58 protein-coding genes and 2 pseudogenes (2 of these 60 only partly in view) are annotated in these 56450 nt (G+C 51.6%); 28 read left to right on the top strand and 32 right to left on the bottom strand.

Annotation, left to right across the window (positions count from 1 at the left end):
- Positions 1-570: the final stretch of a maltoporin gene (locus tag NR195_RS02240; RefSeq protein WP_256844017.1), read on the top strand. It extends 693 nt beyond the left edge of the window; 570 of the gene's 1263 nt are visible here — the last part of the coding sequence; its start codon lies beyond the left edge, outside the window; it ends in the stop codon at positions 568-570.
- A gap of 83 nt (positions 571-653) precedes the next feature.
- On the opposite strand, the gene NR195_RS02235 is transcribed toward NR195_RS02240, so the two are convergent.
- The 6 genes from NR195_RS02235 to NR195_RS02210 form a co-directional block, all read right to left on the bottom strand.
- The gene (locus tag NR195_RS02235) at positions 654-977 is read right to left on the bottom strand and encodes a glucose PTS transporter subunit EIIB (protein ID WP_010259145.1); all 324 of its coding nucleotides are present in this window, start codon (positions 975-977) and stop codon (positions 654-656) included.
- 420 nt (positions 978-1397) lie between these two features.
- Positions 1398-3473, bottom strand: a complete 2076-nt coding sequence (locus NR195_RS02230; protein WP_256844016.1) for a beta-galactosidase — start codon at positions 3471-3473, stop codon at positions 1398-1400.
- 41 nt (positions 3474-3514) lie between these two features.
- The gene (locus NR195_RS02225; protein ID WP_256844015.1) at positions 3515-4708 is read right to left on the bottom strand and encodes a glycosyl hydrolase 53 family protein; all 1194 of its coding nucleotides are present in this window, start codon (positions 4706-4708) and stop codon (positions 3515-3517) included.
- 3 nt (positions 4709-4711) lie between these two features.
- Positions 4712-5563 (bottom strand): sugar ABC transporter permease, encoded by an 852-nt coding sequence (locus NR195_RS02220; RefSeq protein WP_033786803.1) that lies wholly within the window; start codon positions 5561-5563, stop codon positions 4712-4714.
- Positions 5564-5573: 10 nt separating this feature from the next.
- Positions 5574-6881, bottom strand: a complete 1308-nt coding sequence (locus tag NR195_RS02215; RefSeq protein WP_052271368.1) for a carbohydrate ABC transporter permease — start codon at positions 6879-6881, stop codon at positions 5574-5576.
- A 41-nt stretch (positions 6882-6922) separates the two neighbouring features.
- The gene (locus tag NR195_RS02210; RefSeq protein WP_061902282.1) at positions 6923-8143 is read right to left on the bottom strand and encodes an extracellular solute-binding protein; all 1221 of its coding nucleotides are present in this window, start codon (positions 8141-8143) and stop codon (positions 6923-6925) included.
- Positions 8144-8456: 313 nt separating this feature from the next.
- On the opposite strand from NR195_RS02210, the gene NR195_RS02205 reads away from it, so the two are divergent.
- Positions 8457-9587 (top strand): ABC transporter ATP-binding protein, encoded by a 1131-nt coding sequence (locus NR195_RS02205; RefSeq protein ID WP_372340743.1) that lies wholly within the window; start codon positions 8457-8459, stop codon positions 9585-9587.
- Between the two features lie 244 nt (positions 9588-9831).
- Here NR195_RS02205 and NR195_RS02200 read toward each other — a convergent pair whose 3' ends face one another.
- Together NR195_RS02200 and NR195_RS02195 are read right to left on the bottom strand one after the other, a co-directional pair.
- Positions 9832-10431, bottom strand: coding sequence for a hypothetical protein (locus NR195_RS02200; protein WP_033768653.1), 600 nt, complete (start codon positions 10429-10431; stop codon positions 9832-9834).
- 30 nt (positions 10432-10461) lie between these two features.
- Positions 10462-10803, bottom strand: coding sequence for a hypothetical protein (locus tag NR195_RS02195; protein WP_010259779.1), 342 nt, complete (start codon positions 10801-10803; stop codon positions 10462-10464).
- A 401-nt stretch (positions 10804-11204) separates the two neighbouring features.
- Here NR195_RS02195 and NR195_RS02190 point away from each other — a divergent pair, with 401 nt between their 5' ends.
- From NR195_RS02190 to NR195_RS02175, 4 genes are all read left to right on the top strand, one after another.
- Positions 11205-11642: a DUF2628 domain-containing protein gene (locus NR195_RS02190; protein ID WP_060678963.1), complete on the top strand. Its 438-nt coding sequence runs from the start codon at positions 11205-11207 to the stop codon at positions 11640-11642.
- 358 nt (positions 11643-12000) lie between these two features.
- Complete coding sequence (locus tag NR195_RS02185; RefSeq protein ID WP_256844013.1) at positions 12001-13878, top strand: M48 family metallopeptidase; 1878 nt, start codon at positions 12001-12003, stop codon at positions 13876-13878.
- A gap of 135 nt (positions 13879-14013) precedes the next feature.
- Positions 14014-14982 (top strand): YiiG family protein, encoded by a 969-nt coding sequence (locus NR195_RS02180; protein ID WP_010259787.1) that lies wholly within the window; start codon positions 14014-14016, stop codon positions 14980-14982.
- Between the two features lie 247 nt (positions 14983-15229).
- Entirely contained in the window at positions 15230-16747 is a 1518-nt protein-coding gene (locus tag NR195_RS02175) for a hypothetical protein (protein ID WP_256844012.1), read from the top strand.
- A gap of 196 nt (positions 16748-16943) precedes the next feature.
- Here the strand turns inward: NR195_RS02175 and NR195_RS02170 are convergent, their stop codons facing one another.
- Positions 16944-17834, bottom strand: coding sequence for a LysR family transcriptional regulator (locus NR195_RS02170; RefSeq protein WP_256844011.1), 891 nt, complete (start codon positions 17832-17834; stop codon positions 16944-16946).
- Positions 17835-17963: 129 nt separating this feature from the next.
- Between NR195_RS02170 and gstA the strand changes: the two genes are divergently transcribed.
- Positions 17964-18569, top strand: a complete 606-nt coding sequence (gene gstA, locus NR195_RS02165) for a glutathione transferase GstA (protein WP_158149978.1) — start codon at positions 17964-17966, stop codon at positions 18567-18569.
- Positions 18570-18740: 171 nt separating this feature from the next.
- The gene (locus NR195_RS02160; protein ID WP_256844010.1) at positions 18741-19478 is read left to right on the top strand and encodes an alpha/beta fold hydrolase; all 738 of its coding nucleotides are present in this window, start codon (positions 18741-18743) and stop codon (positions 19476-19478) included.
- Here NR195_RS02160 and NR195_RS02155 read toward each other — a convergent pair whose 3' ends face one another.
- Positions 19479-19790 carry a cupin gene (locus NR195_RS02155; protein WP_010259799.1) on the bottom strand — a complete coding sequence of 104 codons (312 nt, stop codon included), beginning with the start codon at positions 19788-19790 and terminating at the stop codon, positions 19479-19481. It lies immediately after the preceding gene.
- A gap of 310 nt (positions 19791-20100) precedes the next feature.
- Here NR195_RS02155 and NR195_RS02150 point away from each other — a divergent pair, with 310 nt between their 5' ends.
- Both NR195_RS02150 and NR195_RS02145 read left to right on the top strand, forming a co-directional pair.
- Entirely contained in the window at positions 20101-20784 is a 684-nt protein-coding gene (locus NR195_RS02150) for a hypothetical protein (RefSeq protein ID WP_256844009.1), read from the top strand.
- 340 nt (positions 20785-21124) lie between these two features.
- Positions 21125-21745: a protein phosphatase CheZ gene (locus NR195_RS02145; RefSeq protein ID WP_256844008.1), complete on the top strand. Its 621-nt coding sequence runs from the start codon at positions 21125-21127 to the stop codon at positions 21743-21745.
- A 152-nt stretch (positions 21746-21897) separates the two neighbouring features.
- Here the strand turns inward: NR195_RS02145 and NR195_RS02140 are convergent, their stop codons facing one another.
- Together NR195_RS02140 and NR195_RS02135 are read right to left on the bottom strand one after the other, a co-directional pair.
- Positions 21898-22332, bottom strand: coding sequence for a GNAT family N-acetyltransferase (locus NR195_RS02140; protein WP_197904543.1), 435 nt, complete (start codon positions 22330-22332; stop codon positions 21898-21900).
- A gap of 208 nt (positions 22333-22540) precedes the next feature.
- Positions 22541-23533, bottom strand: a complete 993-nt coding sequence (locus tag NR195_RS02135; protein WP_185964202.1) for a threonine/serine dehydratase — start codon at positions 23531-23533, stop codon at positions 22541-22543.
- Between the two features lie 51 nt (positions 23534-23584).
- On the opposite strand from NR195_RS02135, the gene NR195_RS02130 reads away from it, so the two are divergent.
- On the top strand, positions 23585-23932 hold the full coding sequence (locus tag NR195_RS02130) for a helix-turn-helix transcriptional regulator (RefSeq protein ID WP_022624627.1): 348 nt from the start codon (positions 23585-23587) through the stop codon (positions 23930-23932).
- A 408-nt stretch (positions 23933-24340) separates the two neighbouring features.
- On the opposite strand, the gene NR195_RS02125 is transcribed toward NR195_RS02130, so the two are convergent.
- The gene (locus NR195_RS02125) at positions 24341-25066 is read right to left on the bottom strand and encodes an SDR family NAD(P)-dependent oxidoreductase (protein WP_256844007.1); all 726 of its coding nucleotides are present in this window, start codon (positions 25064-25066) and stop codon (positions 24341-24343) included.
- Between the two features lie 118 nt (positions 25067-25184).
- Here NR195_RS02125 and NR195_RS02120 point away from each other — a divergent pair, with 118 nt between their 5' ends.
- Positions 25185-26087, top strand: coding sequence for a LysR family transcriptional regulator (locus NR195_RS02120; protein WP_158132206.1), 903 nt, complete (start codon positions 25185-25187; stop codon positions 26085-26087).
- 134 nt (positions 26088-26221) lie between these two features.
- Here NR195_RS02120 and NR195_RS02115 read toward each other — a convergent pair whose 3' ends face one another.
- Positions 26222-26563, bottom strand: coding sequence for a hypothetical protein (locus NR195_RS02115; RefSeq protein WP_256844006.1), 342 nt, complete (start codon positions 26561-26563; stop codon positions 26222-26224).
- Between the two features lie 191 nt (positions 26564-26754).
- Positions 26755-27375: a LysE family translocator gene (locus NR195_RS02110; protein ID WP_022624623.1), complete on the bottom strand. Its 621-nt coding sequence runs from the start codon at positions 27373-27375 to the stop codon at positions 26755-26757.
- A 155-nt stretch (positions 27376-27530) separates the two neighbouring features.
- Between NR195_RS02110 and NR195_RS02105 the strand changes: the two genes are divergently transcribed.
- The 5 genes and pseudogenes from NR195_RS02105 to NR195_RS02085 all read left to right on the top strand — a co-directional run bounded on the left by NR195_RS02105 (position 27531) and on the right by NR195_RS02085 (position 30873).
- Positions 27531-27830 carry a DUF4440 domain-containing protein gene (locus tag NR195_RS02105; protein WP_306278129.1) on the top strand — a complete coding sequence of 100 codons (300 nt, stop codon included), beginning with the start codon at positions 27531-27533 and terminating at the stop codon, positions 27828-27830.
- A gap of 146 nt (positions 27831-27976) precedes the next feature.
- A pseudogene (locus NR195_RS02100) lies at positions 27977-28479 on the top strand (GrpB family protein).
- A 317-nt stretch (positions 28480-28796) separates the two neighbouring features.
- Positions 28797-29414 (top strand): hypothetical protein, encoded by a 618-nt coding sequence (locus NR195_RS02095; RefSeq protein WP_033760035.1) that lies wholly within the window; start codon positions 28797-28799, stop codon positions 29412-29414.
- A 49-nt stretch (positions 29415-29463) separates the two neighbouring features.
- Positions 29464-29886, top strand: coding sequence for a surface-adhesin E family protein (locus NR195_RS02090; protein WP_243207468.1), 423 nt, complete (start codon positions 29464-29466; stop codon positions 29884-29886).
- A 465-nt stretch (positions 29887-30351) separates the two neighbouring features.
- Positions 30352-30873 carry a hypothetical protein gene (locus NR195_RS02085; RefSeq protein WP_256844005.1) on the top strand — a complete coding sequence of 174 codons (522 nt, stop codon included), beginning with the start codon at positions 30352-30354 and terminating at the stop codon, positions 30871-30873.
- A 1062-nt stretch (positions 30874-31935) separates the two neighbouring features.
- Here NR195_RS02085 and NR195_RS02080 read toward each other — a convergent pair.
- The gene (locus NR195_RS02080) at positions 31936-32076 is read right to left on the bottom strand and encodes a hypothetical protein (RefSeq protein WP_156475007.1); all 141 of its coding nucleotides are present in this window, start codon (positions 32074-32076) and stop codon (positions 31936-31938) included.
- 175 nt (positions 32077-32251) lie between these two features.
- Between NR195_RS02080 and NR195_RS02075 the strand changes: the two genes are divergently transcribed.
- Positions 32252-32638 carry a Rid family hydrolase gene (locus NR195_RS02075; protein WP_083069412.1) on the top strand — a complete coding sequence of 129 codons (387 nt, stop codon included), beginning with the start codon at positions 32252-32254 and terminating at the stop codon, positions 32636-32638.
- 663 nt (positions 32639-33301) lie between these two features.
- Here NR195_RS02075 and NR195_RS02070 read toward each other — a convergent pair.
- The 3 genes and pseudogenes from NR195_RS02070 to NR195_RS02060 all read right to left on the bottom strand — a co-directional run.
- Positions 33302-33493: pseudogene (locus tag NR195_RS02070) on the bottom strand (AraC family transcriptional regulator); the annotation flags it as partial.
- A 104-nt stretch (positions 33494-33597) separates the two neighbouring features.
- Positions 33598-35055, bottom strand: coding sequence for an MFS transporter (locus NR195_RS02065; protein ID WP_256844004.1), 1458 nt, complete (start codon positions 35053-35055; stop codon positions 33598-33600).
- Positions 35056-35158: 103 nt separating this feature from the next.
- A complete protein-coding gene (locus NR195_RS02060; RefSeq protein ID WP_061704204.1) occupies positions 35159-35905 on the bottom strand; it encodes an SDR family NAD(P)-dependent oxidoreductase in 747 nt (248 codons plus the stop codon).
- A gap of 128 nt (positions 35906-36033) precedes the next feature.
- Here NR195_RS02060 and NR195_RS02055 point away from each other — a divergent pair, with 128 nt between their 5' ends.
- Positions 36034-36882: a LysR family transcriptional regulator gene (locus NR195_RS02055; RefSeq protein WP_061704203.1), complete on the top strand. Its 849-nt coding sequence runs from the start codon at positions 36034-36036 to the stop codon at positions 36880-36882.
- A 27-nt stretch (positions 36883-36909) separates the two neighbouring features.
- On the opposite strand, the gene NR195_RS02050 is transcribed toward NR195_RS02055, so the two are convergent.
- The 6 genes from NR195_RS02050 to NR195_RS02025 form a co-directional block, all read right to left on the bottom strand.
- Positions 36910-37221, bottom strand: a complete 312-nt coding sequence (locus NR195_RS02050) for a chorismate mutase (RefSeq protein WP_073999548.1) — start codon at positions 37219-37221, stop codon at positions 36910-36912.
- A 105-nt stretch (positions 37222-37326) separates the two neighbouring features.
- Complete coding sequence (locus NR195_RS02045; protein ID WP_061704201.1) at positions 37327-37905, bottom strand: DUF308 domain-containing protein; 579 nt, start codon at positions 37903-37905, stop codon at positions 37327-37329.
- A gap of 225 nt (positions 37906-38130) precedes the next feature.
- Positions 38131-38772, bottom strand: a complete 642-nt coding sequence (locus NR195_RS02040; protein ID WP_256844003.1) for a hypothetical protein — start codon at positions 38770-38772, stop codon at positions 38131-38133.
- A 330-nt stretch (positions 38773-39102) separates the two neighbouring features.
- Positions 39103-39693 carry a TetR/AcrR family transcriptional regulator gene (locus NR195_RS02035; RefSeq protein ID WP_061704200.1) on the bottom strand — a complete coding sequence of 197 codons (591 nt, stop codon included), beginning with the start codon at positions 39691-39693 and terminating at the stop codon, positions 39103-39105.
- Positions 39694-39748: 55 nt separating this feature from the next.
- Positions 39749-40324 (bottom strand): cytochrome b, encoded by a 576-nt coding sequence (locus tag NR195_RS02030; RefSeq protein WP_061704199.1) that lies wholly within the window; start codon positions 40322-40324, stop codon positions 39749-39751.
- Positions 40324-41367, bottom strand: coding sequence for a catalase family peroxidase (locus tag NR195_RS02025; RefSeq protein WP_256844002.1), 1044 nt, complete (start codon positions 41365-41367; stop codon positions 40324-40326). The genes NR195_RS02030 and NR195_RS02025 overlap by 1 nt, the downstream gene beginning before the upstream one ends.
- 824 nt (positions 41368-42191) lie before the next feature.
- On the opposite strand from NR195_RS02025, the gene NR195_RS02020 reads away from it, so the two are divergent.
- Together NR195_RS02020 and NR195_RS02015 are read left to right on the top strand one after the other, a co-directional pair.
- On the top strand, positions 42192-42527 hold the full coding sequence (locus NR195_RS02020) for a nuclear transport factor 2 family protein (protein ID WP_256844001.1): 336 nt from the start codon (positions 42192-42194) through the stop codon (positions 42525-42527).
- A gap of 251 nt (positions 42528-42778) precedes the next feature.
- Complete coding sequence (locus NR195_RS02015) at positions 42779-43231, top strand: acyltransferase (protein WP_033761045.1); 453 nt, start codon at positions 42779-42781, stop codon at positions 43229-43231.
- A 119-nt stretch (positions 43232-43350) separates the two neighbouring features.
- Here NR195_RS02015 and NR195_RS02010 read toward each other — a convergent pair whose 3' ends face one another.
- The gene (locus NR195_RS02010) at positions 43351-43839 is read right to left on the bottom strand and encodes a DinB family protein (RefSeq protein WP_256844000.1); all 489 of its coding nucleotides are present in this window, start codon (positions 43837-43839) and stop codon (positions 43351-43353) included.
- A 235-nt stretch (positions 43840-44074) separates the two neighbouring features.
- Here NR195_RS02010 and NR195_RS02005 point away from each other — a divergent pair, with 235 nt between their 5' ends.
- Together NR195_RS02005 and NR195_RS02000 are read left to right on the top strand one after the other, a co-directional pair.
- Positions 44075-44284, top strand: coding sequence for a DUF6434 domain-containing protein (locus NR195_RS02005; RefSeq protein ID WP_256843999.1), 210 nt, complete (start codon positions 44075-44077; stop codon positions 44282-44284).
- Positions 44285-44428: 144 nt separating this feature from the next.
- Positions 44429-45346 carry an arginase family protein gene (locus NR195_RS02000; RefSeq protein ID WP_256843998.1) on the top strand — a complete coding sequence of 306 codons (918 nt, stop codon included), beginning with the start codon at positions 44429-44431 and terminating at the stop codon, positions 45344-45346.
- 260 nt (positions 45347-45606) lie between these two features.
- On the opposite strand, the gene NR195_RS01995 is transcribed toward NR195_RS02000, so the two are convergent.
- The 5 genes from NR195_RS01995 to NR195_RS01975 are packed head-to-tail and all read right to left on the bottom strand — an operon-like array spanning position 45607 to position 51131.
- Entirely contained in the window at positions 45607-46581 is a 975-nt protein-coding gene (locus NR195_RS01995) for an ABC transporter ATP-binding protein (RefSeq protein WP_256843997.1), read from the bottom strand.
- A complete protein-coding gene (locus tag NR195_RS01990) occupies positions 46578-47558 on the bottom strand; it encodes an ABC transporter ATP-binding protein (RefSeq protein WP_256843996.1) in 981 nt (326 codons plus the stop codon). Before NR195_RS01990 ends, NR195_RS01995 begins: the two co-directional genes overlap by 4 nt.
- Positions 47555-48502, bottom strand: coding sequence for an oligopeptide ABC transporter permease (gene opp4C, locus NR195_RS01985; RefSeq protein WP_033760940.1), 948 nt, complete (start codon positions 48500-48502; stop codon positions 47555-47557). Before opp4C ends, NR195_RS01990 begins: the two co-directional genes overlap by 4 nt.
- Complete coding sequence (locus NR195_RS01980) at positions 48502-49461, bottom strand: ABC transporter permease (protein ID WP_033760938.1); 960 nt, start codon at positions 49459-49461, stop codon at positions 48502-48504. The genes opp4C and NR195_RS01980 overlap by 1 nt, the downstream gene beginning before the upstream one ends.
- A gap of 44 nt (positions 49462-49505) precedes the next feature.
- Entirely contained in the window at positions 49506-51131 is a 1626-nt protein-coding gene (locus NR195_RS01975) for an ABC transporter substrate-binding protein (RefSeq protein WP_371742425.1), read from the bottom strand.
- Positions 51132-51712: 581 nt separating this feature from the next.
- Here NR195_RS01975 and NR195_RS01970 point away from each other — a divergent pair.
- The 4 genes from NR195_RS01970 (at position 51713) to NR195_RS01955 (ending at position 55557) form a co-directional block, all read left to right on the top strand.
- Complete coding sequence (locus NR195_RS01970) at positions 51713-52489, top strand: isocitrate lyase/phosphoenolpyruvate mutase family protein (RefSeq protein ID WP_033768691.1); 777 nt, start codon at positions 51713-51715, stop codon at positions 52487-52489.
- Positions 52473-53519, top strand: a complete 1047-nt coding sequence (locus NR195_RS01965; RefSeq protein WP_033768692.1) for a bifunctional transcriptional activator/DNA repair enzyme AdaA — start codon at positions 52473-52475, stop codon at positions 53517-53519. Before NR195_RS01970 ends, NR195_RS01965 begins: the two co-directional genes overlap by 17 nt.
- Positions 53520-54041: 522 nt before the next feature.
- Positions 54042-54743: a glutathione S-transferase family protein gene (locus NR195_RS01960; protein ID WP_256843995.1), complete on the top strand. Its 702-nt coding sequence runs from the start codon at positions 54042-54044 to the stop codon at positions 54741-54743.
- A 250-nt stretch (positions 54744-54993) separates the two neighbouring features.
- Complete coding sequence (locus NR195_RS01955) at positions 54994-55557, top strand: TetR/AcrR family transcriptional regulator (protein WP_191923649.1); 564 nt, start codon at positions 54994-54996, stop codon at positions 55555-55557.
- A 348-nt stretch (positions 55558-55905) separates the two neighbouring features.
- On the opposite strand, the gene NR195_RS01950 is transcribed toward NR195_RS01955, so the two are convergent.
- Entirely contained in the window at positions 55906-55998 is a 93-nt protein-coding gene (locus tag NR195_RS01950) for a hypothetical protein (RefSeq protein ID WP_072044066.1), read from the bottom strand.
- Between the two features lie 241 nt (positions 55999-56239).
- Between NR195_RS01950 and NR195_RS01940 the strand changes: the two genes are divergently transcribed.
- Positions 56240-56450, top strand: partial view of a DUF4401 domain-containing protein gene (locus tag NR195_RS01940; protein ID WP_256843994.1) — the start only. It continues 1997 nt past the right edge of the window; 211 of the gene's 2208 nt are visible here — the first part of the coding sequence; its start codon is at positions 56240-56242; its stop codon lies off the right edge, out of view.

The following is a 56450-nucleotide window of genomic DNA, read 5'->3' as shown; positions in this document are numbered from 1 at the left end:
GATGCGGAAAACGGCGTTATGCTCACCAGTGAAATCAGTCAGGATATGTGGGGCGGCTATCAGAAACTGGTGTTCCAGTACGCCAATAAAGGCCTGGCACAAAACATGATTTCACAGGGCGGTGGCTGGTATGACATGTGGAACGATACCCGCGATGCCACCGGCTACCGCGTAATCAATACCGGCCTGCTGCCGATCACCGACAAGTTCTCCCTGAATCAGGTCTTTACCTGGGGTTCAGCGGATGACGTCACCGCGCAGACCAGCAAAAGCACCCTGCTGTCGCTGGTGGGTCGTGGTCAGTATCAGTTCACGCAGTATGTCCGCGGGATCGGCGAAGTGGGTAGTTTCTGGCAGAAAGATGAGAACAAAGTGGGCAGTGACTATAAACAGGCGGGTCAGAAATATACGCTGGCGCTGGGTCTCGCAGCCGGTCCCGAATTTATGTCACGCCCGGAACTGCGTCTGTTTGCCTCTTACCTGAATGACTCAGAAGACGGACACAGTTTCCAGGACAACACCAGTAACAACACCTGGAACTTCGGCGTACAGGTCGAAGCCTGGTGGTAACCAAGCAGTCTCCTCATTGTGATCATTGTTAAGCTCTTATGCAGGGGCTTATTTGGATAACCGGCGACGGTTATCCATTTTTTTTACTCCGGCTGAAGCGGCTTAAAGAATCGGGCTTCCAGCAACTGACGCAGCTGGTCGGATTGCGTACCAAAGATGGCATGAACTTCCTGCCCCAGAATCACCACGCCAATCGCCCCCGCCTTCTGTAATCCTGCCGTATCTACCGCCCTCAGCGATGTCACTTTCACCCGCAGCCGGGTTAAACAGGCGTCCACCTGCTGAATGTTTTCACGCCCGCCGAAGCACTCTACAAGACGCTCCAGCAGCGCACTGTCTATCTCAACCTCTTCCGCCGTCAGCGGCTGCCGACTGAAATATTGCTTAAACGATTTCAGACTCACCATGTTGTTCTCCTCCAGATAATAAAAAGGCGGGCTGCTGCCCGCCACTCACGACTGATAAACGAAAACGAGGGGGAATGGCTTCAGGGCACTCACAGAAAATACACTCTTCCTGCCCTCAAACCCTATTCCTCCGCCACAAAGTCCGCAATTAAAGCCGGTCCAAAACTTCCAACAGACAACTCCCATGCGCAAAGCGATGGGGGCCAGTACCTGTAGCAAAGCATCACGGGCCAGGGACAAAAACGCCGGGAGCGTTTTTGAACAACGCAACGCGTTGGCCCGGGAACGGGCGCACCTCAGGGATGAGGTGCGTAATTGCCCGTGTTGAGCTGGCAGGGATGCCGTCTTTTGCGTCTTTGCGGAAGGTACTGGCCCCCTGAGCCGATGCTAAACCTGCCAGCAAACGGCATTAAACTAACGTCAAAGGCTTGCGCCTTCAGTTAGCGGCACACTCAGAACGCGACACCCCCACGGCGCCAGCACCAGCGATTCCCCCACAACCGAGCCATCGATCAAATCGCTGAGCCCAGCAGGCAACGACAGCTGCTGCACCTGACCGGTAAAATTCTGCACAAAAAGAAACGCCTGTTCGCCATCAGTGCGCCGCTGAACGACCACGCCCGGTGGCAGATCAATCGCCAGCGCGCGCGGCAACGCCAGCTGCTTAATCAACGCACCATAAAAATCCCGCTGGAAAGACAGATCATTACGCGATGCGATATACCAGGCTTTGCCCTGACCCACGCGATTCACCGTCACCGCCGGGGTACCGGCATAAAAATCGCTCTCATAGCTGGCCAGCGCCGTTGCCCCTTCCAGATGAATATGCTCGCAAAGCTCTCGCGCCTGATAAGGCCCACTCAGACCCAGCTCATTGCCGCGCACCCCGCGTACGCCATTGAACTCCTCATCAGTCAGACTATCGATCTCTTCTGACCAGATGCCAAGCAACGGCCGTAACGGCCCCGGGAAGCCACCGGGATAACACAGATCGCTCTCATTCACGATGCCGCTCCAGTAGCTGGCAACGAAATGCCCGCCCTGCTCAAGATGCTGTTCCACCCGCGCCGCAAAACCATCCCGCACCATATACAGCATCGGCGCAATCACCAGATCGTAACCACTGAGATCGCAGTCGCCGTTAATCACATCCACCGCCACGCCCTGCTCCCAGAAAGCACGATAGTGCTCGTTCACTGTGCGCTCATAATGCAGTCCGAGATTGCGCGGCCCCTGCGCATTATCCATCGCCCAGCGACTCTCCCAGTCGAAAATAATCGCCACCCGCGCCTCAACCCGGCTGCCCATCACCGGCGTCATTGCGGCCAGCATCCGGCCCAGCTCACTCACCTCACGACCGGTGCGCGTATCAAGATGACCCACATGATCGACTACTGCGCCATGAAACTTCTCGACCGAACCCCGGCTCTTGCGCCACTGAAAATATTGCACCGCGTCCGCACCATGGGCCACCGCCTGCAGCGATGACAGAATATGCATCCCAGGCTTCTTCAGCTTGCTGGTCGGCTGCCAGTTGGTGGCGCTCGGCGTCGACTCCATCAACACGAAAGGCTTGCCCTGCTTCAGAGTGCGCATCAAATCGTGGTACATCGCGGTATAACAGGCGAGCGTGGTCTCATCCTTCTCGTTATGCCACATCGGGTAGCTATCCCAGGAGATAAAATCGAGCACCGGTGCCAGCTTCCAGTAATCGTAGTCGTAGAAATATTCCATAAAATTGGTGGTCGCAGGCAGATCGGGATTGGCCTGCTTCAGCGGTTTAATCTCCTCACGACAGAAGTCAGTAACCTGATCGGTCATAAACCGCCGCCAGTCCAGATTCAGACCGTGAATCGACATCTCACCCTGTGGCGCTGGCGACACAATCTGTGACCAGTCGCTGTAGGTATGGCTCCAGAAATCACTCCACCAGGCGAGATTCAGGTTCTCCAGCGTCTCATATCGGCGCTGCAACCAGCTGCGAAACGCCTGCTGACAGCGATCGCAATGACATTCTCCGCCATACTCATTGGAAATATGCCAGCCGAGCACCGCCGGATGATGCGCATAGCGCGCCGCCAGCCGACTGTTCATCGCCTGCACTTTCTGGCGATACACCGGCGAGGTCATGCAGTGGTTATGACGACCACCATGCAGAGCCGGCACGCGATCGCGCCCCACACGCAATACCTCCGGATACGCCTGCGACATCCAGGCTGGTCTGGCCCCACTTGGGGTAGCAAGAAACACAGAAATCCCCTGCAGCCAGAGCGTATCAATTACCTCATCCAGCCAGCCAAATTCATAGCGCCCCTCTTCCGGCTCCAGCTTCGCCCAGCTGAAAATACCCACCGACATAACGTTACAGTTCGCCTGCTTCATCATCATGACGTCTTCATCAATAATGCCCGGCTGGTGCGCCCACTGTTCCGGATTGTAGTCAGCACCATGCAGCAGCCGGTTAACCCGGGCGCTGAGCGGGGGAAATTTATTCATACCTGTTCCTCAGAGGTAGACATCAGCGTTTGCGCTAATGGTTAATGAAAAACCTGCAGCGAAGGCAGCGCCTTGCCGTGACAGTCAAACAGCGCCTGGTTTTCGCGGGCGTTACCCTGTTTCCATTCGTCGTGGATATATTTCATGCCAGCGGGCGTCGCCCAGGTATTGCCGGGCGCAGGGATCCACGCCGGTTCCCAGTAGACGACACCCTTGCCGCGATGGTCCGGCACCGCCAGCACCGCTTTGATCAGATCGTGCAGATAAGCCGCCTGGCCCGCTACGCTGCCGGGATAGCCACCCGCCTGCTCCTCTTTGGCCTGGAAACTGTTCTCCGCGCTATCGCAGTTTTCCAGCGTGTAGCCGTAGGCCGCTTCCACCACCATCACGTCTTTGTCATAGCGCCGGGAGATATCATCCATGTTGGCTTTCAGGGCGCTGATGGGGCCGTTCCAGTAGGTGTACATCGACAGGCCAATCACATCGAATGGCACATCACGCTTAACGATCTCGTCAAACCACCAGCGAAACGTGTCGTTCTTTGTGCCCTCAGCCAGGTGCAGCATGATCTTCACCTGATGCGGGTCGCTGAGATTCTCACGCACCCCGCTGATCCCGGCTTTCAGCAGACCGGCCAGCCGATCGAACTCACCGCCGTTCTGGCCCCAGCTTTTGCCTTCCGGCCAGAGCATGCCACCGTTGAGTTCATTGCCAATCTGCACGATATCCGGCATCACACCTTCCGCTTTGAAACGGGCGATGGTGTCGCGGGTGTAGTCATGAACCTGGGTTTCCAGCTGCGGAAAAGGCAGCGACTGCCAGGCTTTGGGCTTGAACTGCTTGCCTGGGTCAGTCCAGAAATCGCTGTAATGAATATCCAGCAGCAGCTTCAGGCCCGCCGCTTTAACGCGCTTCGCCAGCGCCAGCGTGGTCGCCAGATCGTTGCCGCCGCCACCGTAGGTCTGACCGCTGCCGTCGCGGGGATCCACCCACAGCCGCAGTCGGATGGTGTTGATGCCGCTGGCTTTCAGGATGGCGATAACATCCTGCTGCTGGTTATCTGCGTTATAGAATTTCGCCCCCTGCTTCTCCAGTTCAGCCAGCGATGAGATATCCGCACCTTTGATAAAATCGGCTGGCCACGGCCCGGCAGAGCCGATGACAGGCTGATCGGCGGCGAGCAGCGGTGTCGCCCAGGCCAGTGCCAGGGCGAGAATCAATGTTTTTGGCGTCATGATTTATCCTTTAGTACTGCCTGAGGCCAGGCCAGAAACGAAGTATTTCTGCAGGGCCAGATAGAACACCGCCACCGGCACGGCGATCAGCACAGCACCGGCGGCATAGGTGGTGTAACTGGCGCCCATTTTTTGCGACACCAGGTTATAGAGGCCAATCGGCAGCGTGAACTGCTCTGGCGTTCGCAGAATGGTGCTGGAGAGGATGAAATCACCCAGCGGCCCGGTGAATGAGAACAGCGCCACTACCGCCAGAATCGGCTTCGACAGCGGCATGATAATCTCAACAAAGATGCGGAAGTTACCCGCACCGTCCATGCGCGCCGACTCATCCAGATCTTTGGGAATCGAGTCGAGATACCCCTTCATCAGATAGGTGTTCATCGGGATCATCCCACCAACGTAGATCAGCACCAGTGCCAGATGGCTGTTGATCAACCCCAGCAGCTGCGACAGCACGAAAATCGCGATCAGCGCCGAAAACTGCGGGATCATCTGCAACAACAGAAACAGCATCAGTCCGTTCTGCCGCCCCTTGAACCGAAAACGGGAAAAAGCGTAGGCGGTACAGCTGACGCTGATTAACGTCAGCACCATGGTCAGGAAACTGATCTTCATCGAGTTCCAGTACCACGTCAGGTAAGGCACCGTGCCATTGAACAGGTCGCGGTAGTGCTGCAGCGACGCATTCTCCGGAATGATCGAACTGCTGAGCAGGCTGTTACCTGCATTCAGTGATGCTCCTACTGTCCAGACCAGCGGATAGATAATGATGGCCGAGACGGCCAGCACCACCAGCCAGGTCAGCGACAGGCGTATCCACCTTTCGCGTTTAATACTGCCGGACTTCGCCATAACTGCTTCCTTACGCCATCTCATCTTGTTTAAACGACCGGGTCGCGCGGAACTGCCACAGCGCCAGACCTACCACGAAAATCGACAGCAAAATGGTGATAGTGGCGGCGATAGCATATTGCGACGACGACATGGTGAGCTTGTAGATCCACGACACCAGGATATCGGTTCCTCCGGCATTCGACCCCGCCACCGCCGGACCGCCGTTGTTAAACAGATAGATGATGTTGAAATTATTAAAGTTGAAGGTGTATTGCGTGATGATGATCGGCGCAATGGCGTAGAGCACCAGCGGCAGCGTGATGGTTTTCAGCCGCGTCCAGGCGCTGGCACCGTCCATGATCGCCGCCTCATAGAGATCGTCAGGGATCGCCTGCAGGACGCCGGTAGTCATCGCAAACACAAACGGGAAACCGAGCCAGGTCTGCATCATAATCAGCGCGGTTTTGGTCCAGAACGGATCGGTCATCCACGCTTTGGGTGCAATGCCAAAGAAGTCGAGAATAGCGTTGTTGATCACCCCAAAGCTGTCGTTGAACATTCCGGCGAAGACCAGAATGGTGACGAAGCCCGGCACCGCCCACGGCAGGATAAAGATGGTGCGGATCAGCGGCTTAAAGCGCAGGTCCTTCTGATTGACCAGAATCGCCAGCATGACGCCCACGGTGCACTGCAGCGTGGTAGCGAGCAGTGTCCAGACCACCGTCCATTGCAGCACGTCAAAGAAGGTGGAGCGCCAGATCGACAGGGTAAAAATGTTGATGAAGTTTTTGAACCCCACCCAGTCCACCAGCTTCGCCGGTGGCGTGTGATAGAGGTTGTAGTTGGTGAAGGCGATGGCGAAACCGAACAGAATCGGAAACACCACTACAAACACCAGCAGAATAAAGCCTGGCGAAATCATCAGATAGGGGAAGCCATCGCGCAGCAGTAACTGATACTGCTGGCGCACGCTGTTCAGCTGCTGGCCCTTGTCGCGCCTGACGCCATTGATCCAGGCGTCGCGCATTGACACTCCCCAGACCGCCACGCCAAAGGCGGCAATCAGCACGCTGATAATGCCCTCTGCCAGCAGAAAAATGGAGTTATCACGCGGCACCGATTCGCCCAGCGTATAGAGCCCCCAGAATCCCTCACGCAGAAAATCGTGGAAGACGCCGGTAAAACTGCTGAGCAAAATCAGAAAACAGAGCCCTTTAGCCCACTGGCGGTGGTAAAACTGGCCGAAGCCAGGCAGCAGTGCCAACAGCGCACCGGTGGTCGCATGACGACGCGGACGCTTAGCCGTCACCAGATTTTCATCGGAAGATATAGCCACACCCTGATCCTTATCCTGTACGGTTATCCCGTGAACCTGCATTACTGGTTGCTGGCCTGCATCGCTTCAATCTGCATGGTGATCTGCTTCACTGCATTATCCAGTGCCGCTTTTGGCTCCTGCTTGCCGGATACGCTCAGCTCAAGGGCAGCATTGGCTGGCCCCCATACTTCCTGCATTTCCGGCACGCCTGGCATCGCTGACGCACGCGCCGCCTGCACCGCGACCGCGTTGGCCTTCTCATCATCTTTGATAATCGGATCGTTCATCAGCGCGGTGACCGGTGGGATCTCCTGGGTTTTCTGATAACGCTCTTTCACGTACTGCGGCTGGTTGATGAAGGTAAGGAACTTCTGCGCCAGCGCCTGATCTTTACTCCAGGTAGAGACCACATAGCCTTTGACACCCAGGAAGGAGCTCATCGGCTTGCCGTTAGGCAGCAGCGGCAGCGGTGCCACGCCATAGTTGATTCCGGCAGCCTGATAAGGCTGGAATGCCCACGGCCCATTGATCACCGCCGCCGCTTTTTTCTCGGTAAACAGCGAGTCGATGGCGTTGAGGCCGTTGTCGCCCATGATGCCGCCTGGCAGCAATCCTTCACTGAAGAAGCGCTTGAGATATGTCACCGCTTCCACGCTGCCCGGGGTGTTCAGACCGATATCCTGAATGTTAATTGCGCCTTTGGCGTCTTTGCCAAAGATGTAAGAGCCCATAGGAGCCATCACACCCCAGCTGTAATAAATCTGGTCAAACTTAGCGAGCAGGCCATACTGCTTCGCCTCACGCTGCTTCTGGGAGAAGGCACGGTATTCCTCCAGCGTTTTCAGCGGTGACGGCAGCAGATCTTTGTTGTAGATCAGCACCAGCGTTTCCACTGCTTTGGGTACGCCGTAGACCACACTGTTCTGTGTGAAAGCCGCCATTGCTGAGGGGGTGTAAGCGCTCTGCTCTGCCGCATCTATTTTCAGCGGTGCCAGTAATCCCTGTACGACCGCGCTACCGAGCTGGTCATTAGGGATCACCAGGACATCCGGGCCAATACCCGCCGGGCCATCAAGACGCAGCTTCTCAATCTGCTGTGCAAACGGCATCTCCTGAACTTTCACTTCAACGCCGAACTGTTTCTGAAAATCGGCGATCGCCGTTTTGATGCCGTCTGATTTTTTAATGTCTTCCCAGACGGTAAGTTGCTGAGCGGCCCAGGCGGATTGATTAAGCATCAATGCGGAAAGAAGTAGCGTAACGCTGATTTTGATTTTCATTACTGGCCTCGTGTGAAGGTATGACATTTTAAGCTGTCATTTGCTGATGTTCTTTTTTGACGCACATGCTGAACAAGGAATTATTGAGCATATGAAGTGTGGATAACGTATCGCATTTGAGCCATAAGCTACGCGGAATGCGTACCGCGCTCCAGCCCGTTCGCATCAATGTGTGATCGCTATTACAGAAATCAAAATCAGCGGTAGGGCGCACTCTGGCGGAACGATATAGTCAGCGCAGGCACCATCAGGGCTGACGTGTAAAAAGACAAACTGTTATACGTCGTACATTTCAGCCGCCAAATCCCTTGCCATGAGGATCAGCATGTCCAGCATCAGATTGAGAAACGTCACCAAACGCTTTGGTAAAACAGAAACGCTGAAAAATATCGCGCTTGATATTGAGGCCGGTGAGTTTGCGGTCTTCGTCGGTCCGTCAGGCTGCGGTAAATCCACACTGCTGCGGCTGATCGCCGGGCTTGAAGAGATCAGTGACGGTGAGATTTTGATTGGTGATGAGGTCATGAATGATGTCGCACCCTCGCACCGCGGAGTGGCAATGGTGTTTCAGTCTTATGCGCTTTACCCGCATATGACGGTGGCGGAAAATATCGGTTACGGACTGAAGGTGAACGGCCTGCCGAAAGCGCAGATTCAGCATCAGGTAGAGATGGTGGCGAAGACGCTACAGCTTGCGCATCTGCTGGATCGTAAACCAAAGCAGCTTTCCGGCGGTCAGCGTCAGCGTGTCGCCATTGGTCGCGCAATTGTGCGAAATCCCCGGGTGTTTATGTTTGATGAGCCCTTATCGAACCTGGATGCGGAGCTGCGTGTCGATATGCGGCTGCACATTGCGAAGCTGCACCAGGAGCTGAAAACCACCATGGTCTATGTGACGCACGATCAGACGGAAGCAATGACGCTGGCCGATAAGATTGTGGTCATGAACTACGGCAAGGTTGAACAGGTGGGTTCACCGATGGAGCTCTATTACAACCCGATTAACCGCTTTGTCGCCGGTTTTATCGGCTCACCTAAGATGAACTTCCTGCCTGCGCTCGTGGAGCAGTGCGGCCCTGCTGGCCTGGTCGTCCTGATCAATGACGGCGAACATCGGCTGCAGCTCCCCTCGCCCATCCGCCAGTTGCAGCCTGGTGATGAGATCACGCTGGGTATCCGGCCGGAGCAGTTGCAGATCAACGGCGATGCGCCACTGAATATCAACTTCCACTGCGAAGTGGTTGAGCGACTTGGCAACAACACCTATCTGTTTGGTCAGAGCCACGGCCACGACGGCTTCAAGATGCTGCTGCCCGGCGATGTGCATTTCCGTCCTTATCAGACGCTGCGCCCCACCTTCCATCCGCACCATTGCATGGTATTTGATGCTGAAGGTGCGCGTATCAGCGCGGATATAGCGATGCCGCAGGTTCGCGCAGCCTGAAGTAGATGTTTGCATAAAGTTAACGAGAGGCCGGAGACGGCCTTTTCTGTTTTCAGGCCTGGCATAACGCCTGAAGAAAGAGGTCAGGAAAGGGGTTTGCGGGCAAGCCGTGATGACGCGCAGACGCGTCAGCCTGAGCATTGTTCAGACAAGGCATTGCAGGTGAGTTCTGAGTAAACTCATGAACCCCACCGGCAACCCCTTATCCGGGTCGATCAGCTAACCGGGCTTATCGACTGAGGCCTTACTTACCGAGGATATTGTTTACTGCTTTCAGGTGGCCAGCCTTGTCTTTGTGGTTTGAAACCACCTGAATAACGGTGAATTTCTTGTTGGCGACCGCCAGCAGCGTCGCCTGTTGCACATCGTTGCCACCCATTTTGTCGGTGGCTTCAATATGATAGACCGGCAAACCGTTGGTATTTTCAGTTTTCTCACTGATCACCGTATAAGAAGGTGAAGCCTGCTTCTGCTTGTCTTTGATAGACTTCCCGCCTTCAAGAAAATCAGCGTCACTGCCACCGCGCGCAATCAATGGGATCTCTTCTTCGCCAATGATCAATACGCGTTTTTCCTGCTTGTTCACATACATGGTGCCTGGTCCGCCGCCCGGCACAGGCTGCTTTTCATAGCCCTGCAGTTTGAACGTCTGTTTGCCATCCAGCAAAGAGATCGTCTGAGTCTGCGTGTTTGCAGCTGGTGCTGTTTCAGCGGCTGATGCCATCAGAGAAGTAGCCCCGATGGCAGTTGCCAGGCAGATCGCACCCATAATGTTTAATGATTTTCTTAATTTCACCATGAACTCCTTCGTATTGATGATATTTCCATTTCGCTGATACAGCATCAGTATGGCCTGTATCAGTGATGTGAAGTGTTATCGGGTCAGGTCGTAAATACAGATCCCTGAGCCGAGCAGAAACAGAATAATCGGCCAGTAGAGAACGGGAATAAAAAAGAAGTTGTGGGTTTTTTCAGGGGCCATCATTGGCTGGCTTTTCGTTGCTTGTGCAAGGGAGTCCAGCCATTTTTCCTGCCGAAGCACCCAGACAAAGGCCGCACAAAAAAGGGCAGAAACGATCAGCGTAGCCCCTGTCGCCCATAGATGGGCGACAAAGAAACCGTCGTAGTAATAAATATCTAACAGCCATTTACACAAGAGGTAGGCGGCAGAAATTAATACTGCGACGAAAAAACCCACTCCGCTCCATGCGATCATCTTTATATCCTTCTAAGGTGTGAGGAACGAGGAATATTTTTTTTGAAAATTAACATATTTTTATCATTGTGGCGATATTTTCTTTGGTGCTAATATCAATTACATCCAGCCCAGGAGATGTCCGGCCTGTGCAATTTTCACATTACTGATTCTGATGGATTTATTTTCAAATATTGTTGTTTAACCTGAATCCGGCACCCGTGCAGCTAATAGCGCACCCAGGGTGTAGCATGGCTATTTGTACCGTACCGATATTATTTTCGTGCAAATTAACACGGCTACCCTGTTTTTAAAATTCGTATGCGCTGTTCTGGCGGTCGATGAGCACCATTCATGCGGCTGTCATCCGTCTGAAACAGTGTCGGTCTCTGTAGTTTTCTGCGCAGGATATTGAGGCAACCATGAATCAACCTATTGAAAATCATAATAAAGTAAACGCAACTAAAGAGTACAGTGCGAAATGGCAGACCCGCTTTGATTTTTTCGACCTTCATGGTGCTCCCAGTACACCAGGCTTCAGACAGGCATTGAAACAACTGCCTTTCAGGCAAAAATTAAAAGTGAACATGAATTTAATTGCCTTCCTTTTCGGCCCGATTTATCTGTTCGTACTCGGCCTGTGGAAGAAGAACATCATGCTGATTTTAATTATGGTAGTTGTTTATACTATTTTGATCATCGCCTTAGCGATAGCGGGCATGGAATTTCCACGGTATCTTCAGGTTGGCCTGGGCTATGGCTTTAATGCCCTGTACGGCATGAGCACCAATTACAGTTATTACCTGAAAGAGAAAAAAGGCGATAAAGGCTGGAATCCCTTCAAAGGGATGCGCTGGTAATTTTTTCGCACCGCTCTGATGGTAAAATATAGGATTATGGTGTATCGGATGCAGACAGATGGCGGGGATTAGCCCTCGGTCAGGAGATCGGACAGAATAAGTGATGAGCACTAACTCAAATTAGTGCTGTCGTGGCAGAACCACCGGAAGCCGCCAGAAAAATAACCTGACGGAAAAGGAAAAAATCGCCCAAAATATCCGGCTATACCTTTTCAAAACGGCTTCAGACTGGCTTATAATCGCTCTGCAATAATTATAATATCGTGAAGCTCGCATAAATGTTTCCGCACCGTTTAACCGGGGCCAGGATATTCTTTTCGGAATTTCCTGATAGCAGCAGCTTCTCCCTTTCATAGACATGCAGGATGTTATTATTTTGAATACATTAACGGAATTGAAAAAGGGTTATCTAAAGGTATTTTTCTGGCTGCTGTTCACACTGTTTCTCGTCCCTGTCATTACCCTGTTTTTTGCTGAATATGGCAACAAACAACTTGATCAGCAATACACGCAGTTCTTCATGGACGATGCGCGGGAACAACATCAGGATACGGACAAACTACAGGCGTTTCTGCAGCAGAACCCGCCTTCCAGTGTCTGCGGTCCGGTAGATGAAAATCTGCAGGATTACAAAAACGCCGTCTGCGAACCGCACTCCGAACTGTGGCAGTTCTACATGATGGATAAAGTGGCATTCTGGACGCTGATCGGCAGCGGCGCTGTCCTGCTGATGGTGCTGTTGTTCAGTGCGCTGGCCTTTAAAAGCCGCCAGGGACAGGTTATCAGTCTGGCGCTGGCCCGCAAGTTCCTGATGCTGGCCTGTTCGCTGGAAGTCATGGTACAGGGCGGCATGCTGGTATGGCTCTCATTCTGGGGCACCGCCTTCTTCACACAAACCTACTATCCAAAACTGGTGATGGCAGTAGGACTGCTGGTGCTGGCCGGTATGTATTACATGATTAAAGGCATCTTCAAAAAACTCCCACCGGAAGAGAGTATTGAAGGCGAAGTCGTGACCCGCGAAGCGGCACCGGCCCTCTGGTCACAGATTGATATGCTCGCCGCCAGAGTGGGCACCACGCCACCCGATCATATTGTTGCGGGTATCGACACCAACTTCTACGTAACCGAAGCTCCGCTGAACGTGAATGGGAATCCGCTCACCGGCCGTAAGCTCTATGTCAGTATTCCGCTCCTGCGTCAGCTCACCGTTGCGCAGGCTGATGGCGTGATGGTCCATGAGCTGACCCACCTGCATGAAGGCGACACCGCCTCCGGCGCATTACTGGGACCGAAACTGCATCGGTTTGATCTCTATATGCAGCTGATGGGTCAGAATGTGGCCACGCTGATCGTCTTCTATCCGCTCTATCTTTATCGCATGCTGTTTGAACTGGCGTGGCAGCGTAACAGCCGTGAACGTGAGTTTGTCGCGGATCGCAATGCATCAACGCTGGTCTCCCCTGCCGCGATTATCGAATCACTGATCAAAGTATCTGCGTATGCCAGCTACCGGAATGAAGTTGAGCGAAACTTCTTTAATAATCAGACGCTGCACGAAAATGAACTGGGGATCAGTAAAGCTATTGCTGCCGGTCTGCCAGAACATGTCGCCTCTCCGGACTTTATCAGCGTCATCCGTGAGCAGAATGTGCCGCACCCGTTTGATTCACACCCGCCGCTGGCGGAAAGGATGCGCAACGTAGGATATGAGATTAACGAAGCTGACTATGCAGCCATCGCCGCCGATTTCCCGGCCCAGAGCTGGGTCGATCTGATGCCGGTTGCCAACGAGATTGAACAGCAGTTGTGGCAGAAATATGAGCGCGACTTCTCTTCTGTGCATGAAGAGAGCCTGGCCTGGCGCTATCAGCCTGACGGTGAAATGGAAACCGCGCTGGTGCTGAAGCATTTCCCCAATGTTCCTTATACCCTGAAAGATGGCTCGCAGATCGTCATCACCTGGCAGGGTATCGTGTCGCCGAAAACCGGCGAAGTGCTGGAGTGGGATAACGTTAAAAACATCAACGTCATTCGTAGCTTCGGCCGGGATAAGCTCTACATGCAACATGTGCAGCCAAACTCGCAGGGAAAAAAACGCAGTGAGGTCCCTCTGCCGGGCCTGAAAAAGGAGATTGAAGCCTTTAAAAACACCCTCGGCTATTACTGGCATCGTCATCAGACAGTCAGGGCGTTGCTGAAAGAAGAAAAGGCGGCAGCGACGCAAAGCGCATAACCCGTTTGTCATCGGCTCCCTCCTCGCAGCTGAAAAGGGAGCCAATGCGAACATCCATTTTCAATCTCTATTTCTGACCACATAAATAAAGGAACGATTGTGTTTAAAAGAGCAAGCAGGGCCATGATACCCGGGATGCTGGTGACTGCCCTTGTGCTGCCGCTGGCAGCATGTGACAACAGTGACAAAGCGGATGCAAAACCCGCCCCGCAGAGTCAACCCCAGGCTGTTGCGGAGGATAGCGCTGCGCAACTCACCACAAAATTAAACGCCTATGTGGGTTGCTTTAACACTACGGATGGATCGGTTCGCGATAGTGCCCTGCGCTATGTGAGCTGGATGGCGAATGCTGAAAAGGGGCCAACCGGCAAAGAGCGCAGCGTCAACGTACTGGGCGAGGTCACGCCTTATGAACTGGAGAGCTGCACTAAAGCCATCAACCAGGCATCGAAAGCTAAACCGACGTTACCGGCGCTGGATGCTGCAGCAACACAGTATCTGGCGGATTTAACGACATTGCAGCCGCTGGTTTCGCAGGCTCATCTTTACTACAGTCAGGAAGATTACAAGGATGATGGCTTCGCGAAAGCCAAACAAATGCATCCGCCACTCATGAAGGCGTTTAACAGCTTTATGAAATCCAGCGACCAGTTCGGTGCCGAAGTTGAAAAAGAGAACAATGAGGTCGTTGCTGCGCAACTCGTTGAGATTGAAAAGTCTGAGGGCCGTCATAGTCGCTACTACCGCCTGGCATTAGTCACACAGGCCAAACCGCTGGCGACCCTGTTTACCTCTTCCGCTCCCGACGTGACAGAGATGACAAAAGCGATTGATGCTTACAGTACACTGCTGAGTGAGGCAGAAAAGGCAACGGCCAGCGAAGCGGGCAAGCCATTAACCTGGTCCATCTTCCAGGATAATGCCGGAACCTTCCTGAAAGACTGCAAGGATCGCATGCGTCGGATTCGCGATAAAACACCTTACAGCACGGGTGAGCAGAGTCTGCTGAAAGGAAGCGGCAATTCAGGCTGGATGGTATCGGGTTCACCGATGCGTGTTTTAAAATCCTATAACGAACTGGTTGAGGCCGGTAACCGCCTGTAAGCTGAATACCTGCCCCGCATGCCTCCGGGCAGGCTTCGTCAGTCGGGCTGCTGCGTGCAACCCGACTGACGCTGTCACCTGCCGCGAAAAAAAAATAAAAATGTTCACGCGCCAGCATTTCGTTAAAACGTTATGCCAGGCTAGTGTGCTGGATGGATCTGAGATCCGTGGCAAAGCGCACCCCTGAGCAGGATGCGCGCTATATCAGATTTTCTGACTGTAAAATTTTTGACTGAGAGGAGCGAGAGTGCAAGCAAAGGTCGGCGATATCTACAGCGTGTTTTCCCCGCAGTTGCAGCAGTACGTCGCCTGTCAGGTGACACACCTTCAGCAGCCTGCTAATGCCAGAGGCAAAGTCCTTGCAGCCATACTCCAGCTCGACTGGGCAGGTGATCATTTGCCTGACAGGGCGGAAGCCAGCCGTATGCAGCCTTTGCGCTGTAGCTACTATTTTGTCAAAGACAGCTTCGATCACGGTTATGTCTCCGCCAATGTCCCACCGGGACATGTATTAATTACCAACCTGCCGCCGCTGGCAGATCAGGAAGTAAACGCCTACAAGTTCGGCTGGGACGTGGGAGACAGTCTTGTTCGTCAGCGAAACTGGGAGAAGATCGACCCGGCCAGCCGTGCGCGGTTCAAGGCAGCTTCAGGCGCGCACAACGTGGTTATCGGCGGCCAGACACTTCGCCAGGACACCCCCCGTATCAATGACCACCTCCTGCAAACCCTGACCGATCTCTCTGAACTGGATCGCCTGCCCTGCCTGATGACCATCGAAACCCGCCATGGCACCCCGGAACTGATGGCCTATATACAGCAGCATGACTTCATTAATGAGTTGCACTGGCAATCCGCTGTCGTCAGCGAAATCGATGTCGGGGCGACCCGTCTGTCGCGTTTTATTCTGAACCCCGAAGGCGTCAGCTGCGTGCGGCTGAATCCTGATCTCTCCCTGCTGTCACTCACCGCAACGCCTTCTTCAGGCTTTCAGGTAGAGGCTGATCAGGAAGGGCGCAACCTGTGCCTGCAATGCTCTCAGGCTTTGCCTGTGCTGCAGGGTATTGACCGGCTCAGGGCATTGTCACTGACAGGCGTTAAAGAGATTGACCTGGCGTCAGTCGTTGAGCGCTTTACCTGTTTAACTGAGCTGCGCATCTGGGGAAATCCCGGCGTAGCCAGCAATATGCATCGTATTGCCGCACTGCCACAGTTGCAGATGCTGACCTTCTTCGACCTGTTTGGCTTCAGCGCGGCTGACTTTCCCTCACCAGAAGCGTTGCCCAATCTCTCATGCCTGTGGATGACCAGCGTTCCGCTTGACGTGGTCAGCTCTGTCAGAGCCGCTTATAAAAAGGCGACAACTCAGGGGTTGGATCTCTCGCTGAGTAAAGCGCGCAAGCCGGAATGGCTGGCTGAGAATCTGCACAATCCGTTCCGGGACTGGGATGGCCGCGAACATATTTCGGCCACTTATGCCAAAAAAGCATCGCTGGCTTACAAAAACCTGCGGGCTGCCACGAACAACATCGATAGCAGCATGGATGTGGCGAGCCTGCTAACTGCCGCCGTAACCGCCTACACCGAAGCCTTTAATCTCATCGACCGGCGTTCAAAGGCGATTGAGACGGTCGAGCGTGAGGAGATCTACAGTGTGCTGTGCGATGTTCTGAACCCGCTGGAGAAGAAACTAGGCGAGCAAGGCGCCACGCTTGTGGATCAGCCGCGGTTGTATCAGCTGTTCGACCAGTTACGCGAATTCTGAGCCATCCCGATGATTCAGGCGTGTTCCGCCACGTCAGAAAACCGTTATTCGTCCCGATCACCTTATGCGGCAAAGCGTTAAGACGTGAGTTGAGAAAGGATCGCGGGCGGGAGAGTCTGCAGACCTCTCTTTCCCGGCCAGCCATTCTGCTGTTTATGATCGGGTAACGGCAGATAAAGTCAGCGGTGCAGTGGGATTATCCGGAGATATTACTCTGTCCTTTACGTAGCCCGTTCAGGAGTGCCTGCGTCACGCCAGAAGCTTTTCCGGAAGGCGAACAGACCAGCCCGAATTCACGGTGCAGAGGCGGGATGACCGGCATCACTGACAGGCCGCGACGTTCCGCTGGCAGGGCTGATTCCGGCACCAGCGCGACACCCATACCTTCACGCACCAGCATGCAGGCGCTGATCCAGTCGCGGACCTTTACGCGCACGTCAGAGAGGTGGAATCCTGACTGTTCCATCAGGCTTTTGCCATTAACGACGCATCCGCCTGTTGCAAGCACAAAGGGCTGGTCTGCCAGTTCCTGCAGGGTTATACCGTTCGCGCCTGACTGACCGATGTGCGGAGCGCTGGCTGGCATGACGGCGACCCATGCGTCCTGTCCCAGTATCACATCAGCACGTCCGGGTGCCGGGTTCATTACCACCCCCAGCTCAACGGTGTCCGCTGCAAGCCACTCCTCAACTTCTTCATCCGTCCCTTCCAGCACCACCACCTCCATGCCCGGATGCAGACGCCTGAAGTTACGCAACAGGCCAGGCAGAAGTGTGGACGTCACAGAGGGAAAGCTGGCAAGCCGAATGCGTCCGCCTTTTAAACCCCGGCTCTCATCAGCCAGCACGCGGATCGCGCTGAGCTGCGACAGCATAATCCTGGCATGTTCAATGACCGGCTCTCCCAGCGCGGTAACACCGATGTGACGGCGCTCACGCACGAATACCGGGAACCCGAGTGATGACTCTAACTGGGCGATAGCCTGGCTGGCACCGGACTGTGTCATGCCTGTCGTTTCAGCAGCACGCGAAATATTGCTGGCATCGGCCACCGCCACCAGCAAGCGCCAGTGCAGAAGATTCATCATGGTTATCAGTAGCCCAGCTAATAGTTAATTATTGAAGTATTAATTTTACAGAATCCTCTGCGTTAAGCACAGTCTGTTCCGTAACGACAAAGAGAATCTCACATCGCTTTCAATGTTAACGGAGAAGACATGAAACTTTATTACGCCCCGGATACCTGTTCGCTGTCACCCCATATCGTGCTGCGTGAACTCGCACTGGAGTTTGAGTTGGTTAAAGTGGATAACAGGAGCAAGCTCACCTCTGACGGACGCGACTTTCGCCTTATCAACCCCAAGGGCTATGTTGCTGCACTGGAACTGGACGACGGGCAGATACTGACTGAAGGGCCGGCGATTGTGCAGTACCTCGCCGACCTGAGGCCGGAAAGCGGGCTGGCACCGCCAGCAGGCAGCTGGGCGCGTGTTCGACTGCAGGAGTGGCTGAACTTCATTACCAGTGAAATCCACGCGGGTTCCGCTCTGTTGTTTAACCAGGCACTGCCCGACGCTGTCCTGTCACTGTTTCGTGAAAAGCTCTTCCGACGGTTCGACTTTCTGCAGGATACGCTCGCCGAAAAAGCGTTTCTGATGGGGCCATCATTCAGCGTTGCTGACGCCTACCTTTTCACCGTACTGGGTTGGTGTAAGTTCTTCACCATTGAACTGGATCGCTGGCCTGCGCTGTTGGCGTACAGAGCAAATATCAATGCGCGCCCTGCTGTACAGGCGGCATTATGGGCAGAGGCGACGCAGTAAGCGCGGACAGATTGGTGGCCTGACGCCAGAGTATGAATAACCGGTCCGCTTTGATTTGCTGCTTACACCTTGCATAACAGTAGTCTGGAGCCAGAAGCGGACGGAAATTTATCGTTTCACCGGGAACAGGTTAGTATCTCCAGACTGACCTTTTAGCGGGGAGTCGGCTTTATGATTAACAACACCAGGGCGGAAATCTCTGTCATCAGGCATGCCGACAGGAATTTTGACGTCACGTTATTGAAGGTGAATGAGGCCAGCCAGTGTATCCTTTTTGCGGCAGGTGCTGGCGGAAGTCCATTGCGTCATCTTGAGCTTCTGCAGACCTTTAGCCGCAATGGTATTTCAGTGGTAGCGCCCCATTTCGAACGGTTAACCACTTCCACGCCCTCAAAGGCTGACTTACTGGAACGCAGCCAAAGGCTTATCCTCGCCCGCGATGCGTTTTGTCAACATTATGCCTCGATTACCGGCATCGGACACTCACTCGGCACCGTGATTCTGTTGATGCACGCCGGGGCGACGGCCTGGACTCGCACGGGAGAGAAGGTGACATATGCAGGCATACAGGATTTGAATCAACTGGTGCTGTTAGCGCCACCTGCGGATTTTTTCAGAGCACCCTCGGCACTCGCCTCCGTGAAAGTGCCGGTCAGGATCTGGACTGGCGAGAAAGACACCCTGACACCGCCATCGCAAGCGCTGTTCATCAAAGAAGAATTAGATAATCGAACTGAGACAAAACTTTGCGTGGTTAAAGATGCCGGGCATTTTACCTTCATGAACATCCTGCCGCCGCATATCACTGACACCCACCCATCACGCGACGCCTTTCTTCTCAATCTGGGAGAAGAGATCGCCCGTTTTGTCACTGGCTTGTTGGCTCAGCCAGATAATGAATCACCTTAATTAAACCGATCCCTCTTTTTCAATCACCAGCACGCGGGCGACGCCCTGTGGACGCGCAATATGTTCTGTCCCTTCACTGGCATAAAAAATATCACCAGCGTTGAGTACCCGGCTTTTAACTTCGCCCTGCTCTTTATATTGCATTTCAACGCATCCATCCATGACAGCAAAAACCTCCTGACCATCGTTGATGTGCCACTTATAAGGCTGATCGGTCCAGTGAAGTTTCACGCTGACATTATCGAAGCTGGCAATATGCTGTGAGTCCCAGGCCTTCGAACCGGTAAATTCCTTACTGCAATAAAAATTCATTTTAGCTCTCTCAACAGGAGTGATTTAACGCCATCGACATCATCAATATCAGAGAGAGTTGATCGATTCTATACGTCAGGCATCTGTTGTCCTGATCTGTCCTCTGGTTGTCCGTTTAGGGGCAGAGCGGGAAGGTCGCAATGCTTTTCAGGCAAACCCGGCACCGCACATGTCCGCTTTATGCCAGAGCAGGCGTTGAGCGTATGGTAATGTGTTCACGATTAGCCACAGGGATACTTCTGAACAGTTATGGGCTGAAATCGCATGGATGACGAATCGCCTCTGTTCATACCAGTGCAAAAGGTCTGTAATGAAATCGATAAATCTGGAAAGCTTGTATCGCTCTGCCAACGAGAACACCCTCTCCATCTGGTCGGAAAATGCAGGAGTTGGGGCTGTTAAAGAGGGGAATTACTACGATCCTGTAAGGCTGGCTCTTGCAGCGGGCATTCAGCCGCCGGTGACCTTTGATGTCTCACGTCTTATTTGTGAATTACAGCAGCTCACAAAGGATGATCCCCTTGCCGATATTCTGCCCACACAGGGTTTCCATTTTACCTTCCTGCCCCTGACTCTGCCGCTCTATAACGAAAACGAGCCATTGCCCGAAAAAATCGATGAATTGACGAATATCTGGAGCGGATTTGATGCGATAAAAATTGTTATCAGAGATCTGCGGTTAGTTGCATTGCCCAGTCAGTTATTGCTTGCAGGGATCCCTGATAGTTCGGCAATAGCCATGCGCCACTCATTCTGCGAAAAAGTTCTGGATTCGCACTGGAAAAATGAGTTGCTGATGCGTCATACCGGCAGCCCATTACCGGCACCCTTCTGGCACAGCACGATTCTGCGCTATGGCACTGATTTTTTACCCGCATCCGTACGTGAGTTTATTTTTGAACGTCAGACCATTAATTTTGGGGATGTAGATGGAGAATTAAAACTAGCGAGGGTCAACTACAACTGGACAAAATGTTATCCGTTGGCGGATTAATTAAGACGAAGTAATTACATGATAAATAAGATGTCTTAGTTTCCTCTGCCTGCCCTCGCGTAAACGTTTCAGAAGTGGGTAATACGCCCCTGTTTTCGCTCATAACAGTCATTAACCCGCACACATTCCGCTCTATACCTGACTACCCTCTCCGGCTGAAAAAACAGGGCCTGCGCGCAACACTTTCTGTCTTTCACAACCCTGATATCGTTAGCCCTATGGCGCCTCATTCACATCATGTCACTTTTTACACGAGTAAAAACCTCAGGAAATTTAAAAAACCGCCGCGAGCTGCCGATAAACTCAGGTATCGAAACTCTGTACGCAGGAAACAACATCCATGTCACCATCCGACACCCATAGTAAGCATCAGGAAATTGGCGAAATTACGGCGCGTGCTGGCTTCATCCTGCGGCAGCTTCGCGACAGTCTGCAACAGCTGGGGCTTGATAAAACCATCGCCGATGTGGCGGGAAGCATCCCAAACGCCCGTGAAAGGCTGGGTTATGTCGTCACAATGACCCGCGAAGCAGCAGAGGGCGTAATCAACAGCGTGGAAATCACGCAGCCTCTGCAAACCGATCTGGGAGAAAAAGCTGAGAAACTCTCGCAACGCTGGGATGCCACTTCCGGTACGCTGTCAGACAAAGAACAGACCCAGGCATTAGCTGCAGATACCGTTGCCTTGCTGAATGATGTCCCCCGTGTCACGGGTCTGACGCAACAGCAGTTGCACGCGATTATGATGTCTCAGGGCTTCCAGGACCTCACAGGACAGATTGTGCAGGCTATGATGGCCGTGCTGAATCAGGCTGAGCAGCAACTGATACAGGTCATCCGCGATAATACTGGCTCACACAGCACCACCGAGCGCACTGCGCTGTCTAAACCTTCCTCCGCACCAGAGACTCCTGCCAGTCAGGATGATGTGGACGACCTGCTGGCCAGTCTGGGAATGTAAACCGACGTAATAAAATCGCTCTGAGTACGGACGATTAATGATTAAAGCGTTTTCGCCAGGCCACCCAATCGGTCTTGCTGACAGCAAAGATGTTATTTTGGCTAAACGTCCGCCTTATGCCATAAGCGGACGTTTATGAAAATGACAGTAGATTACACGCTGCGATATTTCTCCAGTTTGATATCGGTATCGTTAATCTCTTTTTTATTGCCCCAGCCGAGCTGCATGTAAAATTTCGCCGCGCGACTATTTTTATCGGTTTCCAGCCAGGCAATCTCATGATGTTTGAATAATTCCTGCTCGGCGAGAAAAACCAGCCTGCGACCTATCCCCTGGCCTTCATATTCCGGGAGAACAAAGGCCGCAAAAAGACAGCCTTCATCCGGTAAAATCATTGAAAAGCCGACTATTTTTTCGCTTTCAGCCGCAACCCAGGCGCATAAATTCTTTTCAATCATATCCGCCACGACACTTTCGGTGATCCCCAGCTGACGCATTTCTTCACGACTCAAATAATTCTCGAGCACTGAGGTTCTGACTTCGAAAATACTATCAACATCAGAAGCCCGGGCTGTTCTTATATTCATTAGTCTTACTCCTTGTATGACAAAAATATTTTTTGATGATGATGCCTGACATTCCCTTAAACGAACCATAGAATTTTAAGCGAAAAGGCTGTTAAACGGCAGGCCGTCAAAGGCGGCACTACCTCAAAGCCTGCGTAATGGATGAAGTCGTTATGATAAGAACGTTGTGCAATAAGAGCTCAGCCGACCTTAACTCCGCTCTGTTTCTTCATAGTGACGCCTCATTAACTAATTTGAGATAGCGGGAACCCGATATGTTTCTACCACTCACCACGCAGACAACTTTACGCCCGCTCAGTTCTTTTGCATAACGGATGGCTGCCGCAACTGCGGGTACGCCTGAAGGCTCTACAACATGGCTGTGCAGATTAAGCATTAACAGCATCGCTGCTTTAATTTCAGCTTCTGAAACCAGAAGAACACGATCGACGCGATCGCGTATGAGTGGCCAGGTCATCGCTTCAGGCTCTATATAGCCACTTATGCCTTCGGCGATTGACGACGATATTTCCACTGGGATCGCCTCACCAGCTTCTTTCCAGCGCGCAAACGTCGGGCTTGCTTCACTCTGCACTGCCCACACTTCGGCTGCAGGGTTTATGCCCTTGATGGCTGTTGCGATACCGGAGGCCAGCCCGCCGCCACCAATGTTCACGAGAATAACGTCAGCGTCTGGCCAGTCTTCCATGATTTCCAGACCGACGGTGCCGCCTCCGGCAATCATCTGCTGATTATTGTAGGCTGAGACGAACGTTGCGCCGGACTGTTGCGCTGCGACAATGGCTTCCTGCCTTGCGTCTTCAATGTCGTCAAAAAACGTAACCTGCGCACCATAACTCTTCATCGCAGAAACCTTAATCGGGTCTGCTGAAAACGGTAAGAATATGGATACGGGTATGCCTGCCGCATGTCCCGCACAGGCAAGCCCTAAACCATGATTCCCTGCCGTCGGAGCGATGACGCCGGCACGTCGCTGGTCTGCATTAAGACTGGCAAGAACGTTTGCAGCACCTCTCAGCTTAAAGCTACCCGTATGCTGAAGATTTTCCATCTTAAGCCTGACCTCCGTCCCGACAAGAGCAGACAGCGAGTGGGAAGGCTCCAGTGGAGTTTTGCATACTGTTGATTTAATTCGCCCGGAAGCGGCATAAATATCTTTCAGCGTGACACTGTCTGTTAGCCTTTGTCTGTGGTTTGTCATAGTATGCCCCTAAAGTTATATAAGAAAATGACTATATAGGCGATTGGCTATATGCACAACTCAAAGACATTAATGGCCGATATTTTTCGTGCCCTTGGTAATGAGCATCGGCTCGTGATTGTTGAATGGCTGTCCGATCCAGAGTCACATTTTCCGGTGCAGCAGGACGGCGATCTGGTTAAGGATGGTGTGTGTGTCGGATTTATCACCGAAAAAATTGGTCTGAGTCAGCCCACCGTGACAGGCCATCTGCAAATTCTTGCTAAGGCTGGGATTGTGACATCGAAACGTATCAAGAACTGGGTGTTCTATAAACTTGATCGACAACGGATGGATGAAGCTACGGCAATGTTGTCTGGATATGGGAAGCAGGCGACTGATTCACCTGAACAGCCATAATTGGTCAGTATGTGTATTTACAGGGCAGGAAATCCAGTGTGTGTGTGTATCTCGCTCCTGGCGTGCCCGCCTTTCAGATAAATTTATTCGGTCATCGTTATCTGTTGTCATCTTTTGCAAAACTGCCGTTTAACTTCAGAAACTACCTCGGCTGATGACCAGCCTGTAGGTCTGGGTCCACTTTTCATTCAAAGCGGACCTTATGACCTAACTTTCTGTACGAGCCGTGCCTGAGGCGGCCATTAATTACATTCAGATGCGCTAAGAAACATTGAGCCGCTTATTTTCCTTCAGGATGATTCGGACATATTTGAGAACCGACTGCGCACGACACGCCAGGCATTCTGCCGCAACCCGTCAACCAACCTGCCCCATTCAGGCAGGTGGAATGCTTTTATTAGACGAGATTCACCAGGGTGCACACTCTCCATCTAAAAAGAATCTTGCGGTGATTGTCTGGGATACTTCAGCAGCGAGCCAGACGATCCCCCTGGCCGCCTGGGATACAGTTCGATAACCGGTATGTCCGTTAAAATCGGTGGCCGTATATCCCGGGTCAACTGCGTTTACGCTGATGCCATACTCAGACAGTGAATTGGCAAATGCCACCGTAACGCCATTTAATGCCGTTTTGGAACTGGTATAGCCCAGTGCCGCTACCTGAGAGTAGGGATGCGCTTTGTCAGATACCCATTCCAGCGATCCCAGCCCGCTGCTGACCATGATAATCCGGGGTTCCTCACCCAGTTTGAGCAGCGGCAGAAAAGCCTGCGTTACTCTGATGACGCCGGAAACGTTGGTGTTATACACCGTCATAATATCGCTGATGCTCTGCGACTCAGGCGCGATGGGCCAGGTTCCGGGAATACCCGCATTGTTGATCAGCACATCTAGTTTTCCATCTTCTGACTTTATCTGCCCGACGGCCGCATCAACACTTTGCTGGTCTGTCACGTCAATGATAGCCAGCCGCGCTTTAATGCCTTCCGACAGCAACCGGCTTACAGCATCCTGACCGCGCCCCCCATCGCGGCAACCCAGCCAGACATTAAATCCCAGTTTCCCCATCAGTCTGGCCGTTTCAAAACCAATACTTTTGTTTGCGCCGGTAATTAAAACCGTTCTCTTCTTCATGTTGTCGCCTCAGTGATTTATGCAGGTGTATCTGAGTTATAAATCTCTCAGAGCTGTTTGATAAGAGGCCGCAATACGAATACGCTGTTCGGAAAGGCGAACAGTAACGGAAGTTGAGATGGATGATTTCGCGATATTTCTTGCCGTCTTCAGGGGTCAGGGTTTCCGGGCCGCTGCTAAAACGTTAGGCCTGGCACCCTCAACGATCAGTGAGAGGATTACCGCGCTGGAAGTCAGTCTGGGCGTTCCGCTGTTTATCCGCACAACCCGCAGCGTAACGCCCACCGAAGCAGGCCGTATGCTGGCCGAGCGCATGGCACCTCTGCTGAGCGAAATGAGATCGGTGATGAATGACGTGGCAAGTTCTCAACGGGAGGTGCGCGGGCTACTCAGGCTGAACGTGACGGGTGCGGTGATGGTCGATATTCTTCCGCCCCTGCTTGAGCAATTTCTCGATCGCCATCCGTTGCTGCGGGTGGAGATTATGGTGGACGATCGCCTTGTTGATGCCACGGCGGAAGGCTGCGATGCAGGCATACGCTATGGCGAACATCTGGCCCGGGACAGTGTTGCCGTTCCTGTCGGCCCACGCCGCCAGCGTCTGGCTCTCGCGGCGGCACCCGACTACCTTGCTTCGCGCGGTCTCCCCGTTCACCCGACGGCATTGGCCGAACATCACTGCATCCGCCTTAAGTATTCCAGCGGCGCGCTGATACCCTGGGAATTTGAACGCAACGGAGAAACCGTCAGCGTCAACCCTGCTGGTCGCCTGACTATCGGTGTCAATGGCGCATCAGGCGCAATTGAGCTGGCAAAAAAGGGTCAGGGCATTATCGCCGTCTTTGAAAACTGGCTGCAGCCCTGCTTTACGACGGGTGAACTGCAGCCTGTGCTTCCGGAGTGGTGGCCCGAATTTGAAGGTCCCTGGCTCTACTTTCCCAGCCGCTTTATGTCAGCACCTCTGCGCGCTTTTGTGGATTTCCTGAAAGAGGTACAGTCAATGCCTGAACCGCTCGATTGAGTGCAGTAGCAGGCCCGCCAGTCGATATTGAGCTCGGCTAACAAGCTCACCTCTTTTTTGACAGGTTGTGGCAGGTTAAAACGCACTGGAGGCATGGGTCCGCGTTTCAGACCGCTTTGTGCCAGGAGCGGACGTTAAGGAGTAGAAGGAGGGTCATATTCCCAGGCAGATGGATCGCTGTAAATATTACCATCGTCGTCCATTACCCGAGCGCCGAGGAACCCGGCAATGTCTAACATTTTTCTATATAGCTGCGTGTCTGGCCATTTGGTGTAAATATTGCCATCGTTCCAGTCAAGCCATGACTCATCATGCGATGAAGCACCCGACCACAAAGCATGATAATCGCCATTTTTAAGGTCTATCGTTAATTCGTTATCACTATCAATGAGAGAAAGCCACTCCTCAGGAGTTATTTTTGCTTCTTCATTTTCAGCCCAAAAATCAGCCCGTGTTATATATAACTCTACGCCCATGATCTATCCACTAACCATTCAAACATTGGTTTTGCTTAACAGGTTCACTTACAAATTAACACTGGGGATTGTTTTACGCGAGTTACATGCAAACTCCGGTATATGATGACGTCCGCTTTTCGCTCATATCGTACGTTAGCCAGACGCTAATCCGCTTGTGCCAGAAGCGTACGACGCCAGCCAGTCCAGGGCTATCTCGTGCTAATAGCAAGTTTAGCCGCGAAGCATAAAAATAAGCCCCCTGTTGCTCTGTCCATCACCCGGACAACGCGACTTTTCTTCAATACGGCTGACGCAAAATGCGTGGATAAAATGAGAGTGACTGACCATATAGTCCCGATAGCAACGTGGATGCTGACCAGGATAAAAGTCCATATTAAAGGTGAGTGACCGGCTGGTATGAACTGCGGCAAAAAAGAGACATAGAAAATGCCCATTTTGGGATTGAGCACATTCCCCAGCATTCCTCTGATAAACCAGCTCCCCTGAGAAACGTTGTTGTCATCACCATTACTGAAAGAAGATCGAGGACGTATCAGCAGTTGTAAGCCCAGCCAGCTCAGGTAGACCGCGCCACAAACTTTGAGCACAGTGTAAGCCATCTCTGAAACCGCCAGAAGAGCACCAAGACCTAACGCGACCAGCGCGCCCCATACAAAACAGCCAGCATCAATGCCAAGCGCAGCGTGAAAAGCCTTTTTGCCGCCCTCAGCACAAGCGGTGCGGAGAATAAGTGCCGTATCAAGGCCGGGAGTCAGGGTAAGTAACAGTGCTGCGAGAGAGAATGCGAAGAGGGAATCGTTAACAGTCATTTTCTTTGTCCGAAAGAGCAGATGCTAATCATTTAGTTCCCTGCAATCAATCTATCAAATATTACTTTTTAAAAGTCCGCTTCTCGCTCATAGCGGACATGGGCCAACGTTTAAGTCCGCTTCGTCCCAGAAGCGGAAGTAGCGCATGAACTGTTATGGTAAATTTGAACGTCCGGCTTAATCACTTGAGGATAAGCAGAGTGCTTCTGGAGAAGCTCAGATTGCTTGAGTGCAGCCTTCACGGCGACAGGCGCAATGATCCGGAGTGGCTGGAACTGATTCTTCATCCTGAATTCCGTGAAATCACCCTGTCAGGTGTGACGGTCGACCGGTCAGAGACCATTGCGTCGCTGCTAAGTGAAAAGGCTGCACCTTATATTCTCAGCAGCGATTTCTGTCTTACGGAGATGGGCTGCGGTTACCCTCTGCTTCACTATCGTGACGTTTTACGCTGATGGCAGCCATCATGCATTACGTTCCTCTTGCTGGATTTGTTCGGATGAGGGCCAGTGGACTCTGTTTTTTCACCACGGAACGCCGGCTGCAGGCAATGCCGGGGTTCAGGGTTGAGTTGCACACTTAGGACAGAGAGAATGGGTTTATGCGGAAAATTATTGTTGTGCCATACGATGATAGATGGCCTGAGATGTTTGAAGCTGAAAGTTTACTGATAAAACATTGCTCGGTGGAATGGCTAAGGATGTCCATCATATTGGAAGCACGTCAGTTCCTGGTCTCTCAGCAAAGCCCGTAATTGATATGCTACTTGAAGTTTCAGACATCAATGAACTGGATAAGTACCATTCAGCAATGGCCCACGCCGGGTATGTTGCTCGCGGTGAGAACGGGATTGCGGGGCGCAGATATTTCATTAAAGGTGGTGATCAGCGTAGTCATCAAGTCCATGCGTTTGCAGTCGGAGATATGCAGGTATTGAGACACCTTGCTTTCCGTGATTATCTTCGAAGAAACAAAGACATTGCAGAAGAGTATGCTGAGATAAAACACGCAGTTGTGTTAGTCAGCAGGAACGATGCTCATCGCTATAGCGCCCTCAAAGCGAAATTTATAGAGCGTCATCAACAACTAGCGCTAGCTGTCTGAGAACGATTGAGATTGAGTTCGTTGCCGGGAGGGTATGTTCAATAACGATGAATTCACTGAGTAGTCATCAGTCAACGTCTGCTGTTCGCTCATAGTGGACATTGGCCTATACACAGTCCGCTATGTGCCAAGGGCGGACTTTGCTTGGATCATGGTAAGTTAGTTTACCGGGAGCAGGTCACAGTCTGACAATGACGATCCAGACTTACTGTTATTGCACTAACATAATCAACATGAAAGACATTTAATTGAAAACTGTAAAGTTTCATCAACTCGTGCCGATAATAAAAAATGTTTTTTCTAAATAAGGATATAACGTGAGTAAAATTGTATACATAACCGCCATGATACTTAGTATGGGATGCGCAGTATCTTCTGTTCAGGCCAGCACATTAACGAAAAGCCTTTCACGTTGCGACGCGAGTTTTTTCCAAGAAATCTATCATCAGAAAAGTAAATTTAAAGGTTTGGTTCCTCTCGCTATAGGCGAGCATCATCTGGCATGGTTCAAAGGGCCAGCCGATGGTAATGGCAGAATATGGTTCGCCCAGCCTTTGAAAGAACTAAATCTGACGATTTCAGGCTATTATCTTCAAACCAGCGATCTCGACGTGATTAATGACGGGAAATTTTATTACTGGGGCATGATTTTGCAAAATTCGCCTCAAGAAGTGATGAACGCACTTAACCATCTGAAGTGGGTAAAAACAGGCGATGACTCTATTTCTCAGGCAATGATAAAAGAAGGGCCTGACAGCAACTGGAAAATCAATAATCAAGCTGTAAGTGGTATTGCACCCGCCAAAGAAAGTACTGAGAAGCTTTTGATTCTGAGCAAAGATAAGAATGGTTCGTTATTACTTTGCTCAATTCAAGGTTATGTCACGCCTGATATGCTTGCAGAGTTTAGACCTGATTTGAAGGTGAAAAATTAATATGAAAACTCTACTATGTCTTATGTTTTTTTTACTATCAGGATGTGCTTTGAAAAATACATCATCACCTGATACATCCGCAAAAAAACCTGCAGGCTTGATTAAAGTATTGACAGATGATCATGCCATTTCCTATGCGGACCTGCGGATGGTTTCAATGTATCAAGGAAACAATCATTTGCGCAAATTTTATATGATCAATAATTATAAAGAAACGAAGCGTATTAGTTCTCATCCTCCCGTTTACGCAAACAGCTCACGAACAATCAATATAATTAATTGTGATAAAAATCAACGTTCCGTCATGGGATGGACTCTGTTTACTAAACCTTATGCCGAAGGCGATATCATTTACGCAAAACCTGATATTGGGCAATGGGAGAGTTTCCCGCCCCAATCAATTATCGGCATGATAGCTCAGTTACTGTGTAAAATACCTCCCGACCGGCTGAAGCCGGAACCTGATGAGTAAATACGTAAGCCTTTATTAGATAATTAAGCATAATTGAAGCCGCGGATTAACCTGCTTCCTGTTAATTTTAACAGAATGCTTGTAACTATGTCCGCTTCACGCTCATAGCGGACATGGGCCTGCACAACGTCTGCTTAGTGCCAGAAGCGGACGTAGCTAACAACAGTTTGTAAGGAGCAACTGGGGGCAGTTCAGTACGCTTCATGCCAGATACATACATAAATATTATTATATCTTTTTCAGTCTAGGTGGAGAACGACATAATAACTTTATCATGAAGCGATATAGCATATGATTTTTCAGGTCAGCAGATTCAAGCTTTTTGGATATCAAAGGTGATGGGAGGGAATAAAAAACTATTGCATGAAACCCCTAAAGTTATGATTTGTCTTGCCGATAATATTTTTATTTGAATGGTGCATGCAAGTGAGTAATTTTTTTGTTAGATTAATAATGGCCCTCATCATGACACTCAGCCTGTCCGGTTGTGGTACTTTACTGGGCAGTAAGTTTTACGATATCGACATCCATCCTAAAAGATATAATGATACCCACCGTAAGTTCACAGAATATACTAACACCGTTTTACTGTCTGAAAATATTGATGGTAGTCATAATTTTATTACAAATGGTGGTACCGTATTTCTTTTAGTTGCTGGTACAGGGAATATTACTAAAGAAAACATAAATCAGAGGCTCAAGCCTTTTTATGATTTTCTGACCTGGGCTAAGCTGGAAGGCAGTGAAAGCGAAAACAAACGTATTTTTTTCAATATGCAAAAAGAAATGAAGCGGCGTCATATAGAGTTTCGTTACTTTTCGGACGGCACGCCAGCGTTTGTTGATACCAATGACGGGAAAACAGATTTTGAGAAAGCTATTTTCCAGAATATTTCAGATTATTATACGACACAGCAAATCGCTAAGCTTGTTTTAATCGCTATTAGTGTAACTTACCAGCGTGAGCCCAGGGAAGTTATAAAATGATACTCAATTATAAAAATAATCAGAAGCAAGTTTACTTAATTGCCATTAAATCTTCGATATTTCAGTCTAAATAGACTGATACAGCGTTATTACCAGCCTTAACAGGTAGAATGACCTTGCAGTAGATTGCCGATGAAATTGCTGCTGCAAAATCTGCCTGCCAGGAGAAAATTCGATAGCTCAGCCACGTTACACTCTTGGATTGGCATTCGTGAAACTATGATAATCAGTCCTGTCGCGCGATCGCTCTCAGCTTTCGTTCATTTCTTACAAAGCTGGTATAACGTCCGCTTTGTGCCAGGAGCGGACTTTCAACACATGGCGGTTAACTGGTTTATTTCGCTGAACACGACGTCTCTGGTCAGCACCCGGAATAGTCATTTCACTGCGTGCTGATTAGTACCCGGAATTTATGGCTGTGACTATTTTTGGCTTTATGCCAGCACGACTCCCTGTTGCACTATCCCCTGAGCGACTCCTGCGGCGGCAGGTTTGCACTGGAGCGTATTTCAGAAACGCAGGGTAAAGATATTGCGCCATCGGCATGCACGTCACCACCGTGACACCCGGCTCATTCCTTACGGACCGCGTGGGACGTTCGATGGAATGAAGCGCCCGAATGATGCCTGACACGCTATTCGGGCATATTCGTCAGGCACGGGAGGCGAAAAGCGGAAAACAATCCGGAAATTCCGGCAAGCCTGCGCAGACCATACTGGCGTTGAGAGGAACCCGACGCCACCGGCGCATCTGTTGTAAGGCAGTGATGCCCAGGGGTTAGCCGGTCAAAAACTGGCGGCCCTTAATCAGGAAATTGTCTGGTGGAAGGATCTTACGCGTTCAACCGCTGACGGCTGAAACAGACGGCCACTGATCTGACTTTCCGGACTGAAGACGCGATCAGATTCCGATGCATAGACGGTGCACCACGTAAGCGAAAACAGAGAGTTTAGCGGCTTGCTGGTCGCTGCCTCGCAGCCAGCTGAGCCTGTTGTGTCAGCGTTGAGATCCGCGGGGGCGGACGCGCGGAGCAATCCGAGCCGTGCCGGATAAGCCGGGTACTCAGCGCTGTCCCGACAGCCAGGCAGACATTATGTGACGCGCAACGATAAAGCTATGGATCATGGCTACGCCGCTGTGACTGTTGCCCGGCATGCTGTAAAAATTGCCGCCCATCCCGGCGACGCTAAGCGGTGTCCCCATTGCATACCGGGCAGAATGACGACGTTGATTCAGGCGCAAAAAGATAAATGCTGGCGATACATTTAGATTAAGTTAACCGGGTCAGAGAAATGAATAGTAAGCCAGCGGCGCTTTGCACGTTATGAAAGCGTTGAATAGCATCGGCATAGGATGACATCATCAACCTGAGGCAAGCATGAAAAAATCGATCGTTCCTGAAGACTTTAAGCATTATTTCGATGACTGGCACTTCTCTCCGGTCATCGATGCAGAGGGTACGGTGTATCTGTCAGGTGTAACTGCAGCGCGAAAGGATAAACCCATTAGTAAGGATCCAGAAGAACAGTTTCACGATGCCTTTTATAAGCTTGGCGTTTATTTAAAAGCCGCCGGTTTAGGCTATGAACATATTCTGGAGATGACAACGTTTCATATTGACCTGAAAAAACATAGCGCACTGTTTTCTCATGTTAAAGATAAATATATAAAAGCGCCTTATCCGGCATGGTCTGCCATAGGCGTGTCGGAATTTATCCCGGAGAATGCACTGGTGGAAATGCGGATTGTGGCTAAAAGAGGATAATAGTTATAAATCCTGCGATACAGATGAGGTCTGTCAGAAGCGAAAAGTGGACTCCGCCAGCGCTTGTTTCTGACTACTCTGCCTGACTCAGAAAAAGGTTCTTGATTATTTTATCCCTGGCTATCGTCACCTGACTACCGGGGGTATGATTACCGGACTGGCATCAGCGATTTACCCCATTTAACTGCATCGTTAGCATAACACTGATTGCCAGTGAGATAATCTACTTATAGCCCTTTAGCAGAGCTCGCAAGACTACCCGGCATTTGACTCTTTACGTTCCTCCTCATCGACCTCACGTGGAAAATAGATGAAGACTGACGGCGCCCCCTTGACAGGGAAAAATAAATAGTCGTTAAACGTCATTATCCATTACGCACGGGAAGCCGGGCCGGATAATGCCATCTCTTAGAAAATCCGTTAATTTACTTTTTCTTTAACTACATAAACACCACTATCGCGCCTCAACCTTTTAACCCTCTTACCAGGCCCTGTCTTTTAACAATAAATAAAAAAGATGACTGCAATCCTTACGCTCACATCTGGCACAAAGCGGCTATCAGATTTGCTATCCCTGAAATAGCCAGAAATTCAATGCCCGTCTTACTAAGGCGATGATACAAATACCGGCGTTTGCTGTACGGGCGCAACAGAAAAATGACGCTACATGTGTTTTATCTTCTCTGCCGGAGACCGGCCAGACCGACATTTAAACTCCCGATTAAACGTCGACAGACTTTCAAATCCTGCTGCGGCCGCAGTCATCTGCTGACGAACCATCAGCATATGCGGCTGGTAAAAGCGGGCTGATTTTACATACTGCATAGCCAGCATCCTGATATTGCGTGTGAAATGATGACGAAGCAATCAGATTCCAATGCACAGGCGGTGCACCATGTAAGCGAAGACAGCGGGCTTATCAACTGGCTGCTGCCTCGCAGCCAGCTGAGGCTGTCATGTTATCGTTGGGATTCGCGGGCCTGGCTCGCGAAACTCTCCGGGCCGTGCCGGATAAGTCGTGTACTCAGCGCAGCCCCGATAGCCAAGCAGGCGGCCATTGTGAGAAGCGCAACAATAAAGGCATGGGTAATGGCTGCGCCGCTGTGACTGCTGCCCAGCATGCTGTAAAAAATGCCGCCAATCACGGCGACGCTAAGCGCCGTGCTGATCTGTAAGGTGGCGCTGGTTATTCCCGCAATCATGCCTGAGAACGATGGCGCGACCTGGCCCGTAACCATCCGCACCAAAGTTGGCATCGCCAGTCCCTGCCCCATACCGGTCACAAAAAGCAACGCGGCGAGCGGCAGCATGGCGGGCGGTTTGCCCGTCAGCGTCATGGCAATCAATCCTGCCATGCCCGCCAGCCCGGCGGTTTCACATCCCATCCCGATTGCGCTCAGGTAATGACCGGTAAATCGCCTCAGCCAGGGCGTCAGTAACGGACCGATCAGAAAACCCACGCCAAACGGCAGAAAAATCGTGCCTGCGCTCAGCGCATTTAAATGCAGTGCGCCCTGCAGATAAACCGAAAACAGAAGGAAGAAGGTGCCAATGGAATAAAACAGTAAAACAATTACGAGTCCCTGCCCCAGCCCTGGGGCGCGTAATACGTCCGGATCCAGCAGGGGCGATCCGCCCTTCTGGCTGAGCCGTTGCTCATAGCGCCATAACAGCACGGCCAGCAGCGGGAAGGTAAGCAATAACATCCACGTCCACCAGGGCCATTCCGCTTCACGCCCTTCAATCAGCGGTACGATCAGCGCGCTTAGCGTTAATGTGGCCAGCAGTGTACCTACAGGATCAAGCCGCTGCGCCACCCGCGCCCGCGTTTCTTTCAGCAGCGGCAGACCAAAAAGAACGACCAGGAGTGCCACTGGCAGGTTAACCAAAAAAATCGCCCGCCATCCCAGATGGAACAGGTCGGCTGAAATCAGGATCCCACCCAGGACCTGTCCGATCACAGAGGCCAGACCAAACACCGCGCCATAGATACTCAGTGCTAAGGGTCTCTCCGCTTCGGGAAAAATGACCTGTACAGAAGCCAGCGCCTGAGGGGCCATAATGGCAGCCGTGGCGCCCTGTAATATCCGTCCGGCTATCAGTACCCAGGATGATCCGGCAAAACCGCACAGCAACGATGCCGCAGCAAACCCAATCAGCCCGATAAAGAACATCTTTCCGCAACCGTAGATATCACCCAGCCGGCCACCGGTGATCAGGGTCACGGCATAAACAGCAGCATAGGATGAAATAACCAGCTGTTCCGCCGAGGAAGTGGTGCTCAGCTCATTCTGAATAGCAGGCAGTGCCACGTTAACAATAAAGAAATCGAGCGGCGGCAAGAATGCCCCGACCAGTAAGATAATAAACATCGCCCAGCGGCGCGGCTCAGCGTGCGGGATGCTGTGTGCCGACATAGATCACTCCTTATGGAACAGTTTCCCAGGTAAGGACACGTGGTAATCGGGAATGTTGAGTTCGCAGGGCAGGTCACCCCGCTGAAACGTAACGCCGTCCCGGTCAGCGCATGCCACCGGAGGCGAGGATCACCTCACCGCTGATCCATGCCGCCTCGTCTGAGGCGAGAAAGGAGACGATCGGCGCAACGTCCTTCACCTGTCCGATGCGGCCGAGCGGCGTCTGCTCCTCATTCCATCTCTGGAAGTCTGAGTTCATCGCACCAGCGCTATGGCTTCCTTCGGTTTCGATCAGGCCAGGATTGACTGCATTGACGCGGATTTGCCGGGGGCCCAGCTCTCTGGAAAGCACACCGGTGATGGCGTCGATCGCGCCTTTGGCCCCGCTATAAATGGCGCTCTCCGCAAGAAAAACGCGGGTGACGAACGAACTGATGTTGATGATGCTGCTGCCTTTACCCAGGTGCGGCACGGCTGCGGCGCTGACCAGTAAGGGGCCCAGCACATTGATGTCGAACTGCCTGCGGTAAAGCGCCTCGGTGCTTTCCTCAATGCTGGCAAACTGATAAACACCGGCGTTGTTCACCACAATGTCCAGCCGTCCGAAAAATTCGAGTGTGGTGTTAATGAGTAACTCAACCTCTGGCTGGCGGGTGACATCCGCCGCGACGGCCGTTGCCTTTCCGCCAGCAGCTTCAATCGCCGCAACTACCTTTTCTGCCCCGTTTCTGTCTGAGAGGTAATTGATGACAACGTCTGCACCGTCAGCAGCCAGCTGGCGGGCAATCCCGGCGCCTATACCTTTTGAACCACCGGTAACGAGGGCAACTTTGCCTTTGAGTCTGTTCATACTTTCGCTTCCTGTAAGAGCCGCCTGAGGCGACGGAGTGAAAGAACCTATGGTGATACCTGCCAAGTTGTTTGAGAACTGACACTTTTGTATATTGGCCGTTCATTTTTGAACGGTGGGTTCAGCGTATGGAGTGGGGAGATGTTCAGGTCTTTCTTGCCGTAATCCGTAACGGCTCGTTCGGCAAGGCGGCATTGAGTCTGGGCGTAAGTCATCCGACGGTCGGACGCCGCATTAAAGCACTGGAGGATGAGGCGCAGCAGGCGCTGTTCCGTCGCACAAAAGAAGGTCTGGTGCTGACCGATGCCGGTGATGGCGTCATGAAACTGGCAGAGGCGATGGAAAATTCCGCGCTGGCACTGGAGCGACGTCTGGCGGGTAATCACGACCGTCTTGAAGGAATACTGCGCATCTCCGCCGCAGAATGGTTTACTAACACTGTACTGGCACCCGTGCTGAGTGAACTGACGCGCCGTCATCCGGCAATTGTGCCGGAGGTGATTGCCAGTTTCCGCCTGCTTGATCTGTCGCGCCGTGATGCGGACGTCGCGTTTCGTATCGTTCCCTTTACCGATCCGGATATCGTCCAGCGCCGCCTGATGAGTGTGCCCTACGCGCTTTACGGGACGCCAGAAACGGCACAGGCGCTGCTGACAGAGCCCTCATCGGTGGGTTTGATCCTGATGAATACCGGACAGTCACATTTTCCTGACGTCGCCTGGCTGCTGGAGAAGTTTCCGCAGTCACGACCTGCCTTTAAAAGCACAAGCCGGGCTGTGCAGGCACAGATGTGCCTGCGGGGAATGGGCGTCGCCGTACTGCCTCAACCGCTGGGTGATACCACACCTGGCCTGCAGCGCATAGCAACGTCCGATTTTCCACCTTCACGGGATATCTGGGTCGGATACCATCAGGATCTGCGTCATATGGACCGCCTGCGCGCCTTGCTGGACCTTGCAGACAGGATGCTGATCTGAACGTCATGTCGCTCAGGTCGCCGCTTCTCAGGCCGGTCTCTCCGTGTGAGATGCTTTCACTTCCCCGTGCCTGCGGACCACTTCATCAATAATTGTGCGCATAAATCCTTCCACAAAATTCGCGTCAAGACCTGCACTCTGCCCGATTTCTCTGAATCGGGTGAACTGCAGGGTTTCTCTGCCTGTGTCAGTTCCTGGCAGATGATGTGCGGCTTTGAGCTCACCCACTTTATGCGTGCAGCGGAAACGCTCAGCAAGGATATGGATAAGCGCAGCATCGAGATTATCGATCGTCAGCCGATACGAGAAGAGCTCTGCCTGATGATCATGAGAACACATTGCTTCACCTCTGACATTAACCTGATTTAATTGTGGGTCAGACTGACGGCGAAATGCTATTAGCCGCCAGATTATGAGTGGCCGTTAAACCGCCAGTTTTAGGGTTCAGCAGTGAGCCCTGTTTCGACGACTCTTTTTTATGGTCAGGGTGATGGCCGAAATCAGGAAATAGAAGACGCCAAAAGCCGCGTAAGGCACAACCGTGGTCACATCCAGAGCCATATTACTGCTCGCCTGTTTAAACATAAACACACCCGCTAATGCAGATTGCGCGCCGCTTAATATCATTGCCCACTGTCCATTAGCCTGTTTCCAGCGACGAACGGACGCCGAGAGCTGCAGTACACCTGAAAATATGGCCCACAGCCCAAAAACTTTAATGGTGGCATTCATACTGATAGAGAGCGCCCAGATAATAGCAGCGGCGACAAGCAGGCTGACGATAAAGTTAAATTTCTGGGGGGGGTTAACTGACAATCCGCCGGATCGACTGGCATCCAGATAATTCGCGATAGCATCCCATGCCGGATAGAGAACAAGCAGAACAGCACCAGTCGCGGGATTATTTTTTCCTATCAGTACCGCAAGGGTAATCCAGACAAGCGATCCCGCCGCACGAATATAGTAGTAAGAATGAAGCCATTGATTCTGAGCTTTGGCAGATAGTAATGTGTTGGTTCGCATGATGACTCTCCAGATTGATTTTACTTATTACAGATAATGCAGGTGAGAGGATTCACCTGATTTAATCCAGTATTCATTTCGTCAGGTAATAAAATAAGCAGGCACTAAATTCCCCGGGCTATCTATTTCTGATAGTGTATTTACAGAAACAGACCTTTAATTAACAGAATGGCGTGCCCGTTAAAGCCATCGATGAAAATCTGTTATCATATTTAATTACTGTGCTCAGTTTAAGCCACGGCCCGCCTGGCGATATCCCGTCTGGTTTAAATGACGAAGCCGGCGTATACGCAATGGATTGCCGCGGTAAAAAGGCACCGGCGCCCGGACAAATTCAGGTGCGATCCAGATATAAATGATTGAAGGTGTCAGGGTTACGGGCGGGTAAGGTTGCGGGCAGGCAAAGAAAAAATCTGAAACAAGCGAATAACAACAGGAATCACATCTTAATTCAGGATGTTTTCTGTTTATTTTCTCATATACCCCTGAATCGGCCTGCTTAACCGACTCACTGCTATTAGCGTCAGACGCTTCACTGAAAGCATTATCAGTCAGGTTGCATGCGGTTAGATTTTCCCTGATAGGTTTTGCAGAAACAGGGGCTGTCCGGGCCGGCTGTAATAGCATTTTTCTGCTGGCGAGCAGTTGTGCAAGCATCGAGTCAATATCTGCCCGGCGCGGGGGCTCAGTGGCAGACTGTTTTTGCATGACGGGCTCTTTTGAGGCTTCAGAGCGGGAAAGCCGGACCTGCTCTTGCAGCTGAGACTGAAAACCTGAGGCAATTGGATCGGGAAACCGATCATTCATTCTTACGGTATTCAATGCTGCAAAATCTGGCATGGAAGACAGTGCTCGAATAGTCGTCATCTGTAACCTCTCCGTCTGAGTCAGGGTGCAGTGAAATAGCCTTCATCAGGGTATTTCTTCAATCGTTAACTTTCGTGAGGCGAACTCAGGTCCGCACCGTAAAATCATCCTACCTATCAGAAGGTAGGCTCGGCAGTGATAAACACACCGGCTGATGATGCCCTGCTTCATATGGGGCATGTAACCGCTCATTTTAATTGTTGCGAAACCCGGTCGCCGTAACTGCCCTGCGGTTTCGCGTTTTAATAAGCCAGTGAGCCTGGCTGCTGACGGAATAAAACCGGTCAGGCGGCCTTTAAATCCGCCAGGCAACACCTTATCTGCGTTGACTCAGTGTGATTTCACCAATCTTCCGATGGCCGGTTTCACAATTTCCAGAAATACGTCAGCGTTATTAAAAGCACGCGCAGAGATAATGGCACCATGTACCGTCGCCATGAGCGATTTAGCTTCAGTGGCTGCATTTTCCCGCAGAGTAAATACGCCGCTCTTCTCGCCTCTGCTCATTACGCCAGTGAGCCAGTCCGTGAGATCGGCAAAATGACCACTGACTTCCTGAGCCACTTCTTTGGGTAAAACCGGTAATTCAACAGCCAGCGTCACACAAATACAGAAAGGGGAGTTGTTCTCTTTTATGCAGGTTGCCCAGAAGTTTACATAGCTGTTTATTTCGCCCAGCGCATCTCCGACGAAATGCTGACTGGTAGCTGCCATTCCTGCCTGTGCCTGCTGACGATAGTCACTGACAACCGCCTGAACCAAACCCGCTTTACCGGGGAAATGGTGATGAATACTGGACTTGCGAATCTGAACCCGTTCCGCTAAATCAGCATAGCTGAAGCTGTTATATCCACCGGAGGTAAGCAGTTCCCGGGTATGGTGCATAATTTCTTCGGCTTTCTGTGAACGTTCTGTACTCATCCGGGCTCCGGCAGCAAAAATAAAAATAGCGTCAAATCTCTAAACGGCCCTGAACCTACTGACCGTCAGCCGGGTTGTCAAGAGCCCCTGACGTGGAGCTTTTGCGGATACCCGCCATACTGCTGAATACGCCATCGCGCAGGATCAACGCGTGAAACAGCGCAGCGGCAAGATGTAAAAGGACGGTCACGAACAGCGCCAGTGCTACCCAGCTGTGAAGCGGCCGCAGCAGCGCCCAGGTGTCGTTGCTTACCGGAATAATGGGCGGCAGCACCAGATGACCCAGCGTGACAGGATAGCCCGCCGCCGACAGCATCGCCCAGCCGAGCAGAGGCTGAGCCAGCATCATGGCATACAGCGCCCAGTGTGAGAGGTGCGCTAATGCTTTCTGCCAGCCCGGCAGCGTGGCCGGAAGTGCAGGCGTCGAGGTAGTGAACCGGATCCACAGACGAACAATGACCAGAACTAAAATCATCAGGCCCAGCGGCTTGTGAATGGCAACCAGCAGGCCGTGCAGGGACGAAACCGTAGACACCATCGCAACGCCAATAAACAACATGGCCATAATGGCCGCCGCCATCAGCCAGTGGATGACCCGCAGGGCCGGGTGAAATCTGTTATGCCGTTTCATCAGTGAGTTTCCGCCTGTTCATGAGTGCGTGCATTGTAAGATTTGGCGTAAGCGGATGACCGGGCATTCAGAAGCGGGTCATCTGAGGCAGTAATGCCATCCGGTAAAATCAGCGGGTCAAAATTAATGTCATTACAGGCACCCTGCTGCTGTGGCGTCATTTTGTTAATGGTCAGCGTGCCAGCATTGATCTTCTGACGATCGGCTGCCCAGTCAATCGATGCGTCGTTGCTTTTATCATGCGGGCCTGCAACGGTGATAATCAGGTCCCATTTCTGCGGCCCCTGCGCCAGTCGCTGCTCAAGGTCGCGCTGAAGGAAATCAGTGTTTTCTTTCTCTTTCTCATCCAGCGGCTGATAGTCGGCGTGTGGCACCATACTCCAGCGCACCAGATGTGAGTGGCCTTCTGGATCAATAAAATTAAATGCGTTCAGGCTGTTAAAGCGATCGCGGGTCCAGCCTGAAGAGGGCACATATTGCTTTGCCCAGGCAAAGAACGTTTTGATTTCCGGATGCTGCTGCACAAAAGCCTGCATTCTGGCAGGGTCGCGTTTACCGGTTTGTGCGTCCGGCAGCGAGGCTATCTGGAGATCGTAAAATCCCTGTACGCTCTGCACCGGAAAAAACGGCATCGCATTCATACCGGTGCGCCACTGCTCACCATTTTTCTGATAAAACGCCAGCGCCATACTGCGCACCGGTACCGCATAATCGGGCGCATTCGGATTGCCGCCCGCAATAGCTAAACGGCCTGTCACAGGCGTGTCGCCTGGCGCGAAAAGAGCCGCACGCGAAAGGAAACTGGCGTTACCGTTAGCAGCAAAATCACCCAGAATACAGACGCCTTTAGCATGATTGCGGCGATAGCCCGGATGGTGGCCGCCAGATTTTTCTAACGTTGCCACCAGTTTGTCGGACGTCAGCCGGCTGGTCTTCAGCCACCCGCCAGCCCACAGGAACACAACAATCAGCAGCAAAGGGACCAAGGCAATAAGCGCCAGGCGCACTATTATCTGACGGACTGTAAGAGAACGTTTATGCATGAATATACTCAACATGGCAGAAGTTAGAGTTATCGCTCATCCCATTATCTTTTACATGTGATAACAGGCTGACTTTCTAAGATACGCAGGGCGCTTTCAGTAAATCTACTAGTAGGTAGGCTGGCATGTCAAAGCATGATTGCGCTCTTTTTAAACCTGCCGTGCTTTTGCCGCAGCAAAGTGCTGTAGCGATGACAGAGAAAATGCCATAGCGATTACAGGGGTACTTTTCGGCCCCTGCCGGGAAGCAGCAGTAAGATCTCCGGCATCGTTACGGAGATCATTTTCGGATTCAGCAAAGAAATGCCGGTAAAGCACGCAGCGTTTCCTGCGGATTTTCTTTCGCATTAAAGTGGCCGCCGGCAACTTCCACGTCTACATCCTGCCAGGCCCCGGTGCCAGGTTTCTGCACGGCGAAGAGGCTCAGGGGAAAAAACAGAACGCGAAAGGATGAACAGGGCACGGCCCCGGAACGGAACGGCACGGTGCCGGGCCGGTCCTCAGCGGCCACATCCTTTTGTGGCCTGTGAACGCCCGCTGCAGGGGTTGACCTGGCTGTTGCCATCAGACACTAGCCGTCAGACCCGAACCCCGCAGGGATTCGGCGGAGCTTACCGGCCCAGCCGGTTAGCTCAGTGGGGCTGACTACCCGACCGTGCCGGGGAGCCGGAGGGGGCCATCAGGTTGTTGACACCAATGTCCGCTAAGTGCCAGAAGCGGACTGCATCAAAATTTGACTCAGTTTATTTTTGAACTTGTTATTACGCACCTCATATGATTTTATATGCAATTAAAATGAATATAAAATCATATGAGGTGCTTTTATGTCTAACGATTCACCCGTTAAAGCTCAGTTTGAAGCCTATAATGCACACAATATTGAAGCATTCATGTCTTGCTTTTCAGAGGATTTCAAAGGTTATCGGATGCCAAGTGAGCGTCCTTCAACTGTTGGTAAAGAATCATTACGTGAGTTTTACATGAATAATCGCTTTAACAATCCGTTGCTTAGAGCAGAACTTATTTCCAGAATCGTAATGGGTAATACAGTTTTCGATCACGAATTAATATATGGTTTATCTGAACAGCCTCTGGAGAGCGTTGCTGTTTTTGAAATCAAAAATGACCTCATTTCTACAGCATGGTTCTATTTCCCCTGATTGTGCGTTTAATCGCTGGTTGAGAGCTAACGTATCCCAGTTTTCACATTGAGTGAGAAACGCTGTCAAAGGTCCGCTGTTCGCTCATAACGGACCTAAGCCTGCAGTAAAAGTCCGCTGTGTGCCAGGAGCGGACATTGCGATCATCATAGTGCGCGAATGAGTGAAAGCAGGTTAACTTGGGCACTTGGTGAAGTTCAAAACCTGCTCAAGCTTTTAGCCGAATCATCTCGAGGAAGGACACAGCTCATATGAAGGTTATTGAAAGTGGCATTCGTGACGTAAAACAAGGTGAAAATGTGAAAGTAATCACGCCGGTAAACATCTATGAGTGTGAACTGGGCGATGATGTTTTTGTAGGACCATTCGTAGAGATACAAAAGGGATGCGTTATAGGCGACAGAACCCGAGTACAGTCTCACACTTTTATCTGTGAGAACGTTACCTTGGGTAAGGACTGTTTTATAGGCCATGGCGTAACCTTTGCTAACGACCTGTTCAAGAATGGCGGTCCTGATGCTTCTGCAGAAAGCTGGATACATATCGTATTAGGCAACGCGGTAACCGTGGGGAGCGGAGCAACTATCTTAACAACGGACATTTGCAGTGGTGCGGTGATTGGTGCAGGTAGCGTGGTTACAAAGCCTGTGTTAATTAAAGGGGTGTATGCTGGCAATCCAGCCAGACTTTTGAGAGAGCTCTAAGCATTATCTCTGAAAATTTTTAGCCCAAACTTATCGCCATCGCAGGTCGTTAAGGTAGGCTTCTCGCCAAAGCGGCCCTCAAAGCCGCTGGATAGGTGATGGGCTGAAGAACTTACCTGTCAGTGATTATGATCCCTTAGAAAAACCGTCAGCACATCTTTCGGAGGAACACCTCCGCACTCTGAAATTAACCAGCCTATTGCCCCACGGTGGTAGGTTCCATGAAAAAGCATATGATTTAGCATGTCTATGGCTGTCATTTCTACCTCTCCACCATCGACAAAACTGAACTTAATTGTTTCTCCTAAATCGGCCGGAGCCATTGAGCTGACGTGCTGAATATACCAGTTTGTACAGTCTTCCATTTTGACCTCAAGCTCATCTACAGAGGGTGTTTCAGGGGTATTCAGGGCAGTGTAACCATGCTGCCGTCCCGAAATATTTGCTCTGAAAATCATGTCTACCACATGAATATGGTTCATCAATCTTAGCATCAGATGACGCTTTTCTGCATAAGCAGATTCGCTGATAGCTTTAACTGCTTTTAGCGCTTCAGCATCAATCCAGCGCTTGAATTTCAAGAGTGTAACCAGTGTGTCCTTGTCCATGAATTTCTTCCTGATTTGCCAGTTTCAATAGCATATCAATTATGTAGGTCATGTAGCAGGGGTTCTAATTCAAAAAGTATAAGCATAAACAAGGTCCGCTCTTCGCTCTTAGCGGACACTACGTGATGCCGATGTCCGGTTTGTGCCAGAAGCGGACCTTGAGAAATTTCAGCTTCTCTGACTAAAGTGGAGTACTAATTTTTATTTAAAACCACTCATTACGGGAGCTGGAAAGATGGAAACCAATTGGCATAGCTCCTCACTAACACGTTCGACCATCATTGATAAAAATTACAAAAACACACAAAACGTTCGCCGTTTTATGATCAAAGAGTGTGGAGAGAATTTCCGATTCAATCGTGAATTTATGATCTGGATAAGTAATGCTACCCCTAAGAATTTGGGTGATGTCGTGGATGAGTGGAAACGGCGGTATAAACGTTAAAATATGGATGTCAGCCTCTCACTTATAGCGAACCTTGTGCGTTCTGGCACAGGTTAACACCTCGAATTTTATCTCGGCGACAAAGCTGTTTCGTAAGAAAGCTTAGTTTCTGTGGTACTCAACCCAGTTAAGATCAGGTTTTTTATGGAAAAAATAATCCTTGTCCCGTCTGGTCTTGGTCTCAACCCTCTTTATGAAGGGCACATACCGGGCACATTCCGTGCGCCAGCAGTTCTCATGCACCACGGACTCGATAAAATGTTTCCCTCTTGTAACTTTTTTACTGTTCCCTGCCCTGAATACAGCCCTGAATGTGAGCCAGGTACTGATATCCTGAACGGTCACAAGCTCAGACAACTTAATCTACGATTGGCTGATGAAGTAGAGGCGGCGCATCATCGCAACTTAAAGCCCGTTGTTATCGGAGGCGACTGCGCCATCCTGCCCGGAGCCTTGCTGGGCAGCAGGCGTCAGTTAGGGCAACTTGCACTTGTGCATATTGACGGCCACAGCGATTTCCGTCATCCCGGCAACTGGAAGCGAGAACCAGGAGCACGACCAGGCGCTGCGGCCGGAATGGATTTGGCACTCGTTACCGGTCGGGGAGAGCCATTACTGACTGCATGGCCCGGTATCGAAGGATCCCTGGTTCAGGATGACGCAGTGATTCAGTTGGGAGAGCGTGAGTCGCTCCTGGAAGATTATGAATGGCCTGACATTGTAGGCACTGATATCCGGCGTATAACTATTTTTGACGCGCTTAAGTTGCCTGATCATCATCTCATCAATGTGATATTCGAGCGGCTTAACCTTTTTCCTGAAATGCCCTACTGGATTCATCTTGATATGGATGTCCTGGACAGTTCTGAAATGTCTGCAGTTGATTGTCCCGGCATTCCCGGTTTGTCTTCTGAAACACTTGTAAATCTCTGTCGCGAACTTTTCAGAAATATGCGCTGCTGTGGCATCACAGTAACCATTTATGATCCTGATTTAGATCATGAAGGGACGGCAGCAAAGCTCATTTTGGACATGCTCAGAAGCATAACTAACGGTATCTGACCCAATTACAATCAAAGCGGTTACTACGTCCGTTTCTCGCTAATAGCGGACATCCGCCTTTTTCAGCAGGCAGTTTTTTACCAGAAGCGGAACTTGCTTACATTGCTATGTCAGTTTGCTGGGAGCAGGTCAGATAGGTTTTTATGACCTTTTCAGACAGGGTCGTATCAGGATTAATTTCTGATACTGACAGGCGTGGTTTTTTACATCATTGAACGTCAGACTCCATCAACCAGGGAGGATGAATCCTCTCTTTTTTATTACGTCAACTGCACCCAGTGGCACGCCACCTGATGGCCGGGGCGCATTTCGCGCAGTTCCGGAATTTCTGTGCGGCAGCGTACTGTTGCCTGCGGGCAGCGAGAAGAGAAGCGACAGCCAGAGGGCGGGCGCGAAGGATCCGGAATTTCCCCCTGCACCACCGGCACGGATAAGCTTCCAGGGGCAAGCGTCGGCACCGCCGCTAGCAGCGCCTGGGTGTAGGGGTGAAGCGGCTGGCTGAACAGCGCATCGCGGCTGGCAGTTTCCACCAGTTTCCCCAGATACATAACTGCCACGTCATCACACAAATGCTCCACGACACCGAGATCGTGAGAGATGAACAGGAAGGTGACGCCATGGTCATCACGCAAATCGGAAAACAGGTTAATGATTTGCGCCTGAATAGAGACATCCAGCGCCGAGATGGGTTCGTCGGCAATAATAAAATCCGGGTTGAGAATCAGCGCTCTGGCGATGCCGATACGCTGGCGCTGGCCGCCGGAAAACTCATGGGGAAAGCGATTGTAATGCTGCGGCGCCAGTCCACAGATTTTCATTACCTCCAGCACTTTGTCGCGCAGTTCTTCTTTGCTGCACAGCGTGTGTTCCAGCATTGCTTCCCCAATTGCATCACCTATTCGAATGCGTGGATTCAGCGAGCTGTAAGGATCCTGAAATACCAACTGGATTTTCGGGCGCAGCGCGCGCATCTGTTTCGGCGTCAGAGCCTGCAACTCCTGACCACGATACTTCACGCTACCTGCCGTTTTGTCATAAAGCCCCAGCAGCGTGCGTCCTACGGTGGTTTTACCGCTACCGGATTCGCCCACCAGGCCAAAAATAGTGCCAGGTCGAATGTTAAAACTGACGCCGTCCACAGCGCGTAGCTGTCCTGTTTCCTGACCAAAAAGCCCGTCGCGTAGCGAGAAATGCTTTTTCAACTCGTCCACTTCAATAACATATTGCTGGCTCATGCGATCGGCTCCGCTAACTCACTGTGAATACATGCGGCTTGCCGCGTATGCCCGATCAGCGGCGGAATGACCGCGTGGCACTGCGCGGTTCTGCGTTCGCAGCGATCATAGAACGCGCAGTACGGCGGCAGTTCGGCCAGGTCAGGCACCTGTCCGGGAATGGAGTAGAGGCGGCGTCGGCGCTCGCCCGGAACAGGGCGCGATGCGATAAGCCCTTTAGTATAAGGGTGCAGTGGGTTGTGTAGCACATCGGCAGTCGGGCCTTGCTCAACGATGCGCCCGGCGTACATCACCACGACATGTTCCGCCATCTGCGCGATAACCCCCAAATCGTGAGTGATCAGCATCAGCGCCATCTGCTGCGCCCGCGCCTGGTCGCGCAGTAAGCGCAGGATTTGCGCCTGCACGGTGACATCCAGCGCCGTGGTTGGCTCGTCGGCAATCAGCAGCTTCGGCTGGCAGCTTAACGCCATGGCAATCATGATGCGCTGCAACATGCCGCCGGAAAGCTGATGCGGATAGCAACCCATCAGACTCTCCGCACGCCCGAGTCCGACATCGGTGATCATTTGCGTGGCGTGCGTCCAGGCCGCTTTTGGTATTTCGCCGCGATGGCGTATCAGCGGTTCACAAAGCTGCTCGCCAATGGTCAGCACCGGATTGAGCGCTGTCATCGGCTCCTGAAAGATCATCGCTAATTGATTACCACGCAGATCGGCCATTTTCGACGGCTTCAGAGCAAGCAGATCGGTGCCCTCAAAGCGGATTTCTCCGCCGTCGATACGCGCAACCTGCGGCGGTAACAGTCCCATCAGCGACATGGCGGTAACGCTTTTGCCGCAGCCAGATTCACCAACAACGCCAATGGTTTGCCCTGCCTGAATGGTAAAGGAGACATCCTGTACAGCGCGCACACGCCCCTGCTCGCTGGCGAAGGAGATGGATAAGTTATTAAAGGTAATTAGCGGCTCGCTCATTTCAGGCTCCGTTTCATCTTCGGATCCAGCGCATCGCGCAGGCCATCGCCCAGCACATTAATGGCGATGACGGTCAGAAAAATGGCAATGCCCGGCGGCATCCACAGCCATGGGCGACGCTGAAAGTCGATCAGGCTGTTGGCCGCGTCCATCATATTGCCCCATGAGGGCGTTGGCGGTACGACGCCAAGGCCGAGGTAGCTAAGCGCGGATTCCATCAGGATGGCGTTGGCCACCGCCATGGTCGCCATCACCACCAGAATGGGTATGGTGTTCGGCAACAGATGACCGAACAGGCGGCGGCGCGAAGAGAGGCCCAGGACCTGCGTCGCCAGCATAAAATCACGTTCGCGCAGTGACAGGATTTGCCCGCGCACCAGCCGCGCCAGCTTCGGCCACTCCAGCAAGCTAAGCATCACTACTACCATGTAGATGCGCGAATCAGACGAAAAATCCAGCTCAGACAACATCGCTCCGGCAACAATCAGCAGCGGCAGGCTGGGAATCGTCATCACCAGATCCGCCATGCGCATAATCAGTTTGTCCGTCCAGCCGCCGGCATAGCCGGATACCGCACCCAGCAGGTAGCCCAGAGCCACCGAAAGTAGCATGGTCATCAGGCCAATAATCAGCGAGATACGACCGGCAAGCAGCAGGCGGGTATAAATATCGCGGCCAAGAAAATCGGTGCCCAGCCAGTGTTCTGCGCCAGGCGGTTTGTTGATCATCAGCGCATCGGTGGCGTCATCTTTCCACGGCGACCACACCGGGCCCAGCACGCACCAGATGGTCATGATTACCAGCAGAACCAGGCACAGCATCGACAGATGATTGTGGCGCAGCGCTTTCCACGCCTGGTGCCACGGAGAAGGTGTGGCCTGCGCCATCGCCGGAATTTCCGCCTTGCGTAAGCGGCGATTCGTAGAGAAAAGGGAACCGAACATCACGACCTCACGCGAATGCGCGGGTCGGCCCACGCGTACAATATATCGGCAATCAGGTTGCCCACAATGGTCAATACCGCAAGAAACAGGGTGAACCCCATCAGCACCGGATAATCGCGGGCGGCCAGAGAATCAATATGAATATGCCCTGCGCCCGGCCAGTTAAACACCTTTTCGGTGATGATCGCGCCGGAAAACAACCCCGGCAGCTCAAAACCTAACAGGGTGATGATTGGCAGCAACGCATTGCGCAGCGCGTGTTTAAGGATCACTGTGCGTTCGCGCAGCCCTTTAGCACGCGCGGTGCGGATAAAATCCATCTTCACTACGTCAAGCATGCTGGCACGGAAATAGCGCGTCAGGCTGCCCGCCTGCAACATCACCAGCGCCATGACCGGTAACACCAGATGCGCCGCAACCTGCATCACCCACACCCAGCCGTTATCGTCGCTGCCGGTGTTGGTCATGCCGCCCACTGGCAACCAGTGCAGATCGACTGCGAACCACTTAATAAGCAACAGGCAGAGAAAGAAGGTTGGGAAAGACATGGCAGCAAACACCGACACGCTCACCAGATGATCGAACAGCGAATTGGGTTTCAGCGCCGAGGCAATGCCCACCGCAAGCCCGATGCTCCAGTAAAACACCAGCGCAACGCTTGCCAGCAGGAACGAGTTCCAGATGTACTGGTTAAGTAGCTGACTCACCGGAATTTGGTATTGCAGCGAGAACCCCAAATCGCCGCGCAGCAACTGGCCGAGCCAATGCAGATAGCGGGTAAGGATCGGTTGATCGAGTCCATAAATAGCTTTCAGTTCGGCGGCGCGGGCAGCGGTGAGGGTAATGTTACCGTCGATAAAGTCGCCTGGCGTTTTCGCGAAAAGCATAAAAATAATCAGTGATGCGAGCAGCAGCATTGGCAGGGTTTGCAGCAGTCGCCTGAGGATAAAATTTCGCATAGCTTTCTCATGACAACTGCCGGGAGACCCGGCAGTTGTTACTGTTATTTAATGATTTTCACATCCGGCAGGCTACCGGTCAGCCCGTTGTAGATATCTGGTTTAAAGCCGGTGACGCGGGCACTACTGGCCGATAAAATCTCGCGGTTACCCAGCAGAATCACCGGCGGATCGTCCGCCAGCACTTTATACAGCTGGTGATAAATCGGTTTGCGTTTTTCCACATCCAGCACCGCATTACCTTCGTTGATCAGCTTATCAACCTGCGGATTGTTATAGCCGGACTCTTTCGCTTCCGTGCTGTAGTAATCCCACACGCCATCATGTGGATCGTTGAGTGTGCTGGTGCTGAAAGAGGCCAGGTCATAGTTACCGGCTTTACGCTGTGCCATGAGGGCGTTGAAATCCACCACCTGCGGCTTCAACAGCACGCCAATCTGCTGCCAGTTCTCTTTGGCGATGGGGATCAACGCATCATTCAGCACTTTCTTGCTCACCAGCAGCGTCAACTCCAGACGTTTACCGTCCTTCACGCGGATGCCATCAGGCCCCGGTTTCCAGCCCGCTTCATCAAGAAGTTTCTTCGCCTGTGCCGGGTCAAATTTGTATGGATTCACGCCATCTGTGTTATACGCCCATGAAATCGGGGCAATAGGTTCAATTGCCACTTTTCCATAGCCCTGATAAACCACATCAATCAACTTCTGGCGGTCGAGACCATAAATCAGCGCCTGTCGCACTTTCACGTCCTGCAACGCCGGGCGACGTACGTTGAATTCCACTTTGCTGTAGTCACTGGAGCCAAACAGGTTGATATTGGCGAAGCCCAGCATTTTCAGTTGTTCGATATCATCAGGGCGAGAAGTAAACGAGTCGTAATCGGTTTCGCCGGTCTGGAACAACTGGAAGTTAGTGGACGGGTTGGTTACGCGGTAGATAAAGCGCGGCGTCGGTGGTGTGCCACGGTAAAAATGGGTATTGGCGTGGAAACGAATCTCCTGGCCCGGAATATATTTGTCATAGACATACGGTCCGTTGCCCAGCGGTTTACCGTGCAACATGCGCAGATAGTCGAGATTGCCGCGCTGATACCCTTTCCCATAATACGCTTTCGACAACACCGGGCCGCCAATTTTCGCCAGCGTTGTCGCGCCAGGCTGCCCGGTGGTGACCTGTAATGTCAGCGGGTCGATCACTTTCAGGCCACTGACGCTATCAGCTTTTCCGGCTTTATACTCCGCGCCGCCCACAATGTTGGCGAGAGTGATGTCAGTATCGCCATCATATTTCGGGTCATGCAGCACGGTCAGGGTAAACGCCACATCTTCGGCGGTGAGGGGCGAGCCGTCGCTGAAAGTCAGGTGTGGGCGCAGCTTAATGGTGTAGACATTGTTATCCTGACTAACGCTCCAGCTTTCGGCCAGGCCTGGCACCAGCTTGCCGTGGCTATCCCAGTCAATCAGACGTGAGAAAATCACGTTGGTGACGTTTTCGTCCCAGCCGTTAACAAAGAAATAAGGGTTAAAAATACCCTGCGGTTCAGAGATACCAGCCACCACCGTGTCTTTACGCAGCTTAGCCACTGCCGGAATCTGGCTGGCATCGGTGGCTGGTGTAATGCCCTCTTTTAAGGGTAAATCGGCGAAAGAGGCTGAAGAGAAAGCCACCATACTGCTGAGTAACGCGATTTTAAGCGCCAGAGTAAAACGCGTGGGTTTTGTTTTTATGCTTTTCAGTAGGATGGACAAAATGGCTCCCTCATCAAATGTTTGTGTGGAATTTACAAATCATGACGAAAGATAAAAGCCGCACCGCACCCTGTCTAACAACGAAACAATCTGGCTTATAGCAAATTATCATTAGTAGATTTATGAGAAAGCAATGCTTAATTTTATCTAAAGAAGATGAGACATTACGCGGGGCAGTCGAAGAGTTCTGATATCGTAAGGGGTTTGACAATCAATAATGTGAAAAACCACGCCAGTCAGTATCAGAAATTAATTCTGACAAGACCTTTTCTCAAAATGACCATACAAACCTATCTGCTTTGCTCCCCGTTGATACTTATATCCGGCGGTTAGGAATGTTCGCTTTTTGCCAGAGGCAGACCCTGAAACACTACGACCGTATCACTCTGCATATCAGACTGACCCGATAAAATTTTGCTAAAAAAATGGTCGTCTGATTTTCGGTTGTGCCGTTTTTGCTGAATGCTTAGATTCATTTTCAATCTAATTGAGAGGATATGGATATGAACTTCGCAGAACTCCACAACCAGTATGAGCCCCTTCTTATCGCTAACGTCTGGGATGTCGTCAGTACTGTCGCAGCGCAAAAAGCTGGCTATCAGGCTCTGGGAACGTCCAGCGCAGCAATAGCGGCCACATTGGGATATGAAGACGGCCAGGGCATGCCGTTTGATGAATTATTTTTTATTGTCACTCGTATCCGGGCAGTTAGCAGCCTGCCATTAAGTGTTGATATGGAAGCAGGATATGGTGATTCAGCCGAAGAGATAATAGTCAATCTCAAGCGCCTTGCTCAGATAGGTGTATCAGGCGTTAACCTTGAAGACAGCAGAGTCATTAATCGGGTTCGACAGCTTGATGATGTGTCTGAATTTTCGCGTAATCTGAGAGCAGTATGCGATGCGCTGAGAAGTGATGGTTATAACCTGTTTCTGAACGTACGGACTGATGCTTACCTGCTCGGGCATGAAAGAGCGTTAGAGGAGACATTATTACGGGGTCAATATTATAGAGCTGCAGGTGCTGACGGCCTGTTTGTTCCCTGTCTGACCTCAGAGAAAGATATCAGCCTTATTGCAAATGCTATTGATCTGCCTCTGAATGTCATGTGTATGCCCGATCTTCCCTTGTTCGATAGACTGAAACTGGCCGGGGTAAGCCGCATTTCTATGGGTAATTTTGTTCATTCGGCCATTCAGTCAAAGCTGACTGATTTAATGCATGCGATCCGGTTGCATCAGACATTTGAAGGACTTTTTGTTAATGAAGGTTATCGATAAGAATCTTTGTGACGTCTGGTATCAGGCATTACTTGAACGCGCTTCAGAATATACGGGTGTGTTTTTTGCTGGCGTCAGAACGACTGGCGTATTCTGCATTTCGATATGCCGGGCGCGAAAGCCCAAACGTGAAAATGTAGAGTTTTATAAAGATGCCAAATCTGCCCTGGCGGCCGGCTTTCGCCCCTGTAAAGTCTGCAGACCTGCTGAAAACGCGCACAGCGCGCCATTATTTGTCGAACAGGCGCTTGCGCTTGTCAGGCACGATATTAAATCCCGTGTATCCGACGCGGATCTTCGTCAGCATGGAATCAGCCCGGAGCGAGTGCGGCGATGGTTCCTGCAACATCACGGCATCACTTTTCAGGCCTTCCAGCGAATGCAGCGGGTCAATATTGCCCTTCAGGAGCTGAAAAGCGGACGTGCAGCAACTGACGTCGCGCTGGACAATGGCTACGAATCCCTGAGCGGCTTTGGTTACATCTACAAGCGGCTAACTGGCGCAGCTCCGACTCGAACCACTCAGGTAATAGTCATTCACCGGTTTACTACTGCGCTGGGACCTATGTTTGTATGTGCCACAGAGCAGGGAGTCTGCCTGCTGGAGTTTACCGATCGCCGGATGTTAGAAACTGAATTTCGCGACATTCAGCGTTTACTTAACGCCAGGATTGTCACAGGAGAAAACAGTCATACCCGGCAGACAGTAAAAGAAATCAGCGAATATTTTGCCGGAACACGTCGTCACTTTGATCTCTTACTGGACGCCCCGGGCAGTAATTTTCAAAAGTCCGTCTGGGATGCACTACGTACTGTTCCTTATGGGGAGACCTCACACTATCAGGATATTTCGCTGCGACTGAATAAAACTGGCGCTGTACGAGCAGTTGCCGCTGCGAATGGTGCCAACCGGATTGCGATTGTGATTCCGTGCCACAGAATTATCGGTAAAAATAGCCAAATGACCGGATATGGTGGAGCCATATCGCGTAAAGAGTGGCTTATCGAACATGAAAGAAATCAGAGTTAAGTGAGTCAATACAGAATGCTTGCTGTATGAAACAGTCTTTTTCCGATCCTGTTACTTTTTACATGCAGTTTTAAGGTATTTGAAATCCCCACGTCCGCTTTTCGCTCACAGCGGCCGCTCATTTTTGTGACCAGTGATGATGCCGACACCAGTCGGCTTCATGGGTTGATCTAACCGCTACTAACTCACCCCGTGGCCCTTGCGCTTCCGGACTATCAGCCGGCTCTTCCTGTTGGCCAGCAGCCCGAATGGCAACCAGTCGACATTAATTGCAAAAATGCAACTCACCTGAAAACCCGCTTGAATCGAACCTCTCCACTCATTTGCATTTTTCAACCCTCCGGCGTCATTGTCCCCCTCCTTCAGCTATGCCTCCGCTGAAATATCGTATCAAGCATGAAGATCACCTAAAAATTAACCTAACAAGTGTTAGACAGGTGTTGACGTGTGTTGATTTGCCCGCTAAGGTTTATCTACCTAACGTTAGTTAGATACCCCAACCATCAACCTGTAGGATCGACCATGACTGCTAAACTTCAGCTTTTCACATCACCTTCGGCCTTTCCTAATCCACAGCGCCTGCGGCTTTTCATGCACGAAAAGGGCATCGCTGAGCAGTTTGCCGAGACCATCTATGACATGTCCCCTGGAGGAGAGCAGCGTGGCTGGCGACATTTGAATATGAATCCGTGGGGCGAAACACCTACCCTTGAACTGGCTGACGGGAGTTATATTTCTGAAACGGCTGCCATCGTTCGCTATCTTGATCAGGAGTATCCGGGCCGCAAGATTATGGGAGAAACAGCACTGGAACAGGGGCTGGATAATATGTGGGATAACCGGGTGTGGGTGCATATCCTGTACCGCATCGTTACAGCGTTCCACGTGTTGCACACCGGCCTCGGCTTCAGGCTGGAATTGACCAAAAATGAGGCCTGGGGTGAACACTGCCGTAAAGAAGCTTTGGCTCACGCCGCGCTGGTTAATCGCCATCTGTCAGACGGCCGCGAATGGCTGCTCGGCGGCGATGCCCCGACCTTCTCGGATATGACTCTGGCGACCGCGATCGCCTTCTCGAAATTCCCGGTCAATGCCACTCCACTGGACGAGCGTTTTGAGTTCTTAGATGCCTACTGGCAGCGCTGGACAAAACGTCCTGCCTTCCAGGCGGCCTACGCCGATCGCAACAGCGGCATTCCTGAGCTGGATTCGCCAGCCCGGTAATAGCGCCACTCGATGTAAACTCCGGTACGCCGGGTTCGTTATCTACTGACTTTCCCGGTGACCAGAGTGCTTATGATAGCGTCGGCTGTCGATGTTACTTGCTAAACCATGATGCAATGACGTCTGCCTGAGCACCCTGGATGCATTGAACTTACTGTTTTCCATGGCAATCACCCTGTCACCCGGTAAGCGTTTGCTGTAAATTAGCATTCTCTATTTAAGAGATCATCCCAATACCAAAGGCATCAAGATGAGCGTCAACACCAGGGAAGCCATTTTGCAGGCGGCCAGGAAAATTGCCCAATCTCAGGGCTATAACGGTTTGAATTTCCGCGACCTAGCGCAGGATGTGGGTATCAAAGCGGCGAGTATTTACTACTATTTTCCAGGCAAAGCCGAGTTGGGTATTGCCGTTGCCAGACGATACTGGGAGGACGGTGCGCTCGCACTCGAGATGATCGAATCAGAAAGCCCATCACCCATTGACGCGCTGCGTCGCTTTCCTGAAATCTTCCGAAGATCACTTGAGGCCGAAAATCGTCTCTGCCTGGGCAGTTTCATGGGCGCTGAAAAAGAGACCTTACCTCCAGAAATGAATGCAGAAATACAGAAGTTTGCTGATGTGAACATTGCATGGCTGAACAGACTTCTGGTGGCTGCGAAGGTGTGCGATTCAAGTGAGAGTGAATCCAGAGCACGTGCAATTTTCACGGCCATTGCCGGTGCCCAGCTTATCGCCAGAAGTCGCTCAGATATCTCGCTTTTTGATTCACTGGTGAATTCATACCGCGCCTTCGGACCTCTGCCAGCATAGCAACTGCCCGCAATCCGATTCAGTGAATGGGCGGCTTTATGCACGCGCGCCCAATGCGGCGCGGCGTCCGGTAGCGTATGTGCTTTTCCACTCAGGAACTCACCCCTTTGAATCAATGCGCGACGGGCCAGGGTAAAAGTATTACGCCGTGTCTCATCATCACCTGCGATAAAGGGGTGAAACCTCGGTTCAGGAAAGCGTTTATTTCAGCGGTTCAGGTAGCTAACAATCCACAATTTGCTGTCCGACTGCGGTTTCTTAAGCGGCTTCAGGCCAATAGTCGTGGCAATAAGCTTATCATCAACCGTAAGCGTCCCCTGCTCAGTCACCTGATAATCATTACGCTTCTTACCTTTCAGCAATGCGGGTGATGCGGTAACCCTGAGAGTACAGCAGTAAAGCCTGCCTGCGGGGATCGCGTTCGTCGGGGGCGGATGTCATGTTCACGCAGCACAAATACGGCCGCGACACTACTTGATCACAATAATGCGGCAGATTGCGCAGAGTTCCCCCCTCGCCTTTGATTTACGCTGTTATATCCTGGAAAAGATGTTTACATTTGTTCAGCAAAATTATCGGCCGCTCAGCAGAGCGTCACTGACCGACACGCGGATTGATCGCAGGGAAGAACAGCCGTTAACTTCATCATCAAAGTCATACCGCAAACAGAGGCAGGGAAAGAATGAGGGAGCTTGCACCCGATGGCATCACCGGGATGCCGTCACGGACGGCAGAGTATCTTTGTCGCCAGATCGCACGCCTGCTGAAAGGAGGAAGCCTGACCCCGGAGACCTGCCAGCGTATCTTTGCTTTCTGTGGAATCAGACCTTCAGATGCTCAGTGGCGTCAGTTTCTTATCCCGGTTCTTTCCTGTCTGGGATTACTGTCTCTGG

It is taken from the genome of Pantoea sp. Ft-CA_14 (genome assembly GCF_024520875.1).
GTDB classification, from domain to species: Bacteria; Pseudomonadota; Gammaproteobacteria; order Enterobacterales; family Enterobacteriaceae; genus Pantoea; species Pantoea agglomerans.
The sequence above is the reverse complement of the archived record's forward strand: the minus strand, read 5'-3'. Positions and strand labels throughout refer to the sequence as shown.

Excerpts from the sequence above, each read along its gene's own strand:
- NR195_RS01980 (WP_033760938.1), bottom strand. The coding sequence starts at position 49,461 with ATGCGAAATTTTATCCTCAGGCGACTGCTGCAAACCCTGCCAATGCTG.
- NR195_RS02020 (WP_256844001.1), top strand. The coding sequence starts at position 42,192 with ATGTCTAACGATTCACCCGTTAAAGCTCAGTTTGAAGCCTATAATGCA.
- NR195_RS02180 (WP_010259787.1), top strand. The coding sequence starts at position 14,014 with ATGCTGGTGACTGCCCTTGTGCTGCCGCTGGCAGCATGTGACAACAGT.
- NR195_RS02000 (WP_256843998.1), top strand. The coding sequence starts at position 44,429 with ATGGAAAAAATAATCCTTGTCCCGTCTGGTCTTGGTCTCAACCCTCTT.
- NR195_RS02120 (WP_158132206.1), top strand. The coding sequence starts at position 25,185 with ATGGATGATTTCGCGATATTTCTTGCCGTCTTCAGGGGTCAGGGTTTC.
- NR195_RS02140 (WP_197904543.1), bottom strand. The coding sequence starts at position 22,332 with ATGAATATAAGAACAGCCCGGGCTTCTGATGTTGATAGTATTTTCGAA.
- NR195_RS02105 (WP_306278129.1), top strand. The coding sequence starts at position 27,531 with ATGGTAAATTTGAACGTCCGGCTTAATCACTTGAGGATAAGCAGAGTG.
- NR195_RS02045 (WP_061704201.1), bottom strand. The coding sequence starts at position 37,905 with ATGCGAACCAACACATTACTATCTGCCAAAGCTCAGAATCAATGGCTT.
- NR195_RS02190 (WP_060678963.1), top strand. The coding sequence starts at position 11,205 with ATGAATCAACCTATTGAAAATCATAATAAAGTAAACGCAACTAAAGAG.
- NR195_RS01960 (WP_256843995.1), top strand. The coding sequence starts at position 54,042 with ATGACTGCTAAACTTCAGCTTTTCACATCACCTTCGGCCTTTCCTAAT.
- NR195_RS02185 (WP_256844013.1), top strand. The coding sequence starts at position 12,001 with ATGCAGGATGTTATTATTTTGAATACATTAACGGAATTGAAAAAGGGT.
- NR195_RS02025 (WP_256844002.1), bottom strand. The coding sequence starts at position 41,367 with ATGCATAAACGTTCTCTTACAGTCCGTCAGATAATAGTGCGCCTGGCG.
- NR195_RS02160 (WP_256844010.1), top strand. The coding sequence starts at position 18,741 with ATGATTAACAACACCAGGGCGGAAATCTCTGTCATCAGGCATGCCGAC.
- NR195_RS02230 (WP_256844016.1), bottom strand. The coding sequence starts at position 3,473 with ATGAATAAATTTCCCCCGCTCAGCGCCCGGGTTAACCGGCTGCTGCAT.
- NR195_RS01955 (WP_191923649.1), top strand. The coding sequence starts at position 54,994 with ATGAGCGTCAACACCAGGGAAGCCATTTTGCAGGCGGCCAGGAAAATT.
- NR195_RS02035 (WP_061704200.1), bottom strand. The coding sequence starts at position 39,693 with ATGAGTACAGAACGTTCACAGAAAGCCGAAGAAATTATGCACCATACC.
- gstA (WP_158149978.1), top strand. The coding sequence starts at position 17,964 with ATGAAACTTTATTACGCCCCGGATACCTGTTCGCTGTCACCCCATATC.
- NR195_RS02170 (WP_256844011.1), bottom strand. The coding sequence starts at position 17,834 with ATGATGAATCTTCTGCACTGGCGCTTGCTGGTGGCGGTGGCCGATGCC.
- NR195_RS02115 (WP_256844006.1), bottom strand. The coding sequence starts at position 26,563 with ATGGGCGTAGAGTTATATATAACACGGGCTGATTTTTGGGCTGAAAAT.
- NR195_RS02155 (WP_010259799.1), bottom strand. The coding sequence starts at position 19,790 with ATGAATTTTTATTGCAGTAAGGAATTTACCGGTTCGAAGGCCTGGGAC.
- NR195_RS02205 (WP_372340743.1), top strand. The coding sequence starts at position 8,457 with ATGAGGATCAGCATGTCCAGCATCAGATTGAGAAACGTCACCAAACGC.
- NR195_RS02135 (WP_185964202.1), bottom strand. The coding sequence starts at position 23,533 with ATGACAAACCACAGACAAAGGCTAACAGACAGTGTCACGCTGAAAGAT.
- NR195_RS02030 (WP_061704199.1), bottom strand. The coding sequence starts at position 40,324 with ATGAAACGGCATAACAGATTTCACCCGGCCCTGCGGGTCATCCACTGG.
- NR195_RS02150 (WP_256844009.1), top strand. The coding sequence starts at position 20,101 with ATGAAATCGATAAATCTGGAAAGCTTGTATCGCTCTGCCAACGAGAAC.
- NR195_RS02055 (WP_061704203.1), top strand. The coding sequence starts at position 36,034 with ATGGAGTGGGGAGATGTTCAGGTCTTTCTTGCCGTAATCCGTAACGGC.
- NR195_RS02110 (WP_022624623.1), bottom strand. The coding sequence starts at position 27,375 with ATGACTGTTAACGATTCCCTCTTCGCATTCTCTCTCGCAGCACTGTTA.
- NR195_RS02195 (WP_010259779.1), bottom strand. The coding sequence starts at position 10,803 with ATGATCGCATGGAGCGGAGTGGGTTTTTTCGTCGCAGTATTAATTTCT.
- NR195_RS02010 (WP_256844000.1), bottom strand. The coding sequence starts at position 43,839 with ATGGACAAGGACACACTGGTTACACTCTTGAAATTCAAGCGCTGGATT.
- NR195_RS02210 (WP_061902282.1), bottom strand. The coding sequence starts at position 8,143 with ATGAAAATCAAAATCAGCGTTACGCTACTTCTTTCCGCATTGATGCTT.
- NR195_RS02050 (WP_073999548.1), bottom strand. The coding sequence starts at position 37,221 with ATGTGTTCTCATGATCATCAGGCAGAGCTCTTCTCGTATCGGCTGACG.
- NR195_RS01990 (WP_256843996.1), bottom strand. The coding sequence starts at position 47,558 with ATGAGCGAGCCGCTAATTACCTTTAATAACTTATCCATCTCCTTCGCC.
- NR195_RS02040 (WP_256844003.1), bottom strand. The coding sequence starts at position 38,772 with ATGACGACTATTCGAGCACTGTCTTCCATGCCAGATTTTGCAGCATTG.
- NR195_RS02235 (WP_010259145.1), bottom strand. The coding sequence starts at position 977 with ATGGTGAGTCTGAAATCGTTTAAGCAATATTTCAGTCGGCAGCCGCTG.
- NR195_RS01965 (WP_033768692.1), top strand. The coding sequence starts at position 52,473 with ATGAAGGTTATCGATAAGAATCTTTGTGACGTCTGGTATCAGGCATTA.
- NR195_RS02145 (WP_256844008.1), top strand. The coding sequence starts at position 21,125 with ATGTCACCATCCGACACCCATAGTAAGCATCAGGAAATTGGCGAAATT.
- opp4C (WP_033760940.1), bottom strand. The coding sequence starts at position 48,502 with ATGTTCGGTTCCCTTTTCTCTACGAATCGCCGCTTACGCAAGGCGGAA.
- NR195_RS02085 (WP_256844005.1), top strand. The coding sequence starts at position 30,352 with ATGACACTCAGCCTGTCCGGTTGTGGTACTTTACTGGGCAGTAAGTTT.
- NR195_RS02200 (WP_033768653.1), bottom strand. The coding sequence starts at position 10,431 with ATGCTGTATCAGCGAAATGGAAATATCATCAATACGAAGGAGTTCATG.
- NR195_RS01950 (WP_072044066.1), bottom strand. The coding sequence starts at position 55,998 with ATGACATCCGCCCCCGACGAACGCGATCCCCGCAGGCAGGCTTTACTG.
- NR195_RS02225 (WP_256844015.1), bottom strand. The coding sequence starts at position 4,708 with ATGACGCCAAAAACATTGATTCTCGCCCTGGCACTGGCCTGGGCGACA.
- NR195_RS02080 (WP_156475007.1), bottom strand. The coding sequence starts at position 32,076 with ATGGGGACACCGCTTAGCGTCGCCGGGATGGGCGGCAATTTTTACAGC.
- NR195_RS01975 (WP_371742425.1), bottom strand. The coding sequence starts at position 51,131 with ATGGTGGCTTTCTCTTCAGCCTCTTTCGCCGATTTACCCTTAAAAGAG.
- NR195_RS01970 (WP_033768691.1), top strand. The coding sequence starts at position 51,713 with ATGAACTTCGCAGAACTCCACAACCAGTATGAGCCCCTTCTTATCGCT.
- NR195_RS02060 (WP_061704204.1), bottom strand. The coding sequence starts at position 35,905 with ATGAACAGACTCAAAGGCAAAGTTGCCCTCGTTACCGGTGGTTCAAAA.
- NR195_RS02005 (WP_256843999.1), top strand. The coding sequence starts at position 44,075 with ATGGAAACCAATTGGCATAGCTCCTCACTAACACGTTCGACCATCATT.
- NR195_RS01995 (WP_256843997.1), bottom strand. The coding sequence starts at position 46,581 with ATGAGCCAGCAATATGTTATTGAAGTGGACGAGTTGAAAAAGCATTTC.
- NR195_RS02220 (WP_033786803.1), bottom strand. The coding sequence starts at position 5,563 with ATGGCGAAGTCCGGCAGTATTAAACGCGAAAGGTGGATACGCCTGTCG.
- NR195_RS02015 (WP_033761045.1), top strand. The coding sequence starts at position 42,779 with ATGAAGGTTATTGAAAGTGGCATTCGTGACGTAAAACAAGGTGAAAAT.
- NR195_RS02075 (WP_083069412.1), top strand. The coding sequence starts at position 32,252 with ATGAAAAAATCGATCGTTCCTGAAGACTTTAAGCATTATTTCGATGAC.
- NR195_RS02065 (WP_256844004.1), bottom strand. The coding sequence starts at position 35,055 with ATGTCGGCACACAGCATCCCGCACGCTGAGCCGCGCCGCTGGGCGATG.
- NR195_RS02130 (WP_022624627.1), top strand. The coding sequence starts at position 23,585 with ATGCACAACTCAAAGACATTAATGGCCGATATTTTTCGTGCCCTTGGT.
- NR195_RS02125 (WP_256844007.1), bottom strand. The coding sequence starts at position 25,066 with ATGAAGAAGAGAACGGTTTTAATTACCGGCGCAAACAAAAGTATTGGT.